At 59.3% G+C, this 55,471-nt stretch carries 56 protein-coding genes and 3 tRNA genes (1 of these 59 cut by a window edge); 27 read left to right on the top strand and 32 right to left on the bottom strand.

From position 1 onward, the window contains the following. The 6 genes from C1X29_RS19080 to C1X29_RS19055 form a co-directional block, all read right to left on the bottom strand. A protein-coding gene (locus C1X29_RS19080) for an ABC transporter ATP-binding protein (protein WP_007952057.1) crosses the window boundary here: on the bottom strand, positions 1-1,292 show its 5' portion. 283 nt of this gene lie to the left of the window's left edge; only the first 1,292 of its 1,575 coding nucleotides appear in the window; the start codon lies at positions 1,290-1,292; its stop codon lies beyond the left edge, outside the window. 13 nt (positions 1,293-1,305) lie between these two features. Next, entirely contained in the window at positions 1,306-2,328 is a 1,023-nt protein-coding gene (locus tag C1X29_RS19075) for an ABC transporter permease (protein WP_007952058.1), read from the bottom strand. After that, positions 2,328-3,389 carry a microcin C ABC transporter permease YejB gene (locus tag C1X29_RS19070; RefSeq protein ID WP_085683859.1) on the bottom strand — a complete coding sequence of 354 codons (1,062 nt, stop codon included), beginning with the start codon at positions 3,387-3,389 and terminating at the stop codon, positions 2,328-2,330. Before C1X29_RS19070 ends, C1X29_RS19075 begins: the two co-directional genes overlap by 1 nt. Further along, positions 3,389-5,257, bottom strand: a complete 1,869-nt coding sequence (locus C1X29_RS19065) for an extracellular solute-binding protein (RefSeq protein WP_102718108.1) — start codon at positions 5,255-5,257, stop codon at positions 3,389-3,391. The genes C1X29_RS19070 and C1X29_RS19065 overlap by 1 nt, the downstream gene beginning before the upstream one ends. Before the next feature lie 134 nt (positions 5,258-5,391). After that, complete coding sequence (locus tag C1X29_RS19060; protein WP_007952068.1) at positions 5,392-5,673, bottom strand: peptidylprolyl isomerase; 282 nt, start codon at positions 5,671-5,673, stop codon at positions 5,392-5,394. A gap of 97 nt (positions 5,674-5,770) precedes the next feature. Then, complete coding sequence (locus tag C1X29_RS19055; protein ID WP_102686085.1) at positions 5,771-6,640, bottom strand: triacylglycerol lipase; 870 nt, start codon at positions 6,638-6,640, stop codon at positions 5,771-5,773. Between the two features lie 337 nt (positions 6,641-6,977). Here C1X29_RS19055 and C1X29_RS19050 point away from each other — a divergent pair, with 337 nt between their 5' ends. Further along, a complete protein-coding gene (locus C1X29_RS19050) occupies positions 6,978-8,096 on the top strand; it encodes a hypothetical protein (RefSeq protein ID WP_102718107.1) in 1,119 nt (372 codons plus the stop codon). Positions 8,097-8,160: 64 nt separating this feature from the next. On the opposite strand, the gene C1X29_RS19045 is transcribed toward C1X29_RS19050, so the two are convergent. Then, positions 8,161-9,231: a 3-deoxy-7-phosphoheptulonate synthase gene (locus C1X29_RS19045; RefSeq protein ID WP_102718106.1), complete on the bottom strand. Its 1,071-nt coding sequence runs from the start codon at positions 9,229-9,231 to the stop codon at positions 8,161-8,163. 649 nt (positions 9,232-9,880) lie between these two features. Between C1X29_RS19045 and C1X29_RS19040 the strand changes: the two genes are divergently transcribed. The 9 genes from C1X29_RS19040 (at position 9,881) to C1X29_RS19000 (ending at position 15,262) form a co-directional block, all read left to right on the top strand. Further along, entirely contained in the window at positions 9,881-10,324 is a 444-nt protein-coding gene (locus C1X29_RS19040; protein ID WP_102686091.1) for an N-acetyltransferase, read from the top strand. Between the two features lie 127 nt (positions 10,325-10,451). After that, the gene (gene uvrY, locus C1X29_RS19035) at positions 10,452-11,093 is read left to right on the top strand and encodes a UvrY/SirA/GacA family response regulator transcription factor (RefSeq protein WP_032829778.1); all 642 of its coding nucleotides are present in this window, start codon (positions 10,452-10,454) and stop codon (positions 11,091-11,093) included. 2 nt (positions 11,094-11,095) lie between these two features. Continuing rightward, positions 11,096-12,919 carry an excinuclease ABC subunit UvrC gene (uvrC, locus tag C1X29_RS19030; protein WP_085745521.1) on the top strand — a complete coding sequence of 608 codons (1,824 nt, stop codon included), beginning with the start codon at positions 11,096-11,098 and terminating at the stop codon, positions 12,917-12,919. A 32-nt stretch (positions 12,920-12,951) separates the two neighbouring features. Then, positions 12,952-13,512 carry a CDP-diacylglycerol--glycerol-3-phosphate 3-phosphatidyltransferase gene (gene pgsA / locus C1X29_RS19025; RefSeq protein WP_085745522.1) on the top strand — a complete coding sequence of 187 codons (561 nt, stop codon included), beginning with the start codon at positions 12,952-12,954 and terminating at the stop codon, positions 13,510-13,512. 60 nt (positions 13,513-13,572) lie between these two features. Next, positions 13,573-13,648 (top strand) — tRNA-Gly (locus tag C1X29_RS19020). 47 nt (positions 13,649-13,695) lie between these two features. Next, positions 13,696-13,769: transfer RNA gene (locus C1X29_RS19015), tRNA-Cys, on the top strand. A 195-nt stretch (positions 13,770-13,964) separates the two neighbouring features. Further along, positions 13,965-14,051, top strand: a tRNA-Leu gene (locus tag C1X29_RS19010). A 300-nt stretch (positions 14,052-14,351) separates the two neighbouring features. Next, positions 14,352-14,786: a hypothetical protein gene (locus C1X29_RS19005; RefSeq protein ID WP_102718105.1), complete on the top strand. Its 435-nt coding sequence runs from the start codon at positions 14,352-14,354 to the stop codon at positions 14,784-14,786. A gap of 182 nt (positions 14,787-14,968) precedes the next feature. Continuing rightward, positions 14,969-15,262: a hypothetical protein gene (locus C1X29_RS19000; RefSeq protein ID WP_102718104.1), complete on the top strand. Its 294-nt coding sequence runs from the start codon at positions 14,969-14,971 to the stop codon at positions 15,260-15,262. Positions 15,263-15,349: 87 nt separating this feature from the next. On the opposite strand, the gene C1X29_RS18995 is transcribed toward C1X29_RS19000, so the two are convergent. From C1X29_RS18995 to C1X29_RS18955, 9 genes are all read right to left on the bottom strand, one after another. Then, complete coding sequence (locus C1X29_RS18995) at positions 15,350-15,634, bottom strand: hypothetical protein (RefSeq protein WP_102718103.1); 285 nt, start codon at positions 15,632-15,634, stop codon at positions 15,350-15,352. 83 nt (positions 15,635-15,717) lie between these two features. Continuing rightward, the gene (locus tag C1X29_RS18990; RefSeq protein ID WP_007958902.1) at positions 15,718-15,948 is read right to left on the bottom strand and encodes a hypothetical protein; all 231 of its coding nucleotides are present in this window, start codon (positions 15,946-15,948) and stop codon (positions 15,718-15,720) included. Positions 15,949-16,068: 120 nt separating this feature from the next. Further along, on the bottom strand, positions 16,069-16,299 hold the full coding sequence (locus tag C1X29_RS18985) for a hypothetical protein (protein ID WP_007958903.1): 231 nt from the start codon (positions 16,297-16,299) through the stop codon (positions 16,069-16,071). A 71-nt stretch (positions 16,300-16,370) separates the two neighbouring features. After that, positions 16,371-17,996, bottom strand: coding sequence for an ABC-F family ATP-binding cassette domain-containing protein (locus C1X29_RS18980; RefSeq protein ID WP_102718102.1), 1,626 nt, complete (start codon positions 17,994-17,996; stop codon positions 16,371-16,373). A 143-nt stretch (positions 17,997-18,139) separates the two neighbouring features. Next, positions 18,140-19,177, bottom strand: a complete 1,038-nt coding sequence (locus tag C1X29_RS18975; RefSeq protein ID WP_085745527.1) for a DNA topoisomerase IB — start codon at positions 19,175-19,177, stop codon at positions 18,140-18,142. A gap of 73 nt (positions 19,178-19,250) precedes the next feature. Then, positions 19,251-20,330, bottom strand: a complete 1,080-nt coding sequence (gene modC / locus C1X29_RS18970; RefSeq protein WP_102718101.1) for a molybdenum ABC transporter ATP-binding protein — start codon at positions 20,328-20,330, stop codon at positions 19,251-19,253. A 3-nt stretch (positions 20,331-20,333) separates the two neighbouring features. Then, positions 20,334-21,014, bottom strand: a complete 681-nt coding sequence (gene modB / locus C1X29_RS18965) for a molybdate ABC transporter permease subunit (protein ID WP_102688024.1) — start codon at positions 21,012-21,014, stop codon at positions 20,334-20,336. Beyond that, a complete protein-coding gene (gene modA / locus C1X29_RS18960) occupies positions 21,015-21,770 on the bottom strand; it encodes a molybdate ABC transporter substrate-binding protein (protein WP_102688025.1) in 756 nt (251 codons plus the stop codon). A 173-nt stretch (positions 21,771-21,943) separates the two neighbouring features. Beyond that, positions 21,944-23,005, bottom strand: coding sequence for a nitronate monooxygenase family protein (locus tag C1X29_RS18955; RefSeq protein ID WP_102718100.1), 1,062 nt, complete (start codon positions 23,003-23,005; stop codon positions 21,944-21,946). Between the two features lie 215 nt (positions 23,006-23,220). On the opposite strand from C1X29_RS18955, the gene C1X29_RS18950 reads away from it, so the two are divergent. Continuing rightward, the gene (locus C1X29_RS18950) at positions 23,221-24,204 is read left to right on the top strand and encodes an MDR family oxidoreductase (protein WP_102718099.1); all 984 of its coding nucleotides are present in this window, start codon (positions 23,221-23,223) and stop codon (positions 24,202-24,204) included. Here the strand turns inward: C1X29_RS18950 and ada are convergent, their stop codons facing one another. The 5 genes from ada to C1X29_RS18930 form a co-directional block, all read right to left on the bottom strand. After that, the gene (gene ada / locus C1X29_RS18945) at positions 24,205-25,278 is read right to left on the bottom strand and encodes a bifunctional DNA-binding transcriptional regulator/O6-methylguanine-DNA methyltransferase Ada (protein WP_102718098.1); all 1,074 of its coding nucleotides are present in this window, start codon (positions 25,276-25,278) and stop codon (positions 24,205-24,207) included. It lies immediately after the preceding gene. 88 nt (positions 25,279-25,366) lie between these two features. Then, positions 25,367-26,032, bottom strand: a complete 666-nt coding sequence (gene alkB, locus C1X29_RS18940) for a DNA oxidative demethylase AlkB (RefSeq protein ID WP_102718097.1) — start codon at positions 26,030-26,032, stop codon at positions 25,367-25,369. 2 nt (positions 26,033-26,034) lie between these two features. Then, the gene (locus tag C1X29_RS18935; RefSeq protein ID WP_102718096.1) at positions 26,035-26,748 is read right to left on the bottom strand and encodes a 2OG-Fe(II) oxygenase; all 714 of its coding nucleotides are present in this window, start codon (positions 26,746-26,748) and stop codon (positions 26,035-26,037) included. 90 nt (positions 26,749-26,838) lie between these two features. Then, positions 26,839-27,009: a hypothetical protein gene (locus C1X29_RS29455; RefSeq protein WP_166673412.1), complete on the bottom strand. Its 171-nt coding sequence runs from the start codon at positions 27,007-27,009 to the stop codon at positions 26,839-26,841. Positions 27,010-27,043: 34 nt separating this feature from the next. After that, complete coding sequence (locus C1X29_RS18930; protein ID WP_007958929.1) at positions 27,044-27,346, bottom strand: DUF1883 domain-containing protein; 303 nt, start codon at positions 27,344-27,346, stop codon at positions 27,044-27,046. Between the two features lie 211 nt (positions 27,347-27,557). Between C1X29_RS18930 and C1X29_RS18925 the strand changes: the two genes are divergently transcribed. Continuing rightward, positions 27,558-27,914, top strand: a complete 357-nt coding sequence (locus C1X29_RS18925) for a hypothetical protein (protein ID WP_085745535.1) — start codon at positions 27,558-27,560, stop codon at positions 27,912-27,914. 72 nt (positions 27,915-27,986) lie between these two features. Next, on the top strand, positions 27,987-28,217 hold the full coding sequence (locus C1X29_RS18920) for a hypothetical protein (protein ID WP_011334337.1): 231 nt from the start codon (positions 27,987-27,989) through the stop codon (positions 28,215-28,217). Positions 28,218-28,219: 2 nt separating this feature from the next. Here the strand turns inward: C1X29_RS18920 and C1X29_RS18915 are convergent, their stop codons facing one another. Continuing rightward, complete coding sequence (locus tag C1X29_RS18915) at positions 28,220-28,516, bottom strand: hypothetical protein (protein ID WP_085745536.1); 297 nt, start codon at positions 28,514-28,516, stop codon at positions 28,220-28,222. A 141-nt stretch (positions 28,517-28,657) separates the two neighbouring features. Next, a complete protein-coding gene (locus C1X29_RS18910; RefSeq protein WP_085745537.1) occupies positions 28,658-28,846 on the bottom strand; it encodes a hypothetical protein in 189 nt (62 codons plus the stop codon). A 247-nt stretch (positions 28,847-29,093) separates the two neighbouring features. On the opposite strand from C1X29_RS18910, the gene galU reads away from it, so the two are divergent. After that, a complete protein-coding gene (gene galU, locus C1X29_RS18905; protein WP_007912230.1) occupies positions 29,094-29,933 on the top strand; it encodes a UTP--glucose-1-phosphate uridylyltransferase GalU in 840 nt (279 codons plus the stop codon). A 129-nt stretch (positions 29,934-30,062) separates the two neighbouring features. Beyond that, positions 30,063-31,421 carry a glutathione-disulfide reductase gene (gene gorA, locus C1X29_RS18900; RefSeq protein WP_102718095.1) on the top strand — a complete coding sequence of 453 codons (1,359 nt, stop codon included), beginning with the start codon at positions 30,063-30,065 and terminating at the stop codon, positions 31,419-31,421. On the opposite strand, the gene C1X29_RS18895 is transcribed toward gorA, so the two are convergent. After that, complete coding sequence (locus C1X29_RS18895) at positions 31,418-32,422, bottom strand: DNA-binding protein (RefSeq protein ID WP_085745539.1); 1,005 nt, start codon at positions 32,420-32,422, stop codon at positions 31,418-31,420. The two genes, gorA and C1X29_RS18895, sit on opposite strands and share 4 nt — an antisense overlap. Before the next feature lie 178 nt (positions 32,423-32,600). On the opposite strand from C1X29_RS18895, the gene C1X29_RS18890 reads away from it, so the two are divergent. From C1X29_RS18890 to ahpF, 3 genes are all read left to right on the top strand, one after another. Further along, positions 32,601-33,539, top strand: coding sequence for a site-specific integrase (locus C1X29_RS18890; protein ID WP_102718094.1), 939 nt, complete (start codon positions 32,601-32,603; stop codon positions 33,537-33,539). Between the two features lie 136 nt (positions 33,540-33,675). Beyond that, on the top strand, positions 33,676-34,239 hold the full coding sequence (gene ahpC / locus C1X29_RS18885; RefSeq protein WP_007958941.1) for an alkyl hydroperoxide reductase subunit C: 564 nt from the start codon (positions 33,676-33,678) through the stop codon (positions 34,237-34,239). 130 nt (positions 34,240-34,369) lie between these two features. Then, positions 34,370-35,932: an alkyl hydroperoxide reductase subunit F gene (gene ahpF, locus C1X29_RS18880; protein ID WP_085730807.1), complete on the top strand. Its 1,563-nt coding sequence runs from the start codon at positions 34,370-34,372 to the stop codon at positions 35,930-35,932. A gap of 81 nt (positions 35,933-36,013) precedes the next feature. Here ahpF and gloA read toward each other — a convergent pair whose 3' ends face one another. After that, positions 36,014-36,535, bottom strand: a complete 522-nt coding sequence (gene gloA, locus C1X29_RS18875) for a lactoylglutathione lyase (RefSeq protein WP_065260490.1) — start codon at positions 36,533-36,535, stop codon at positions 36,014-36,016. A gap of 142 nt (positions 36,536-36,677) precedes the next feature. Between gloA and C1X29_RS18870 the strand changes: the two genes are divergently transcribed. Continuing rightward, a complete protein-coding gene (locus C1X29_RS18870; protein ID WP_102688036.1) occupies positions 36,678-37,196 on the top strand; it encodes a DUF4946 domain-containing protein in 519 nt (172 codons plus the stop codon). Positions 37,197-37,403: 207 nt separating this feature from the next. Here the strand turns inward: C1X29_RS18870 and C1X29_RS18865 are convergent, their stop codons facing one another. From C1X29_RS18865 to C1X29_RS18855, 3 genes are all read right to left on the bottom strand, one after another. After that, positions 37,404-37,769, bottom strand: a complete 366-nt coding sequence (locus C1X29_RS18865) for a histone-like nucleoid-structuring protein, MvaT/MvaU family (protein WP_011334329.1) — start codon at positions 37,767-37,769, stop codon at positions 37,404-37,406. Positions 37,770-38,003: 234 nt separating this feature from the next. Next, a complete protein-coding gene (locus C1X29_RS18860; RefSeq protein ID WP_102718093.1) occupies positions 38,004-39,539 on the bottom strand; it encodes an EAL domain-containing protein in 1,536 nt (511 codons plus the stop codon). A 106-nt stretch (positions 39,540-39,645) separates the two neighbouring features. Continuing rightward, on the bottom strand, positions 39,646-40,518 hold the full coding sequence (locus C1X29_RS18855; protein ID WP_102718092.1) for a LysR family transcriptional regulator: 873 nt from the start codon (positions 40,516-40,518) through the stop codon (positions 39,646-39,648). A 76-nt stretch (positions 40,519-40,594) separates the two neighbouring features. On the opposite strand from C1X29_RS18855, the gene C1X29_RS18850 reads away from it, so the two are divergent. Beyond that, positions 40,595-41,542 (top strand): DMT family transporter, encoded by a 948-nt coding sequence (locus tag C1X29_RS18850; RefSeq protein ID WP_102718091.1) that lies wholly within the window; start codon positions 40,595-40,597, stop codon positions 41,540-41,542. A 246-nt stretch (positions 41,543-41,788) separates the two neighbouring features. Next, positions 41,789-42,865, top strand: coding sequence for a 4-hydroxyphenylpyruvate dioxygenase (hppD, locus tag C1X29_RS18845; protein WP_007958955.1), 1,077 nt, complete (start codon positions 41,789-41,791; stop codon positions 42,863-42,865). A 63-nt stretch (positions 42,866-42,928) separates the two neighbouring features. On the opposite strand, the gene rarD is transcribed toward hppD, so the two are convergent. From rarD to C1X29_RS18830, 3 genes are all read right to left on the bottom strand, one after another. Next, the gene (gene rarD, locus C1X29_RS18840; protein ID WP_085745546.1) at positions 42,929-43,810 is read right to left on the bottom strand and encodes an EamA family transporter RarD; all 882 of its coding nucleotides are present in this window, start codon (positions 43,808-43,810) and stop codon (positions 42,929-42,931) included. 299 nt (positions 43,811-44,109) lie between these two features. After that, a complete protein-coding gene (locus C1X29_RS18835; protein ID WP_102718090.1) occupies positions 44,110-45,123 on the bottom strand; it encodes an aldo/keto reductase in 1,014 nt (337 codons plus the stop codon). A gap of 69 nt (positions 45,124-45,192) precedes the next feature. Next, positions 45,193-46,092, bottom strand: coding sequence for a LysR family transcriptional regulator (locus tag C1X29_RS18830; RefSeq protein ID WP_102718089.1), 900 nt, complete (start codon positions 46,090-46,092; stop codon positions 45,193-45,195). Positions 46,093-46,189: 97 nt separating this feature from the next. On the opposite strand from C1X29_RS18830, the gene C1X29_RS18825 reads away from it, so the two are divergent. Together C1X29_RS18825 and C1X29_RS18820 are read left to right on the top strand one after the other, a co-directional pair. Further along, complete coding sequence (locus C1X29_RS18825; RefSeq protein WP_102718088.1) at positions 46,190-46,555, top strand: hypothetical protein; 366 nt, start codon at positions 46,190-46,192, stop codon at positions 46,553-46,555. A gap of 1,332 nt (positions 46,556-47,887) precedes the next feature. Continuing rightward, positions 47,888-48,259: a DUF6124 family protein gene (locus tag C1X29_RS18820; RefSeq protein ID WP_102718087.1), complete on the top strand. Its 372-nt coding sequence runs from the start codon at positions 47,888-47,890 to the stop codon at positions 48,257-48,259. Between the two features lie 191 nt (positions 48,260-48,450). Here the strand turns inward: C1X29_RS18820 and C1X29_RS18815 are convergent, their stop codons facing one another. Beyond that, complete coding sequence (locus C1X29_RS18815) at positions 48,451-49,761, bottom strand: MFS transporter (protein WP_102718086.1); 1,311 nt, start codon at positions 49,759-49,761, stop codon at positions 48,451-48,453. A gap of 171 nt (positions 49,762-49,932) precedes the next feature. Here C1X29_RS18815 and C1X29_RS18810 point away from each other — a divergent pair, with 171 nt between their 5' ends. The 4 genes from C1X29_RS18810 (at position 49,933) to C1X29_RS18795 (ending at position 55,365) form a co-directional block, all read left to right on the top strand. Beyond that, a complete protein-coding gene (locus tag C1X29_RS18810) occupies positions 49,933-51,057 on the top strand; it encodes a sugar diacid recognition domain-containing protein (protein ID WP_102718085.1) in 1,125 nt (374 codons plus the stop codon). 90 nt (positions 51,058-51,147) lie between these two features. After that, complete coding sequence (locus C1X29_RS18805) at positions 51,148-52,287, top strand: glycerate kinase (RefSeq protein ID WP_102718084.1); 1,140 nt, start codon at positions 51,148-51,150, stop codon at positions 52,285-52,287. Positions 52,288-52,510: 223 nt separating this feature from the next. Beyond that, positions 52,511-54,136: a methyl-accepting chemotaxis protein gene (locus tag C1X29_RS18800; RefSeq protein ID WP_102718083.1), complete on the top strand. Its 1,626-nt coding sequence runs from the start codon at positions 52,511-52,513 to the stop codon at positions 54,134-54,136. Positions 54,137-54,177: 41 nt separating this feature from the next. Continuing rightward, positions 54,178-55,365 (top strand): pyridoxal phosphate-dependent aminotransferase, encoded by a 1,188-nt coding sequence (locus tag C1X29_RS18795; protein WP_102718082.1) that lies wholly within the window; start codon positions 54,178-54,180, stop codon positions 55,363-55,365. Positions 55,366-55,471 lie beyond the last annotated feature (106 nt).

The following is a 55,471-nucleotide window of genomic DNA, read 5'->3' as shown; positions in this document are numbered from 1 at the left end:
GCCCGGGCGATGGCAATGCGCTGACGCTGGCCACCGGAGAACTCATGGGGATAGCGATGACGGCTTTCGGGATCGAGCCCTACTTCCTTGAGCACGCGGATCACCTGGTCGTCGCACTCGTCGGCAGTGGACTGGCAATGCACTTCCAGCCCTTCGCTGATGATCTGCGCCACCGACATGCGCGGGCTGAGGCTCCCGAACGGATCCTGGAACACCACCTGCATCTGCCGGCGCCACGGCCGCATCTGTTTCTGGTCGAGGCCGTCGAGGGCCGTGCCCTGGAAGCGGATGCTGCCCTTGGAGTCGAGCAGCCGTAGAATCGCCTGGCCGAGGGTCGACTTGCCCGAACCGGACTCGCCGACAATGCCCAGCGTCTTGCCGCGCTGGATGTTCAGGCTGATGCCATCCACCGCGCGCAGGTATTGTTTGCGCTGGAACAGCCCGCCGCCGACCGTGAAATCAACCCGCAGGTCATCGACTTCCAGCACGTTCTCGCGTTCGTCCCGGGGCAGTGCTTCGCCTTCCGGTTCAGCGTTGAGCAACACGCAGCTGTAAGGGTGTTTCGGTTCGGTGAACAGGGTTTCGCACGGCGCCTGCTCGACGATTTCCCCGGCCTTCATCACGCACACCCGTTGGGCGATGCTGCGCACCAGATTGAGGTCATGGCTGATCAGCAGCAGCGACATGCCCAGGCGCCGTTGCAGAGACTTGAGCAGCAACAGGATCTTGCGCTGTACGGTCACGTCGAGGGCGGTGGTCGGCTCGTCGGCGATCAGTAATTCAGGTTCGCAGGCCAGGGCCATCGCGATCATTACCCGCTGGCGCTGGCCGCCGGACAGTTGATGCGGATAAGCCTTCAGCCGTTCTTTCGGTTTCTGGATGCCCACCAGTTCGAGCAGTTCGAGGATTCGCGCCTGAGCTTCCTTGCCACCGAGGCCACGGTGCAGCAACAGGGTTTCGCCGATCTGCTTTTCAATCGTGTGCAACGGATTGAGCGAGGTCATCGGCTCCTGGAAAATCATGGCGATGCGGTTACCCCGCAGGTCGCGCAGGGTCTTGGGATCGGCGCCGACCAGTTCCTGCCCACGATAGCGGATGCTGCCGGTGGTCCGGGCATCGCATTCGGGGAGCAGTTGCAGGATCGAGTGGGCCGTCACCGATTTGCCCGAGCCCGATTCGCCGACCAGGGCCAGGCACTCGCCGGGGCGGATGTCCAGGCACAGGTTGCGCACCACGGTCTGGCCATGGAAGGCAACGCTGAGGTCACGGATTTCGATCAGGTTGTCAGTCATATCAAATATCCGTTCATGAGCGCGGGTCAAAGGCATCGCGCAGCGCTTCGCCGATGAATACCAACAGGGAAAGAATCAGCGCCAGGGTGAAAAATGCGGTCAACCCGAGCCACGGCGCTTGCAGGTTCTGCTTGCCCTGACCGATCAGCTCGCCCAGTGACGCGCTGCCGGCGGGCATGCCGAAGCCGAGGAAATCCAGCGCGGTCAGGGTCGAAATCGCCCCGGTCAGAATAAAGGGCAGATAACTGAGGGTTGCGTTCATCGCGTTGGGCAGGATGTGCCGGACAATCACCTTGCGATCGCTCAAGCCCAAGGCCCGGGCAGCCTTGACGTACTCGAGATTACGACCGCGCAGGAACTCGGCGCGTACCACGTCCACCAGCGCCAGCCAGGAGAACAGCGCCATGATCCCCAGCAGCCACCAGAAGTTCGGCTCGACGAATCCCGAAAGAATGATCAGCAGGTAAAGCACCGGCAGTCCTGACCAGACCTCCAGCAATCGCTGGCCGAGCAGATCGACCCAGCCGCCGTAATAGCCCTGCAGGGCGCCGGCCGCGATGCCGATCAGGGCGCTGACGAAGGTCAGCATCAGGGCGAACAGGATCGACACCCGCGCGCCGAAGATCACCCGAGCCAGTACGTCACGCGCCTGATCGTCGGTGCCCAGCCAGTTGACCGAAGTCGGCGGGCTCGGTGCCGGTTTGTTGAGGTCGTAGTTCGGGGTGTCGTCACTGAACGGAATCGGCGGAAACAATAGCCAGCCACCGTCCTTGCGGATCAGCTTCTGCACGTAGTCGCTGCGGTAGTCGGCCTGGAACGGCAGTTGTCCGCCGAACTCCTGTTCGGTGTGGCGCTTGAATACCGGGAAGTACCATTGGCCCTGATAACTGACGACCAATGGCTTGTCGTTGGCTATCAGTTCGCCGCCGAGGCTAAGCAGAAACAGGCCGATAAACAGCCACAGCGACCACCAGCCCCGGCGGTTTTTCTTGAAGCGTTCGAAGCGGCGACGGCCCAGAGGCGAGAGCTTGAACATCAGGCGTTCCTCGCGGCGAAGTCGATGCGCGGGTCGACCAGCGTGTAGCACAGGTCGCCGATCAGTTTTATCAGCAGGCCGAACAGGGTGAAGATGAACAGCGAGCCAAACACCACCGGATAGTCACGGGACACGGCTGCTTCGTAACTCATGCGCCCGAGGCCGTCGAGGGAGAAGATCACTTCGATCAGCAACGAACCGGCAAAGAACACGCTGATGAACGCCTGGGGAATGCCCGACACCACCAGCAGCATCGCGTTGCGGAACACATGCCCGTACAGCACCCGGTTTTCGCTCAGGCCTTTGGCGCGAGCGGTGACCACGTATTGGCGGGTGATTTCATTGAGGAACGAGTTTTTGGTGAGGATGGTCAAGGTGGCGAACCCGCCGATCACCAACGCCGTGACCGGCAACACCAGATGCCAAAAGTAGTCGGCGATCTTGCCCAGTGTCGACAGGGATTCGAAGTTGTCGGACACCAGACCGCGCACCGGAAACCAGTTCAGCGAGGTGCCACCGGCGAACACCACGATCAGGAACATCGCGAACAGGAATGCCGGCATGGCGTAGCCGATGATGATTGCCGTGCTGCTCCAGATATCGAAATGACTGCCGTGGTGCACGGCTTTGCGGATACCCAGCGGGATCGACACCAGATAAGTGATCAGCGTCGCCCACAGGCCGAGGGAAATGGTCACCGGCATTTTCTGCAGGATCAGGTCGGTGACCGTGGCGCCGCGGAAGAAGCTCTTGCCGAAATCCAGCTGCGCGTAGTTCTTGAGCATCAGCCACAGGCGTTCATGGGCGGGTTTGTCGAAGCCGTACTGTTTTTCGATGTCCTTGATCAGCTGCGGATCGAGGCCGCGACTGGCGCGGGACGTGCCGCTCATGGTCTCGCTCGCACCGCCGCCGACACTGGCGCCGCCGATGCCTTGCAGGTGGGCGATGGCCTGTTCGACCGGACCACCCGGCGCGGCCTGGATGATCACAAAATTCACCAGCAGAATGATCACCAGCGTTGGAATGATCAGCAGCAGGCGTCGCAGTATGTAAGCCCACATCAGTGCGGCCCTCCGGGTCTGCCACGGCTGATTTTCTCGGCCGTCATCTGCTGGTTGGTCAGCGGCGTGCTGCTGATTTCCCACCAGCTCTCGATCGCTTCGTCATTGCTCGCCTGCACGGTGGGAATGCCGAAGCGGTTCCACCACACGGTCGACGTGCCCGGCGGGTAATAGTTGGGAATCCAGTAGTAGTTCCATTGCAGCACCCGGTCCAGCGCATGGGCATAACGCAGCATGTCGGCCTGGGTCGAGGCGCGGATCAGGCCGTTGATCAAGGTGTCGACCGCCGGGTTCTTCAGCACCATGTAATTGTTGGCGCCGGGATCGTTGGCCGATGCCGAACCGAAGTAGTTCAACAGTTCGCCGCCGGGGGAGGTGGTGACCGGGTAACCGGTGACGATCATGTCGTAGTCGCGGCTCATCAGGCGATTGACGTACTGCGAGGAGTCGATGCGACGGATGTCGAGGTTGATGCCGATCTGTTTCAGCGTGCGCTTGTAAGGCAGCAGCAGACGGTCCATCCCGTTCTGGCTGACCAGAAAAGTAAAGCTCAACGGCTCGCCGCGGTCGTTGACCAACTGGTCGCCATCGGGTTTCCAGCCGGCCTGTTCCAGTAGCTCCAGCGCTTGCAGTTGTTTGTCGCGAATAATGCCGCTGCCATCGGTCTTCGGTGCTTCGAAGACCTGAGTGAACACTTCGTCGGGAATCTGTCCGCGCAAGGGTTCGAGAATCTTCAGTTCGGCGGCATCCGGCAACTGGCGGGCGGCCAGATCAGTATTGGAAAAGTAACTCTGCTGGCGGATGTACATGTTGCGCATCATCTGCCGGTTGCTCCATTCGAAATCCCAGAGCATGGCCAGTGCCTGACGGACGCGGCGATCCTGGAATATTGGGTTTTGCAGGTTGAACACGAAGCCCTGGGCCGACTGCGGCGCTTCGGTGGCCAGATGAGCCTTTTGCAGACGACCGTCGCTCAGGGCCGGGCTCTCGTAGCCGATGGAGTAGCCGGTGGCGGAGAACTCACGGTTGTAGTCGTAGGCGCCGCCGCGCAGGACCTGGCGGGCGACGTCGGTGTCGCCGAAGTACTCGATGCTGAAGTGATCGAAGTTGTACAGGCCACGGCTGACCGGCAGGTCCTTGCCCCACCAGTCGGGATTGCGTTCAAAGGTGATGCTGCGCCCGGAGTCGACCTTGCCGACCCGATACGGGCCGCTGCCCAGCGGCGGTTCATAGCCGCCACCGCCGGCGAAATCACGGGTCTTCCACCAATGCTCGGGAAATACCGGCAGGGTCGCGATGTCCAGGGGCAGGGTGCGGTTTTCGTTGCTCTTGAAATCGAAACGTACGGTGAGCGGGGCTTCGACTTCGACGCCTTTGACGTCGGCGAACTGGGTGCGATAACGCAGGCTGCCCTGGGTCATCAGCAAATCATAGGTGTAGCGCACGTCTTCGGCGGTAATCGGCTTGCCATCGGCGAAGCGGGCCTTGGGATTGATAAAGAAGCGCAACGACAGGCCGTCATCCGAGCGTTCCATTTTCTGCGCCACGAGGCCGTATACGGTGTAGGGCTCGTCGAGCGAGCGCTGGGCCAACGGGGAATACAGCAGGCCGTCGATCTGGCTGACGCCGATGCCTTTGTCGATGTACGGCAGGACATGGTCGAAGTGGCCGATCTCGATGGCCGAGCGGCGCATCGTCCCGCCCTTGGGCGCCCGGACGTTGGTGTAATCGAAGTGACTGAAACCGGGCGGGTATTTTGCCGGTTCGCCATAGACGGTCATCGCATGCTGCGGTGCGGCGTCCACACCGGTGATCCCGAGCAGCAGGGTCACGGCAGTGAACATCAAAGTCGGGAAAGCCAGTCGCATTGTCAGCCTTAAAGCCGGGTAATCGATAAGCGCAATTTGTACGCGAGCGGCGCGCCGTTCGCCAGCGGTGTGGTGTAACCAAAACAAAACGGCCCGCCATCAGGCGGGCCGTTGCACAGCAGGTCGGGCTGAAATCAGTCCTGGCGGCTGGTGACTTCCAGCAGGTGGTAGCCGAACTGGGTCTTCACCGGGCCTTGCACGACGTTGATCGGTGCGCTGAACACCACGGTGTCGAATTCCTTGACCATCTGGCCAGGACCGAACGAACCCAGGTCGCCGCCCTGACGGCTGGACGGGCAAGTGGAGTTGGCCTTGGCCACTTCGGCGAAATCAGCGCCACCTTCGATCTGGGCCTTGAGTTCGTTGCACTTGGCTTCGCTGGAAACCAGGATGTGGCGGGCAGTGGCTTTAGCCATGGGGAAACTCTCCAATCAAATCAGTAAAAGGGGGAGCCTACCGGATTCAGTGGCCTATTTCTCGCCAAAGTTCCATTCGCTCGTCTGATACCGGCCCCTAGAGATTAGCTGCTTGCAGGCGCAGGGCGTGTTCGATGTAGAGCTCGACGGGATCGTTTTCTGTGGTGCGCTGGCCGATGCCCCGACGCAGGCTGCGCAAATGGTCGAGCGGATAATCGGAGCGGATCACGGTGCCGAGGTGAGAGCTGAAACGGCCGACAAAACCGTCGTTCTGCGCGGGTTCTGTAATGAAATATTCCGACAGGGCCAGGCAGATGCCTTGCACCGGGTCGAGGGACTGCACGGTCAATTCCGGCACAACGCCACTCCACGAATAATAGCGAACGCCATCGACCCGCTCGGCACCCTGGCCACCCCAGGTTTCGGGAAGGCCCTGCGGGTATTTGTCATTGAATTTGCCAACGCCCTCTGTCGTCAGCGCGTTGAGTGCAGCCAGCGCATTGCGAGGCAGTTTTTCTTGCCCGCTGACCAATGACAGAAAGTCGGCAAACAGCGTGGCGACGTTCTGGGCAACGGCCTCCGGCAGTCGTCCGGGGATCAACGCCTTGCGCAGGAAGTCTGCCAGCTCCGAGCCATGGTTGGGGCCGCTGACCGAAGTCACGGACGCGACCTTGTTTGGGGCAAGCGCTGCAGCATATCGAGCAGACAGTGCACCCTGGCTGTGCCCGATCAGGTTGACTTTGGTGGCACCTGTGCCTCTTAGCACACATTCGATTTGCGATAACAGTTGCTCGCCTCGCATTTCGTTGTCATGGACGGCCGACAAGTGCGGCACGAATACCTGTACTCCGGCAGCCTTGAGTGCCTGTTTGACGTCATGGAACAGTTCGAAAGGGCCGATGCGCTCGAATCCGAACAGACCATGCACCAGCAGAACGGGATAAAGAGTCGTTGCATTTCGTTGCATTTTTCGTCCTTGATCGCAGAGATTCATCGAAGTTGTCTGCGTGCCACTCTAAAACAGTCGCTGCACTTGCGATGCCTGAAGAGTCCTCCTAATGCGTTGGAATCTGGATCAGTGTGTGTATGAAATTTCACTTTTGAATGAGGTCCCGTTCTGAATATTTGGAGGGTTCTCGCCTTATCCAGCGTGTTTTTCCTTTTTTTGCCTACCCGCTTCAGTGCAGTTAACCCTGTCCCGCCGGGTGTGGGGCTGACATCGGGTGATCGATGAAGCGCGTTAAATAGAGGCTCTTTCACGCTGCTCTTCGGCAGCGTGTCACTTCCAGGGAATGGAGCAGCTAATGAACATGACGGATGCACAGGCAACAGCTTCGCGGGAGCGAGCCAATGGGATGGATGCTGAAAGAGTCGGGGCGTTCGAGCATTGTCATGCACGCGAGCAGTCTCTATCACTGCCCGTACCCTCAATCGATTCGTTGGAAGGTGCTGTCCTTGATCCCTCACTGAGCCGGGTTGTCGTGCGGATTGCCCCCTATCCGGGTATGGCATGCGGGGACCGGATCGTGTTGAGCTGGCGTGGCCACGATATCGAGGGTCTGCCTTATCACCATGAAATACCGCGATTTATCAGCGAAGCCCAACTGGGAAGGGCGATCGTTCTGGTCGTCCGGGGCGCACACGTGGCAGCGCTGGACGGAGGTTCGCTGGAGATGTTCTGGACATTGACCAGTGCCGCGCGGCCGGAACCAGTGATTTCCTTGCGCAGGCAACTGGATGTCGGAGACGTTCGGTGCAGCCTGCTGCCGGCCACTCTCGAGGATGCCGTTGGGGGCAGCCTCGACCCCGCACGTGTGATCGATGGGACATCGGTCACGCTTCAGCCTTATGCGGGTATGAGTGCTGGCGACCGGGTGCGGTTGATCTGGGAGGGGGCCGTGCAGGGAGCATCACTTCGAGACACGCTGATCGTCGAGTCCTTTGCTGTCGGTCGGCCTCTGGTGCTGGGGATCGCGCCCGAATTCATCACGCCGCATCTCGGCGGGGAGGTGGTGGTCCGATACTGTGTTGAACAGCAGAGCGGCGCGATTCGAGAATCAGGTGAGACTCGAATCAGCATCGCTCCTCTTGAAAGAGGTGTATTGGCGGCGCCCCAGGTACTCGAAGCCGATGACGGAGTGCTCAACGTGGAGGATGCAATCGACGGCGTGAGTGTGCTGATCAGCGATGCACGGGTGGAAGAGGGTGAGCTGGTTTATCTCAAATGCGACGGTGAGTCATTTTTCCACCGCGATGATCGCGAAATAATCAACGGAATGGCGATGCAGCCGTTGGTTTTCATCGTGCCGTATCGATTCTGGCGCGAACATGTGGACACCCTTGTGCAAGTGTCCTATTCGGTCGAGAGGCTTGATGATGTGAGTCAAATGTCCGGTGTGAAACTGCTGCGAGTAAAGGGTTGATGTGTCGACATTGAGCATCGGCTGGCCCTCCGGGTGAATGACACACCGGAGGGCGGCTTGGCTGTCAGGACTGTTGTCGAATGCGTTGCGCGGCATCCAGCAACAAGCGTTCTGTTGCATCGAACCCGAGGCAGCCATCGGTCACCGAAACGCCATAACGAAGCGACTCGCTCAGGGGCTGGCATCCCTCGAACAGGTGCGACTCGAGCATCATGCCGATCAACGAGCGGTTACCTTGCAGTCGCTGCTCCAGCACATCGTTGAACACGCCCGGCTGGCGGAGCGGGTCCTTGCCACTGTTGGCATGGCTACAATCGACCATAATCCGGCTCGGGATCTTCAGGCGGTTCAACTCGGTGTTGATGACGGCAACGCTTTCGCGGTCGTAGTTCGGCCCTTGGTGACCTCCACGCAGCACCAGGTGGGTGTCCGGGTTGCCCGGGGTCTGGATGATTGCCGGGTGGCCCTGGCTGTCTACGCCGAAATGGCGATGGGCATGGGCTGCCGAACGCATTGCGTCAACGGCGACGGTCACACCGCCATCGGTGCCGTTTTTGAAGCCGACCGGCATGCTCAGTCCGCTGGCCATTTCCCGGTGGATCTGTGACTCGGTCGTGCGGGCGCCAATGGCGACCCAGCTCAGCAAGTCATCGAAGTACCCGGCAGCCATGGGCTGCAGCAGTTCGGTGGCAATCGGGAGCCCGAGGCGGATCATTTCCAGCATCAGTTCGCGCGACAGCGTGAGGCCGGCAGCCATATCGTCGCTACCATTCAGATGAGGGTCATAGGCAAGGCCTTTCCAGCCGACGGTGGTGCGAGGTTTTTCGACGTAGGCACGCATCACGAGCAGCATGTCATCACGGACTTCTTCGGCCAGGCGCGAAAGTTTGCTGGCGTATTCAAGCGCGGACTCGGGGTCGTGAATCGAGCAGGGGCCGACGACTACCAGCAAACGCGGGTCATGGCCATCGAGAATCGCGCGGACCGCCTGGCGGTGGGCGACGACTTGCTGGTTCAGCGCACTGCTCAGGGGCAATTGCTGTTTGAGTTGCAGCGAACTCGGCAGACGCAGGGTCAATGCTTCGTTGGCAGGGTTAAGGGTGGGCAGTGGCAGAGCAGAAACGGACGAGTTCATATTCGGTCTTCCTGGGCGGACGGCGGGTGCTTCCCGCTCACTCGGCCCTACTGGGGTGTTCGACAATTGGCCGGATTGGCTACGTGTGTTGGCTTGCCACCTATGGGTGACCGATCGGAGGCGGCAGGCTGTCCCGAGCGGAGGCTGGTAAATCGCCAGGCGGTAAAACTGTCGTAACGGTAATAAGTGGCGTAGTTCATTGGTTGAATCCTCAAAGTGTCTGGTGTGTTGCTGAAAAAATTAGGGCCTGAAAAAACAAAACCCCCGGTCGGGAGGCCGACCGGGGGTTGAGAAATCTCTGGTAGGCGACCCGTTCAAATGGGCGCCGGTTGGGTATCAGGCGCGCCAGTGGCTAAACCAATACCCAAAATAAAAGCTTGCAGGAGCAGCGCAGACGCCATTCGCCCGGGCAGCCGCAACCGAACGCGAGGCGCTGGCAGTACGAAGCTGTGAAAGGGCGTTGAACATGAACTGTCTCCAAAGAATGCGCCGAGCTTACTAGAGGCTGCTGCGCGTCAGCAATCAGAAAATGCTATTGAACGCGTAAGAGGGCCTCTATGGGTTGAGCGCCTGCAAAGGTGTGACACACTCTGCTTTCTGAACTTGCGCTCAAGGAAGGTGCATGAACTTGACTAAGATCGAGGCAGGAATGAGTTTTGAGTTGCGCCAGGCAACGTCCGCCGACCTGTCGTTTGTACGAGAGCTGACTTGCCGAAACATGCTCCGCTACTACATTCACTATGACTTGCTGTGGCAGGACGAGGCGTTTGATGTCGCTTGGGCTGGCCGCGAAAGCTGGTTGATCCTTCGTGATGGCGAATTGACGGGGTATTTCAGTCTGAGTCGAGATGCGCGGGCTGTGTACATCCGAGAATTGCAGATCGTCGAAAGCGCTCAAGGCCAGGGCGCGGGATCCTGGGCGATCGATCAGGTTGTTGCGATGGCTCGGCGTGAGAGTCGCCCGGCCTTGCGCCTGACAGTGTTCAAAAATAATCCGGCGCAAAACCTGTATCGAAGAAAAGGAATGATTGTGCAGGGCGAGGACGAGTGTTTCCTGCGAATGCAGCTCGATTTCAGTACACCTGTGCTCTGAAACCCACGGCTGGCAAGCTCTCGATGAAAAGTTGAAACTTTTTATATGTTGCTTGCCGCTAGGTCTGCCCGGCACTTTTTGCTAAGGTGTCCGGCATCCCAATAAGACCATATCGCGAGGTGTCTGCTTGATTAGGGTGCTAGTGGTCGACGACCATGATCTCGTTCGTACAGGCATTACACGGATGCTGGCCGATATCGATGGCCTGCAGGTGGTAGGCCAGGCCGAGTCCGGGGAAGAATCCCTCATCAAGGCTCGTGAGTTGAAGCCCGACGTGGTGCTGATGGACGTCAAGATGCCAGGCATCGGCGGTCTCGAAGCCACGCGCAAACTGTTGCGAAGTCATCCCGACATCAAAGTGGTCGCGGTCACTGTGTGCGAGGAAGATCCGTTTCCCACACGGTTGTTGCAGGCCGGTGCGGCGGGGTATCTGACCAAGGGCGCCGGATTGCCGGAAATGGTTCAGGCCATTCGCCTGGTATTTGCCGGCCAGCGCTACATCAGCCCGCAAATTGCCCAGCAACTGGCAATCAAATCCTTTCAGCCGACCAACGATTCACCGTTCGATGCGTTGTCTGAACGGGAAATCCAGATTGCGCTGATGATTGTCGGCTGTCAGAAGGTTCAGATCATTTCCGACAAATTGTGCCTTTCGCCGAAAACCGTTAACACCTACCGCTACCGCATTTTCGAGAAGCTCTCGATCAGCAGCGATGTCGAACTGACGCTGTTGGCGGTTCGACACGGCATGGTTGATGCCAGCCTCTGACCATGACTGAAGCATTCGATTCGGGCGCCTTTCTTTCGACCGTCAGTGGGCGCCCCGGCGTGTACCGCATGTTCGACAGCGATGCGCGTCTGCTGTACGTCGGCAAGGCGAAGAACCTCAAGAAACGTCTGGCCAGTTACTTTCGCAAGACAGGCCTGGCGCCGAAAACCGCGGCACTGGTCGGGCGTATCGCCCAGGTCGAAACCACCATCACGTCCAACGAAACAGAGGCGTTGCTGCTTGAGCAAACCCTGATCAAGGAGTGGCGGCCGCCGTACAACATCCTGCTGCGCGACGATAAATCCTATCCCTATGTCTTTTTGTCTGACGGGCAATTCCCGCGCCTGAGCATTCATCGCGGGGCTAAAAAGGCCAAGGGCAAGTATTTCGGTCCCTATCCGAGTGCCGGGGCGATTCGCGAAAGTCTCAGTCTTCTGCAGAAAACGTTCTTCGTGCGTCAGTGCGAGGACAGCTACTACAAGAACCGGACCCGGCCGTGCCTGCAATATCAGATCAAGCGTTGCAAGGCGCCCTGCGTCGGATTGGTCGAGCCTGAGGTTTACGCCGAGGACGTGCGTCACTCGGTGATGTTCCTCGAAGGGCGCAGTCATGCGTTGACCAATGAGCTGTCGACGGCGATGGAAGAGGCAGCAATCAACCTCGAATTCGAACGCGCCGCCGAACTGCGCGACCAGATTGCCTTGCTGCGTCGGGTGCAGGATCAACAGAGCATGGAGGGCGGTACCGGCGACATCGATGTGATCGCTGCGTTCGTCAATCCGGGCGGTGCCTGTGTCCACCTGATCAGCGTGCGGGGAGGGCGGGTGCTTGGCAGCAAGAACTTCTTCCCACAAGTCGGGATTGAAGAAGAAGTGGCCGAGGTCATGGCCGCTTTCCTCGGGCAATACTTCATCAGCAGCCCTGAACGCGATTTGCCGAGCGAACTGATCGTCAACGTCGTGCACGAAGACTTCCCTGCGCTGATCGAGGCCATTCAGGCGCTGCGCGGACGTGAGCTGACTATCAGCCATCGGGTACGCGGCACACGGGCGCGCTGGCAGCAACTGGCTGTGACCAATGCCGAACAGGCGCTGGGCGCCCGGCTGGCCAACCGTCAGCACGTTGCCGCGCGTTTCGAGGCATTGGCAGAAGTGTTGAACCTCGACGAGCCGCCGCAACGGCTGGAGTGCTATGACATCAGCCACTCCAGCGGTGAAGCCACGGTGGCCTCCTGCGTGGTGTTCGGCCCGGAGGGGGCGATCAAATCGGATTACCGTCGGTACAACATAGAAGGCGTGACCGCCGGCGACGATTATGCCGCCATGCATCAGGCCCTGACCCGACGCTTCAGCAAGTTGAAGGAAGGCGAGGGCAAATTGCCGGACATCCTGTTGGTGGACGGCGGCAAGGGGCAGCTGTCGATGGCGCGTGATGTGCTCAACGAGCTGGCTGTCCCGGATCTGATCTTGCTGGGGGTCGCCAAGGGTGCCACGCGCAAGGCGGGATTCGAGACTTTGTATCTGAATGATGCGGCGCACGAGTTCACCTTGCGGGGTGATTCGCCGGCGCTGCATCTGATCCAGCAGATTCGTGACGAAGCCCATCGCTTTGCAATCACTGGCCACCGCGCACGCCGCGGCAAGACCCGCCGCACGTCAACGCTCGAAGGCGTAGCAGGCGTCGGGCCAACCCGGCGTCGGGACTTGTTGAAACATTTTGGTGGATTGCAGGAGCTGTCTCGTGCAAGCATCGAAGAGATCGCCAAAGCACCGGGGATCAGCAAAAAGCTAGCAGAGTCGATTTATGCAAACCTGCATAGTGAGTAGAATGCCCATTCACCTCGTAGCCAGTTGTGCCGATGAATATCCCTAATCTGATTACCGTTCTCCGCGTCCTGCTCATCCCGATCTTCATTCTGTTGTTCTATCTGCCTTACCAATGGAGCTATCTGGCCTCAAGTTCGGTTTTCGCCTTTGCGGCGGCAACGGACTGGCTGGACGGCTATCTCGCGCGACGCCTGGAGCAGAGCACGCCGTTTGGTGCGTTTCTGGATCCTGTCGCTGACAAACTGATGGTTGCCGTTGCCCTGGTGCTACTGGTGCAAGAACACGGCAATCTTTGGCTCACACTTCCGGCGGCTGTCATCATCGGTCGCGAGATCGTAGTTTCGGCATTGCGTGAGTGGATGGCCGAGCTTGGTGCGCGGGCCCATGTGGCCGTGTCGAATCTGGGCAAGTGGAAAACTGCTGCACAGATGCTCGCGCTGGTGATCCTGCTGGCCAATCCAAAAGATTTCAGCTTTTGGGTTCTGGTCGGTTATGCGTTGCTGATGGTCTCTGCAGGCCTGACCCTGTGGTCGATGGTTCAATACCTCCGCGCTGCCTGGCCACATCTGAAGACCGATGTTGAAAAGAAATAAAACTTTTTTGAATCAAAGGGTTGACGGGGCATCTGGAATCTATAGAATGCGCCACACCAAGCGGGAATAGCTCAGTTGGTAGAGCACGACCTTGCCAAGGTCGGGGTCGCGAGTTCGAGTCTCGTTTCCCGCTCCAAGTTTGTACAACGTTTGTTGTTGCGCTACTGACAGCAAATGTTTTGAGGCCGAGTAGCAAAATGGTTATGCAGCGGATTGCAAATCCGCCTACGCCGGTTCGATTCCGACCTCGGCCTCCACTATAAACAAGCTCCGTAGATCCATGATTTACGGAGCTTTTTTATTTGCGTTGCACTGAAAGATTTAGTCTTTGAAACGGCAACTGCAAACTTGCTTCACCGGGAAGTGATGTATATATTTCCCCCTCTGCCGCCGACATGCAGTTCCTGTCAGGACTGTGAATCGTCATCAGAACCAAGCAACACCGCGCTACCGCCCGAATGGCGAAACTGGTAGACGCATGGGACTTAAAATCCCCCGCTCGTAAGGGCGTGCCGGTTCGATTCCGGCTTCGGGCACCATGAATATCAAGGGCTTGCGTGAGATTTCTCATGCAGGCCCTTATCATTTGCGCTCCGCAATTTTGGAGCCTGCTCCGCAACTCACTTGGTCGGGGTGACTTTCTTGCCGATCCTTTCCGGGTGTCATTCTCCGTCATCACTGCGGTGGTGTGCCCGAGCTGCTCCTTGTTTTCCATAGCGCACAAGTATCGCGAAACGCGCACGGCTTTCTTTAACTCGGCCTAGCATCGGGGTTTGTATTAAAGATTTCAGCTTTGCAGACGACATAGTGGTGTTAAGAACAATACGCCGGAGGAAAAAATGGGATTTTTCGACAAGGTCAAGGAGCTGGCTCTCAGAGCTAAATGCGGAGTCGGCATTCACGCCGGAGACTATGTCAAGGCTGTTAGTGGCCCGGCGTGTTTGCTGGAAAAAACATGCCCTGACTGTTTTGAGCATTTGACCAAGCACAAGCATGAGTTTGGTGAGTTTACCTACAAGAACCATCATACCTGTACGATGATTCGCAACTGCGTACATTGCGACCACGAAGATTCAAAGGTGAAGCATGAAGATTTCGTCGAGATGGGCACGGATGATTTTTGCAAGGTGAAGGAAAAATGCATCAGATGCGGCTTCACTCAGGTGAAGAAGGAGGACCACTACATGACTGAGGTCTCCCGTAACGATACGCATAAAACGCTTTCGTGCATCCGGTGTAACAAGACCGAGACAAGGCAGTTAGAACGATACTGAGTTTGAAAACATCCAAAACCCGGCCACCGAGCCGGGCTTTTTATGCGCATGATTCTTGTCTGAACGCTGTTTTGAAAAGCCACCACCTTTTTCCCTTTCCTATCCCAGGTGTACTTTTCGGTCATTGCGAGCGAAGTGAGCTAGTGTTTCTTTCTGGCTCAACCGAACACAGGACAATGATGATGAAGCGACTGCTATTGAGCGTTTTGCTGATGTCTTCAAGCTTTGCTCAAGCCGGCATCCCGCTGTTGAACGCAACATGCCCGGGCAATATCGAGGTCCATGCTGACAAGGGCGGCCCGATCTATATCAACGGTAAAGAAGGGAAACTGAAGAAATTCAACGATAACGCCTTCGAAGCCAAAGGCAGTGGCGTGACCATCTCGCTGACGATCATGCCCGACGGCTCACCTGATGTTTCTTACACGGGCAAGAACAAAGCCAATGGGGTTTGTCAGGTGAAGGAAACAAAGTAATTCGCGTTGTTCCATTAATAAGCAATGATCAGCGGGGCGTTGAGCAAACAAAAAAAATGGGCCGATTTAATCGGCCCATTTTTTTGCTCAGACAAAAGTTTGCCCAGTAAACCCTCTAGGCAAGCGCTGAAGTCCGGCCATCGCGGTCAACCGCTCGATCCACTCCGAACGCCAGTCGGACGCGGAGTGTGCAGCCCTGGAATGGCGAGCCGCGCGCCGCGCCGCATTGCGCTGGTCTTTGCGCGCATCCTTGTATGCGTCGGTATTGCGGCAGCTGCGGCACTTCACACGATTGAGTTCGCGGCTGGCGGAGAGGTTGTTGCCCTTGTGCCCGCAGGCCAGGTGCCCGTCGACTTTGAAATGAATGACCATAAGACGTCTCCTTGGTGACGTGTAAAGGTATTGACCTCTCACGACCAAGGACGTTCTTTATTCGCGCACCGTGAATCGATGGCCTACCTGAAGCGTGGCAACGGCCGGTCGATCGGTTTGAGCGATGACAGGGTGCTGCGAATCAGCGGGGTATCCTTTTCGATATCGTTCAGCCGGTCGCGGATGCGCAGGGCGGTGGGGTGCCCGCCTTGATGGTCGACCCAGTCGGCGATCTCTTTGCAGGCCGCGGCGAGGCGTGCTTCGCGGGCATCGAGCAAGGTGAGGAGAGTGGTGATGGACTCTCTTTCGGACATGGAACACCTCCGTTCATTAATCCGCTCGGTGGCAGCAAAAAGCCCGCGAAGGGCGAGCTTTCTGCCGTTGGGGCGCTGCTCCTTCAGCTGGTTTGAGTATAGACCCGTAAATGACAGCTATCAGCCCGACGACTCGGGGGCGGTCACTCGCGAGCTGGCGGCGTTGAGCCGATGACATTCCTTGCGGGCGTCTTCTTCCCGATCGTAGCCATCGCCGATGAAACCGCCGGTTCGCGTGTCGCAGATGCGATACCAGCCCAGGGCTTCTGCGGGCTCATGGAGAGTCTCTCCGGCGCGCCGGCCGTGGATGACGATCTTGTTGCAGCGCTTCACGACGAATATGTCTTCCATGGCGTCACCGCGGCTGATTCGTACCAGATCAACTATAGAAGCCCTGAGCAATCGTGCAAAAAATAGCCAAGTCAGTTCGTCGGGTGCAGTTGCCAGCCTAATGGGTGCCAGCGCAGATGGTGAGTCGGATTCAACGCCTCGAGGAAGTCCTGATCGTGGGAAACGGCGACAATGGCACCCGGAAATGACTGCAACGCCCGTTCGAACGCTTCCACCGACGGCAGATCCAGATGGTTGGTCGGCTCATCCAGCAGCAACAGCTGCGCAGGATCCGTTCGCCACAAGGCCAGCGCCAGTGCGGCTTTCAGGCGCTCGCCACCGCTCAACGAAACGCAGGGAGCCGTGGCGCGGCTTGCATCCAGCTGCAAGTGTGCGAGATAGCTGCGCAGGGTGCCCTCGGTCAGCGCAGCCCCTTGCATCATCAGCTGTTCGGTGATGGAACGCTGATCGTCCAGTTGCGCCAGTTGCTGATCCAGGAATGCGAAGGGCACGTGAGTCGTGGCGGTTCCATCGACGGGTGTCAGTTCCCCGGCGAGCGCTTTCAACAGGGTTGATTTGCCACAGCCGTTGGGACCGCTGACAGCGATGCGCATCGGGCCGTGGATCGTAAGGCTCAGTGCGCCGTTTGACAGCCAGGGCAGCCGAGCGTCGATCAGCGTGCAGATCTGACGGTTGTTCGGCACCGCGCTCCCGGGCAGGTTGATCAGCACGCTGTCCTCGGGTTGCACCTTGGCGTAAGCCTCGCGCACCTGGGCATCGAGCTCTGACTTGCGGGCCTGATGACCCTGACGGACATGCCCCATGATCTCTCGCGCGGCGCCCTTGATCGCCACGTATTCGAAACTGGCAATGTTGGCGGTTTCGGCGTTGCGCCGCGAGTTGGCGGCGTGGCGCTGTATCGTGTCGTGTTCGCGCCGTAGCCGAATCCGCTCTCGCTGGCGTTCGCTTCTGGCGTGGTCGAGGCGTGCCTGCGCCGCGGCTTGATGGATCCGCTGATGCTCGCGGAATGCCGAGTAATTGCCACCGAATTCGATAGCCCCCGACGCGCTCAACTCGACAATCCGCAGCATCCGGTCGAGCAGCTGCCGATCATGGCTGACGACGATCAAACCAGTGTGCCAGCGTTCCAGTAAGTTCATCAGCCATTGTCGTCCTGGTGCATCCAGATGGTTGGTCGGCTCATCGAGAACCAGCAGCGGAGCCTGACTCAAAAACGCGCCAATCAGTGCGATGCGCGCTTGCTGGCCACCACTGAGGTTTCCGGTCTCGTCGGTGAAGGCGACTTCGGTCAGGCCGGCGTCATCGAGCAGGCGGCGCAGACGGTCCGCCAGATCCCATTGTTCGCCAATGAGATCGAAATCCTCGACTGATCCGCAGCCCCGGTTCATTCGGCCCAGAGCCTGAAGAATCGCGGCGCTGCCGGTGGACTCGGCGACCGTCTCGCCGGGTGCAGCGACAAAGCTCTGCGCCACGTAGGTTGTCGCCACGGCGCGCGTCACGCTGCCGCTGGTGGGTTGCCATTCTCCGGCGATCAGGCGCGCCAGTACGCTTTTGCCAACGCCATTGCGCCCGACGATGGCGGTCGGGGTGTGATCGAATTTCAAATTGAGTGCAGTGAAAATCGTCTCGCCATTGGCGAACTGAAAACCCAGTTGATTCAGGGAGACGAGAGCAGGCGTACGCGAGACGTGAGTCATCGGCACCTCCAGAAAATGTCGTGAACACTGACACGCGCCATGAATGGCGTGTCGCGATTACATTTTTGAAGGCTTAGTTGTTCACTTCTGCGGTCGTCCCGGGGAGGTAGGAGGGCGTAGCCTAGTCGAGACGGCCGAAGGCTTCAAGGCGTGCCTGCCTGCTCGACCATCCGCTCAAGGAATAGCGCCAATGCGACTTCTTCCTTGCGCAGGCCTTTGCGGATGCGCGGCTTCGGCAGCTCGGCCAAGGCGCCGAGCATGAAATGCTCGACCACCGCCGGGTGGATGTAGCACTTGCGACAGACCGCCGGCGTGTTGCCCAGTTGCCGCGCGACACCCTTCACCATCTCGACCACATGCCGCTTGGCCTCGGTCTCGGATTCCCATTGCAGCTCCCGCAGAACCGCCAAAGCGAGGGCGCTGCCGGCCCAGGTTCGGTAGTCCTTGGCGGTGAAATCCGCGCCGGTCAGGGTTTGCAGGTAGGTGTTGACGTCAGAAGAGCTGACGGTATGCCGCTCGCCATTTTCATCCAGATACTGAAACAGGTTCTGCCCGGGAATTTCCAGGCAGCGCTTGATGATCCGCGCCAGTCGCCGGTCCTTCACCGTGATCTGATGTTCGATGCCGCTCTTGCCGCGGAACTGGAACAGGATCGCGCTGCCGTTGACCTCGACATGCCGGCTGCGCAGGGTTGTCAGGCCGTAGGAGCGATTGTCCCGCGCGTATTGCGTGTTGCCGACGCGGATCAGCGTGGCGTCGAGCAGCGTGATGACCGTCGCCATGACTTTGTCGCGGCTGAAGCCCGGCGAGGCCAGCAGCGCCTCCAGCTGTTTGCGCAGTTTGGGCAGCGCCAGACCGAACTCACGCAGACGCGAATACTTGTCCGCGTCGCGCACTTCGCGCCAGCGAGCGTGATAGCGATATTGCTTGCGCCCACGTGCGTCCCGGCCGGTGGCTTGCAGATGGCCGCGCGGGTCGGCGCAGATCCACACGTCGACGTAGGCCGGCGGAACAGCCAGTGCGTTGATGCGTTTGATCTCGTCAGGATCGGTGATGCGCTGGCCTGCGGGGTCGAAATAGGCGAATTTTCCGCGCAGTTTTTTTCGGGTGATACCGGGCTGTGTGTCATCGACGTAATGCAGATCCGAAGGCAACACTTCGGTGAGCGCAGTATCGGGCATGGCGGACTTCCTTCGCGTCAAATCAGGCTGTTAAAGCCATTGACCGCACGCCATGACGGTCGTGCCCGCGGATTTACGCCAACACCGCGACGGCCTTGATCTGGGCCCACAATGACTGGCCCGGATGCACGCCAAGCTGATCCCGCGAGTAGCGAGTGATGCGCGCCAGCAACGGTGTCCCGCCGGCATCGAGGCGAATGAGCACGTGCGCGGCGTTGTCGGCCGGTTGTTCGCTGACGACCGTGACCGGCAGGCGATTGAGGATGCTGCTGAACTCACTGTTTTGCAGGGTCAGGCTGATGTCTCGCGCGTGAACCTTGCAGCGCAGTTTCTGGCCCGTCGTCATCGGCGCGTGGGTCACGCGGAAATTCAGTGACGAGTCCGGCAGTTGCAGGGCGAGCAATTGATAGTCGGCATCGTAGCCGCTGACCTGGCCTTCAATGATCACGCCGGCGTCGTTGTCCATGGCCAGGGGCAGGTCGAGCCGCGCCAGGGTTTCGCCAATCGGACCGCTGGCCAGCGCTTTGCCGTCGCTGAGCAGCACCAGATGATCGGCGAGCCTGGCCACTTCGTCCTGAGCGTGGCTGACATACAACACCGGGATTTCCAGTTCGTCGTGCAGGCGTTGCAGGTAGGGCAGGATTTCGCTTTTGCGCTGACTGTCGAGGGCCGCCAAAGGCTCGTCCATCAGCAGCAGTCTGGGGCTCGTCAACAGCGCGCGAGCGATGCCGACACGCTGACGCTCACCGCCGGACAAGCGCTGCGGATGACGATCGAGCAAGTGGCCGATCCCTAGCAGTTCTGTGGCTTGGGTCATGTCGACCCGGCGCTGTGCCTTGGCAATGCGCTTGAGGCCGAATTGCAGATTGGCCAGCACCGACAGATGCGGAAACAGGCTGGCTTCCTGAAAGACATAGCCGAGCGCGCGTTTGTGCGGCGGCACGAAAATGCCTTTCTCGCTGTCCTGCCAGACCTCGTCATTGATGCGGATAAAGGCCTGTGGCGCGCGTTCGAGCCCGGCGATGCAGCGCAGGCATGTGGTCTTGCCCGAGCCGGACTGACCGAACAGCGCCGTCACACCGCGACCGGGCATCTGCAGATCGACATCGAGGCTGAAGCCCGACCAAGCCAGTTTCAGACGTGCATCAATCATCGATCAGCTCCAGCCCGCGCGGGTCTTGCGGCTGGAATACAGCGCCAGCAACACCAGAAACGAAAACACCAGCATCGCCCCGGCCAGCCAGTGCGCCTGCGCGTACTCCATGGCTTCGACGTGGTCGTAGATTTGTACGGAAACCACCCGGGTCTTGTCAGGAATATTCCCGCCGATCATCAGCACCACACCGAATTCGCCGACGGTGTGGGCGAAGCCGAGGATTGCTGCAGTGATGAAACCGGGGCGGGCCAGGGGCAGAATCACGCTGAAAAAAGTGTCCCAGGGATTGGCGCGCAAGGTCGCGGCCACTTCCAGAGGACGAGTGCCGATCGCGGAGAAGGCGTTTTGCAACGGCTGCACCACGAACGGCATGGAATAGAGCACCGAACCGATCACCAGGCCGGTGAAGCTGAAGGTCAAGGTGCCAAGCCCCAGCCAGTGGGTGAACTGGCCAATGAACCCGTTTGGGCCGAGCGCCAGCAACAGATAGAAACCGATGACCGTAGGAGGTAGCACCAACGGCAGCGCGACGATCGCGCCGATGGGGCCGCGCAGCCAGGAACGGCTGCGCGACAACCACAGGGCGATCGGCGTGCCGACGACCAGCAGGATCGCGGTGGTCAGGGACGCCAGTTTCAGGGTCAGCCAGATCGCCGCGAAATCGGCACTCGTCAGCGACATTTACAGCTGATAACCGTAGGACTTGATGACCGCAGCGGCTTTCGGGCCTTTGAGGTAATCAACCAGCGCCTTGGCAGCGGCGTTGTCTTTGCCTTTGTTGAGGATCACTGCGTCTTGCTTGATCGGGTCGTGCATGCTCGCCGGAACGATCCACGCCGAACCGCTGCTGACCTTGCCGTCCTTGTAGATCTGCGACAGGGCGACGAAACCCAGCTCGGCGTTGCCGGTGGACACAAACTGGTAGGCCTGGGTGATGTTCTGGCCTTCGACGATTTTGGCTTTGGTGGCTTCAGTGAGTTTCAGTTTTTCCAGCACCTGGGTGGCTGCCAGACCATAAGGGGCGGCTTTCGGGTTGGCGATGGACAAGTGCTGGTACTCGTTTTTCTTCAGGACGTCGCCTTTGGCATCGACGTAACCTTCCTTGGCCGACCACAGCGCCAGGGTGCCGATGGCGTAGGTGAAGCGCGAACCCTTGACGGTGTCGCCTTCTTTTTCGAGTTTTTCAGGGGTGGTGTCGTCCGCCGAAAGGAATACTTCGAACGGCGCGCCGTTTTTGATCTGGGTGTAGAACTGGCCGGTGGCGCCGTACGCAGCGACCAGTTTGTGCCCGGTGTCTTTTTCGAAATCGGCGGCAATCGCCTGGATCGGCGCGGTGAAGTTGGCCGCGACAGCGACCTGCACTTCGTCGGCCTGCGCGGCGCCGATGGCGAATACCGCGAGCAGGGCAGGGGCAAAACGTGAGGCACGATTGATCATGTAACGGCTCCGTGGGTGGCAAGTGCAGTGGGCAGTTGTTATTGGAAGGAAGACTGCGCCGATGCGAGGGAGTGAAACGCTATATAGGGAAATATATAGCGAAATGCCGCCAAACGGGAAGCACTGCTTTTAAACCGGGTGAGAGCGCCACGCTCCTCACCCGTTCGGGTTCATCATCGCGTCAGTTTCGCCAGTGCGCCTTCCGCCAGTTGCCGGGTCAGTTCGGCGGTGCCGAGGTCCTTACCAAGTGTGAAGGCCTGGCCGGCCCAAAGGTTACTGAATTCGGCTTCACCCTTCGCGCGCAACGGCATCAAGGCACCGCCGGCCAGCGGAAAGGCGGGGGCCTTGTCCGACATCGGGCCCAGCTCGCGCATCACCCGATTGAGAATCCCCCGCGCCGGGCGCCCGGTAAACAGATTGGTCACCGCTGTCTCGCTTTCCTTGGCGGTGCGCAAAGCTTTGTGGTGAGAGGCACTGACTTTCGCTTCCGGGGTAAACAGATACGCCGTGCCGACCTGGACCGCCGAAGCTCCGAGCAGGAACGCTGCAGCCACGCCGCGCGCATCGGCAATCGCACCGGCAGCGATCACCGGCACACTCACCGCGTCGACCACTTGCGGCACCAGCGCAAACGTACCGACCTGACTGCTCAGGTCAGCGCTGAGGAACATCCCGCGATGGCCGCCGGCCTCGTAACCCATGGCGATGATCGCGTCGCAACCGTTCTGCTCCAGCCAGATCGCCTCATCGACCGTGGTCGCCGACGAGATGATTTTCGCACCGGTGGCCTTGACCCGATCCAGCAAGGTTTTTTCCGGCAGGCCGAAGTGGAAGCTCACCACTTCAGGGCGAAATTCTTCCAGCACTTCGCAGGCGGCCGCATCGAAGGGCGCGCGGTTGGATACCGGCGTCGGTGCATCGAAATCGACACCCAGTTCGCGATAGTAAGGTTCCAGCAGGTTTTTCCAGTCACGGGCCTTTTGCTCATCGGCGGCCGGCGGTTGATGGCAGAAGAAGTTGACGTTGAACGGCTTGTTCGTGCCCTGGCGAATGGTCTTCAGCTCTTCGCGCAGTTGCTCGATGGTCAGCATCGCGGCCGGCATCGAACCCAGGCCACCGGCGTTGCACGCTGCGATGACCATGGATGAATTAGTGGCTCCGGCCATGGGGCCCTGGATGATCGGCAGTTCGATACCGAACAGGTCAAGAATGCGGGTATCAGGCCATTGGCTCATGGAATAGCTTCTCCGACGACGAAACAGGGCAGGGACGGTAGCAGCCGGTTTTTTAACGCAAAGCCACCCCCCATGACCAGCACAGATTTGTAGCTTGAACAGCCGGCGCTGGCTCGGCGTTCGGGCCCGATTGGCTAAAGGTCGAGTAGGGCAAAATGTTTCAGTGTGCTATTCCAAACCCTCGACATCCTGAATTCCACCCGCGAGAGGCAGTCATGTTCAAAGGCATTTTGATCGACAAAGACGACAGCGGTTATCGCGCCAACCTGCACGAGATCAACGACGAGCAGTTGCCGGAGGGCGATGTGACGGTTCACGTCGCGTACAGCACGCTGAACTTCAAGGACGGCCTGGCGATCACCGGCAGCAGCCCGGTGGTGCGCAAGTTTCCGATGGTGCCGGGGATCGATCTGGCGGGCACCGTCGAAGTCAGCTCGCACCCCGACTACAAGGTTGGCGATGCGGTGCTGCTCAATGGCTGGGGCGTCGGTGAAAGCCACTGGGGCGGCTTGGCGCAAAAAGCGCGATTGAACGGTGACTGGCTGATTCCTCTGCCCAAGGCATTCACCGCCGCGCAAGCCATGGCCATCGGCACGGCGGGTTATACGGCGATGCTGTGCGTCATGGCGCTGGAGCGCAACGGCGTGACACCGCAACAGGGCGAAGTGCTGGTGACCGGTGCCAACGGCGGCGTCGGCAGTTTTGCCATCGCATTGCTGAGCAAGCTTGGCTACCGCGTGGTCGCTTCGACCGGTCGGGTGTCGGAACACGAATACCTGAAACAACTGGGCGCCGACGAAATCATTGATCGCGCCACCCTGTCCGAACCCGGCAAGCCGCTGGCCAGGGAGCGCTGGGCGGGCGTTATCGATTCGGTCGGCAGCCACACGCTGGCCAATGCCTGTGCCAGTACCCGGGCCGAAGGCACCGTGGCTGCGTGCGGTCTGGCTCAGGGCATGGATTTTCCGGCATCCGTGGCGCCGTTCATTCTGCGTGGCGTGACGCTGGCCGGGATCAACAGCGTGACCCAACCCAAGGCGCGCCGCATCGAGGCTTGGGATCGCTTGGCGAAGGATCTGGATTTTACCCTGTTGCCGCTGATCAGTCATGAAATCGGCCTCGGCGAAGCTATCGACGCGGCACCGAAGTTGCTGGCGGGGCAACTCCGGGGGCGAGTTGTAGTTGATGTGAATCGCTGATTACTGTTGTGGTTTGCCTTCACGCTCGAGCAATTCGCGCTTGCGCTCCACGCCCCAGCGGTAGCCCGACAGATTGCCGTCACTGCGCACAACGCGATGACAGGGGATCGCTACCGCCAGGCTGTTGGCGCCGCAAGCCTGGGCCACTGCGCGTACGGCTTTGGGTGAGCCGATACGCAAGGCGATGTCCGCATAGCTGGCGGTGCTGCCGACCGGTATTTCGCGCAGTGCCTGCCACACCCGTTCCTGAAACGCCGTGCCGCGCACATCCAGCGGCAAATCCAGGCCGATGGCAGGCGCTTCGATGAAGCCGACGACGCGCGCGATCAGTTGTTCGAACTCGGTGTCGGCGCCGATCAGGTTGGCCCGGCGAAACTGGTCCTGCAGGTCGCACACCAATTGGTGCGGATCGTCCCCCAGCAGAATCGCGCAGATTCCGCGCTCGCTCTGTGCCACCAGAATGGCGCCGAGCGAGCACTGGCCGACAGCGAAGCGGATGTCGTTGTTCTGGCCGGCAGCCCGGAAGTCGCCGGGTTTCATGCCCAGCACCTGATCGGCCGCCTCGTAGAAACGGCTGTTGGAATTGAAGCCGGCGTCATACAGCGCTTCGGTCACCGAGCCGCCGTCGGCCAGACGCTGACGAACCCGGCGCGAGCGATGCGCGGCGGCATAGCCCTTTGGCGTCAGGCCGGTTGCGGCCTTGAAGACACGATGAAAGTGAAAGGCGCTCAGACCGGCGGTTTCGGCAAGATCGTTGAGCGCCGGCAGGCTGTCCGAAGCCTCGATCTGGCGACAGGCTGCCGCGACAGTGGCGGTATGCTGCGCGGCGACTTCGGTCTGATCCTTGCTCGCCCGTTTGCTGGGGCGATAGCCCGCGGCTTCGGCGTCCTCGGCGGTATCGAAGAACTCGACGTTCTGCGGTTTCGGCAAGCGCGCCAGGCTGCTGGGGCGGCAATAGATGCCGGTGGTTTTCACGGCATAGACAAACTGGCCGTCCGCCCGAGGGTCGCGTGCGACGACAGCGGCCCAGCGTGGATCGTCTTCAGTGTTCAGCGAGGTGGAAAGCGTTTTCATGATGGAGAGTCCGTTGACCTGTTGAATTTCAGGTTAACCAGTGCCACCGGCCGGAACACTCCGACCCTTGCGGTCAAACTTTGCAGGATTATCCGGCGGTGCGAAACGTGAGGTTGAAGCGTTGTTCTCCCAGGCGCGGGTGCCGGCCAGGCTTGATCGGCAGGATGCCGTGATAGCGCAGCCGGTCTACGCCGCCCCAGATCACCATGTCGCCGTGCAGCAGTGAGATTTTCTGGCTCCTGTCGCCGCGTGCGAAACCGCCAAACAGGAACGTTGCCGGCAAGCCCAATGACAAAGAAACGATCGGCGCGTCGTAGGCATTTTCGTCTTTGTCCTGATGCAACGACATCTTCGCGCCTGGGACATAACGATTGATCAGGCAGGAATCCGGCATGAAGTCGGCAAATCCGGCGCGTTTCGCTGCGGCCTGGGCCAGCTCGCGAAACACTTCGGGCATGGCTGGCCAGGGTTGGTGGCTCACGGGATCTTCGGATGAATAGCGGTAGCCGCTCCGATCGGTGATCCAGCCCAGTGCGCCGCAACTGCTGGTGGCCACCGACATGCTGAAGCCCCCGGGCGTCATCATGTGGCGCAACGGGGCGCAGGCGATGATCGATTCCAGGGCCGGCAACAATTGCTCGATTTGCGGCAGGGCAAACCCGCGCAGCACCCAGGACTGCTCGCCGATCTGTTCGGCGCGCCGGGGTTGCTCGGATTCTGTGTCGGCGAACAGATCAAAGGTGGTTTGCATGATCGTCAGGTCGCGTCGTGGAAGATAATGCCCAGAGTATGCCGTGTTCCGCTGTGCAGTCGGCTGACACCGTGGCGCATGGTCACCCGATAGTCGCCGCGCACGCCTTTGACCGGGCGCTGGTTGACGGCAAAGATCAGCGCATCGCCTTTTCTCAGGTCCATCACGAGTGGGCGCGACTGCATTCTCGGACGTTGCTCGGTCATGACGAATTCGCCACCGGTGAAATCAGCCCCGGGTGCTGACAGAAGAATCGCCACTTGTAGCGGAAAGACATGTTCGCCGTACAGATCCTGATGCAGACAGTTGTAGTCCTGCGGACCGTATTGCAGCAAGAGCGGGGTAGGCCGCAGTTGACCGGCGGCATGGCAGCGCTCGAGAAACTCGCTGTGTCGCTCTGGAAAACGTTCCGGCAGACCCATTCGCTTATGCCAGCGGTTGGCCAGTGGCACGAGTCGCGGGTAAAGCGCGCTGCGTAGGCGTTCCACAGCGGGCGGAAGCGGATAGCGCAGGTATTTGTATTCCCCGCGCCCGAAACCGTGGCGAGCCATGATGACCTGGGACCGAAACGGTTCGCTGTGCGGGTAAAGCGCACTCAACCGATCACAGGTGTCCGGGCGCAGCAGCGTGCGGATGACAGCACAACCGTCCTGATCCAGTTGCTGCTCCAGGGCGATCCAGTCGAGCGCATCGAGCGGGGAGGCGGGTGAGGGTGACATGCTGATTCCTTGGCGTACATTCAGGTATCAGTCTGGGTCGTCCACCCGGCCGCAACACTCCGCCGCTTGCGGTCGAATTTCGTCCGGGTCTTACAGGGCCTTGCTGACGCGGATGTCGCTGATCACATCGTCGCTCTGGCCGTGCAGAGCATCCAGTGCAGCTTTGGCTTCTTCCGGCGTGCCATTTTCCAGCTGGGCGAACTCGAAACGGCGCTCACCGTTGAGTTTGTACTTGATCACGTATTTGGTCGTTTGGGCCACGTTGATGCTTACCTGTCTGCGTTGGCGGAACCGCTCAGCTGAGTTTGGAGCTCGAGCGGCGAATGATCTTGATCGAGTGCGTCAAGGTCGGTTTGCGAGTCACGCTGATCGCGCGGCGGTTGACGGTGTCGATGGTGATGTTCCAGAAACCGGTGCTCGGCGCGGTGATACGGGCCGGGAACGTGTCGAAAGCGCCGCCGTGATAGGTGTGACGGCCGCCATTTTTGAAGCTGCGGAAGTTGGCGTCGTTCATCAAGCGGATGTTGCAGGTTTGCGAGCATTGGATGACGACGATGTCGTCTTCGTTGAGGTGCTCGCGCTGGTGAATGAATTTCATGGGCGCCTCCAGAAGGGCTTTTTCTACAAAATCAAAACGATAGCATTGTCGATTGGCGCAGTTTATCAGCCCGGACGGGTTATTATCCGGCCGTCGGGCGCCGCTTTGACAATTAAAAACAGATATTCACGATTTGATGTGGGTTAAATGCAGTGAGCCTCGGAGAAAAACGGCATTCGTGCTGTCGGAGGGTCTTTATTGGAGGTTTTGTATGAAATGGGGTGTGGTGATTCTGCCGTTGGCATTGGCAATGGGTGGTTGCGCAAGCGTTTCGGAAATCAATGAAACGCTGCCAACCATGAACGTCATTTCCGGCAAGAAACCCCATGAATATGCTGAGTGCCTGGCCGAAAAGCTGTCCGACAGCCGGGGTGCCTTGCAGGTCGAGCGACACAAGGATGAGGTTCGGGTCATCGTTCCAGGCAAGCTGGGATCGGGTCCGGCCGCGGTATTTGACATCGAGGATCGCTCCGGCGGCAGCAGCATCAAGCTGCATGAGCGAATGTCCAATGTGCCGCTGCGCCCCTGGGATGTGCGCAAAGCCGCCACGGCCTGTATTTCCGGCTGATAGACTGTCAGCAGTCAGCATTGATGCCGTCACAGCGTTGCTGTGGCGGCATTGTCATTTCTGGAGAGGTGAATGAAGAGAGAGCAGGTGCGGGAGCGACACAAGGAAGGGCTCATTGCGGCGACCCATGTGATCCAGAACCCGGCGAATCCGGGGGAGTGGATTGTGTTTTTCAAGAAGAGCGCCGGCCGCAGTTACTTCCTGGTCGACGATAACGACGAAGTCGAGTCCTTCAACCGGCTCGACGACCTGATCGAGGTCGTGCGCGGGCTGGGGATCAAGTTCGCCGAAATTCATATGTAAGGCTATTTACACACGACCACCACGCTGCGGTTTTTGTAGTTGCCGACGTCGACGCCCAGTGTCTTGTCGTCTTCCTTGGGCGCCGGTGTGCCGTCGGTCCCGACGATGCGGTATCCGGTTCCGGCGCAGGACGCGTCAGCCTTTTCATAGCAGGTGGCCCAGGAATTGGCTTCACCGGAACAGTCGATGCTCAACCCTTGTTCGCCGTTGTTCAGGTAGGTGGTCTGCGAGGTAGCGCAACCGGCCAGAGCCACGAGCGCAATCAAGGGCAGGAAGTTGATGCAGGGGCGGTTGATCATGGCGATGTCGTCTTCGAGAGGGAGAGGGCTAGACGCTATGACAGCGCCGACATGAAAAGGTTATAGCGATTGGCCAGTTCTTTGTGCGAAGCCCAAAAAAAAGCCCTGCGCGAAGGCAGGGCCGTGATTTGCAGTCGTCGATCAGTCTTGATCCTTGCCGCGACGCTTCGGTGAAGGAGGCGTGTAATCAAGCACCGCGGCCACTTCAATCGCCATCGCTTCAGTGGGCAACGGACCGGACACATCTTCGCCGTTGGCGGCGGTGATATGCCACTGGCCATCTTTCGCCTTGGCGACGGTGTACCCATTGATGATTTTTGCTGCGGACATCTAGCGGCCTCGTTGGCTGGTTCAAAGGCGTCATGATAACGGTAAATCGGCGAACGGGCGCAGGTCGATGCGGTGTTGCGGCATATTTGGGCTACGCTGAATGCGCAGCCTCCGTGTGCGGATTGAACTATCCGCCAGATTATTTCTCTATGTTGACATCGGTTAGCCAGTGCGGGGCATTGTAAGGTGCACGCCGCCTGATTAGACTGCGCCGAAACTCGTACACACAGCCCTTTCAAGGACTTATATGATCAAGAAATGCTTGTTCCCAGCAGCCGGTTACGGTACTCGCTTCCTCCCAGCGACGAAGGCCATGCCCAAAGAAATGCTGCCGGTGGTAAACAAGCCACTGATCCAGTACGGCGTCGAAGAAGCTCTGGACGCTGGTCTGACTGAAATCTCCATCGTGACCGGCCGTGGCAAGCGCGCCCTGGAAGACCACTTCGACATCAGCTACGAGCTGGAAAACCAGATCAAGGGCACCGACAAGGAAAAATACCTGGTCGGTATCCGCAAGTTGTTGGACGAGTGCTCGTTTTCCTACACCCGTCAGACCGAAATGAAAGGCCTGGGTCACGCGATCCTGACCGGTCGCCCATTGATCGGTGACGAACCGTTCGCTGTGGTGCTGGCGGACGACCTTTGCGTCAACCTCGAAGGCGACGGCGTATTGACCCAGATGGTCAAGCTGTACAAGCAGTTCCGCTGCTCGATCATTGCCATCCAGGAAGTCGATCCGCAGGAAACCAGCAAGTACGGCGTGATCGCTGGCGAAATGATCCGTGACGACATCTATCGCGTACACAGCATGGTCGAGAAGCCAAAGCCGGAAGACGCGCCGTCGAACCTGGCGATCATCGGCCGCTACATCCTGACCCCGGACATCTTCGACCTGATCGAACAGACCGAGCCAGGCAAGGGCGGTGAAATCCAGATCACCGACGCCCTGATGAAACAAGCCCAGAACGGCTGCGTAATGGCCTACAAGTTCAAGGGCAAGCGTTTCGACTGCGGTGGTGCTGAAGGCTACATCGAAGCAACCAACTTCTGCTTCGAGAACTTCTACAAGACTGGCAAGGCTTACTGATAAAGCCTGATCTGCCTGTACGAAAAAGCCACCTTCGGGTGGCTTTTTCATTTTCCGCCCCTATATCGGCAGGAGTGCTTGCCCAACGGACGACGGCGGGTATGCTGATCGCCTGCCGAGGAGATAGAAATGGCCTACGATTTTGACCTTTATGTGATTGGCGCCGGTTCCGGCGGTGTGCGGGCTGCGCGTTTTGCTGCCGGGTATGGTGCGAAAGTGGCGGTGGCCGAGAGCCGTTATCTGGGTGGTACTTGCGTCAACGTCGGTTGCGTACCGAAAAAACTGTTGGTGTACGGCGCCCACTTTGCCGAAGACTTCGAACAGTCCTCGGGTTTTGGCTGGAGCCTGGGCGAGGCGGATTTCGATTGGGCCACGCTGATTGCCAACAAGGATCGCGAGATCAATCGCCTGAACGGCATTTATCGCAATCTGCTGGTTAATAGCGGTGTGACGCTGCATGAAGCCCACGCGAAAATCGTTGGTCCGCACGAAGTTGAGGTCAACGGCGAGCGCTACACCGCGAAGAATATTCTGATCGCCACCGGTGGCTGGCCGCAGATCCCGGAGATTCCGGGGCATGAGCATGCGATCAGCTCGAACCAGGCGTTCTTCCTCAAAGAACTGCCCAAGCGTGTACTGGTCGTCGGTGGCGGTTACATTGCCGTCGAATTTGCCGGGATTTTCCATGGGTTGGGCGCCAACACGACGTTGCTGTATCGCGGGGATCTGTTCCTGCGCGGTTTCGACGGTTCGGTGCGTAATCATCTGCAGGAAGAGCTGACCAAGCGCGGTCTGGATCTGCAATTCAATGCCGACATTGCCCGCATCGACAAGCAATCCGACGGCAGCCTGAAGGCCACCCTCAAGGATGGTCGCGTGCTGGAAGCGGATTGTGTGTTCTACGCCACCGGTCGGCGTCCGATGCTGGACAACCTGGGGCTGGAAAATACCGACGTGCAGCTCGACGACAAAGGCTTCATCAAAGTCGACGAGGAATATCAAACCACCGAGCCGTCGATTCTGGCGCTGGGCGATGTCATCGGTCGTGTGCAGTTGACGCCGGTGGCGCTGGCTGAAGGCATGGCGGTGGCGCGACGTCTGTTCAAGCCTGAGCAATACCGCCCGGTGGATTACAAGATGATCCCGACAGCAGTGTTCAGCCTGCCGAACATCGGCACCGTCGGCCTGACCGAAGAAGAAGCGCGGGAAGCGGGTCATGACGTCGTGATCTACGAAAGCCGCTTCCGGCCGATGAAGCTGACCCTGACTGACTGCCAGGAGCGCACGCTGATGAAACTGGTGGTCGATGGCAAGTCTGACAAGGTGCTGGGCTGTCACATGGTCGGCCCGGATGCCGGCGAGATCGTACAGGGGCTGGCAATCGCGTTGAAGGCTGGCGCCACCAAGCGTGACTTCGACGACACCATCGGGGTACACCCGACGGCGGCCGAAGAGTTCGTCACCATGCGTACACCGGTCGGCGCTTAAGTCTTTTTCGGTTCTGCTGCGTCTGGCGCTGCCGCAACGGTGGTGGCCAGGCGCAGACTGTCTTGCGCCTTGGTCAACTCCTTCTCCAATGACTGATTGAGCTGCGACTGCTCGTCGACGTTTTGCTTGAGCGTCTGACTTTCCAGCAGGGCCACGCGCAGACGTTCCTGGAGGAGGGTGCGCTCGCTGTCGACCCGGCTGGCCTGCTCCAGCAATTGATCCTGTCGCTGATTGCTGTGCTTGAGCTGATCCTGCACCAAGCTCAGTTCACGCACGGTGCCGCGATTTTCGGTCAGCAGGCGCTCGTTGTCGCGGTGCAGCTGGGTGATCTCGTCCTGACGTACCAGCGCACTTTGTTGCGCCTGGCGCAGCTCCATCTGCAACTGCTGCACCTGAGTTTCGTGACGGCTTTGCTCCTGCTCGCGCTGTTCCTTGATGGCGTTGCGGTAGTGTTCAAGCGCATCGCGGGCGTGCAGGTGTTTCTCTTCCAGCGAGCGGATCTGCTCATCCTTGTCCTGCAAGCGCAATTCAAAATCGGCCAGCGCCTGATTCAGTCCGGCATTGCGAGTCTGCTCGGTCTGCAGCATCGAGCGTGTATCGCTCAAGGCTTCGGATTCCTTGGCCAGCGCGGCGGCCTGGATGTCGTGCTTCTTCTCCAGTTGCGCGTGATCCTGACGAAGCTGATTCAGCTCGTCCTCCAGTGCCTGACGCTGTTGCTCGTACTGCTCGCGCGCCTGATCAATCGGCTCCTGCGCCTGTTCTTTCAGGCGTTGGGCAAGGCGCGTGACGAGTGCCAGCAGCTCGTCATCGATGGGTTCTGCTGAAGGATCGGCCGGTTCGCTGCCGTCATCCAGCTCCTTCAGGTAGCGATGAATCGTGGTTTTGGAACCCGTATTACCCAGCTCGATGCGTACTGCGTCGATGCTGGGGTGTTCGCCACGGGCGAGGATCGCTGTGCGCGCGATCTGAACTACTGCTTTGTTAACGCCGCCACGGGCCATATCTGCTCCTACCATTTCGTACTGTGGTACATGCCACCAAAGTACGCAGTGTACCATGTTGAAAATAAAGTGAAACAAGCACCGATAAACGGGCGGGATATACTGGTATTACCCCATGTGAAACCCCTAAAATCGGTTTCCGCACAAAACCCTCAGTACGCCACGAGAAAATCAGCCCATGAGCGATATCGATCGCTATCTCCAAGCCGCCACCCGTGACAACACCCGCCGCAGCTATCGTTCGGCCGTCGAGCATTTCGAAACGGTATGGGGTGGGTTCCTGCCCGCAACAGCGGACAGCATCGCGCGGTATCTGGTGGCGCATGCGGGCGTGTTGTCGGTCAACACGCTGAAGTTGCGTCTGTCGGCGCTGGCGCAGTGGCACAACAGTCAGGGCTTCGCCGATCCCACCAAGTCGCCGGTGGTGCGCAAAGTGTTCAAGGGCATTCGCGCCCTGCATCCCGCCCAGGAGAAGCAGGCCGAGCCATTGCAGCTGCGGGATCTTGAGCAGACCGTCGGCTGGCTTGAGCAGGAGATGAAAGACGCCCGGGAACAACAGGACCGGCCGCTGCTGCTAAGAGCTTGCCGCGACCGCGCGTTGATCCTGCTGGGCTTCTGGCGTGGCTTTCGCAGCGATGAATTGTGTCGTGTGCAGATCGAGCATGTGCAGGCGCACGCCGGCAGCGGCATCACCCTGTACCTGCCCCGCAGCAAGGGTGATCGGGAAAACCTCGGCCAGACCTATCAGGCCCCGGCGTTGCTCAAGCTATGCCCGGTGCAGGCCTATATCGAATGGATCACTGAAGCGGCGCTGGTACGGGGCCCGGTGTTCCGCGCCGTCGACCGCTGGGGCAATCTGAGCGAGGAGGGCTTGCACGCCAACAGCGTGATTCCGTTGCTGCGCCAGGCCCTGGAGCGCGCCGGGATCTCCGCCGAACGCTACACCAGCCATTCCCTGCGACGCGGCTTCGCAACATGGGCCCACCAAAGCGGCTGGGATCTCAAATCGTTGATGAGTTACGTGGGCTGGAAGGATATGAAGTCCGCCATGCGCTATGTTGAAGCGAGCCCCTTTCACGGGATGGCCCGGATTACGGATAAGCCGCTGTCGCCGTAGATATCGTTTTCTTCTATTAATACAGTCCGCTAATAGCGAAAACAAATCAGCAGCATCAGGTTTGCCAATGAGCCATCCGTCGAGTGACTGGGTAGGATTCACCCATCGAATTCACAACCCTGACGGAGAGTCATCAATGCCTATCATCAACAGCCAAGTAAAACCGTTCAAAGCTACCGCGTTCAAAAACGGCGACTTCGTACAAGTCTCGGACGCTGACCTGAAAGGCAAATGGTCCGTAGTGTTCTTCTACCCGGCCGACTTCACCTTCGTTTGCCCAACCGAGCTCGAAGACCTGGCTGACAACTACGCCGCCTTCCAGAAACTGGGCGTAGAGATCTACAGCGTTTCGACCGACACCCACTTTGCTCACGCTGCCTGGCACAACACTTCGCCAGCCATCGGCAAAATCCAATACACCATGATCGGCGACCCGACTCAGGTCATCTCCCGCAACTTCGACGTGCTGATCGAAGAAGCCGGTCTGGCTGACCGTGGCACCTTCGTGATCAACCCTGAAGGCCAAATCAAAATCGTTGAACTGAACGATGGCGGCGTTGGCCGTGACGCTTCCGAGCTGCTGCGCAAAATCAAGGCTGCTCAGTACGTTGCTGCTCACCCAGGCGAAGTTTGCCCGGCCAAGTGGAAAGAAGGCGAGGCCACTCTGGCTCCGTCCCTGGACCTGGTCGGCAAGATCTAAGTCTGTGACACACGCAATGCAGGGCGGGACTCCGCACCTACTCAAGTAAGCTGCACCGCCCAATAGAAAAGCCCGGGCGAGATTCGCTCGGGCTTTTTTTCGCCTCAAATAAAGTCAGGAGATCGCCCGTATGTTGGACGCCAATCTTAAAGCCCAGTTGAAATCGTACCTGGAACGGGTCACCCAGCCGATCGAGATCGTTGCTTCACTCGACGACGGTGCGAAATCCCGTGAAATGCTCGACCTGCTGAAAGACGTCGCCAGTCTTTCGCATCAGATTACCTTGATCGACAGCGGCGACGATGCACGCAAACCGTCGTTCTCGATCAACCGCCCGGGTGCCGACATCAGCCTGCGTTTCGCCGGTATCCCGATGGGCCATGAATTCACTTCGCTGGTGCTGGCCCTGCTGCAAGTCGGCGGCCACCCTTCGAAGGCCAGTGTCGAAGTGATCGAACAGATCCGCTCGCTCAAGGGCGAGTTCAACTTCGAGACTTACTTCTCGCTGTCCTGCCAAAACTGCCCGGACGTCGTCCAAGCGCTGAACCTGATGGCCGTGCTGAACCCGAACATCCGCCACGTCGCCATCGACGGCGCGCTGTTCCAGGACGAAGTCAATGATCGCAAGATCATGGCCGTGCCGAGCATCTACCTCAACGGCGAAAACTTCGGCCAGGGCCGCATGGGCCTGGAAGAAATCCTCGCCAAACTCGACACCGGCGCCATCGAGCGTCAGGCCGAGAAAATCAGCGCCAAAGAGTCTTTTGATGTGCTGGTAGTCGGCGGTGGCCCGGCGGGTGCTTCCGCGGCGATCTACGCCGCACGTAAAGGCATTCGCACCGGTGTTGCAGCCGAGCGCTTCGGCGGTCAGGTGCTGGACACCATGGCCATCGAGAACTTCATTTCCGTGCAGGAAACCGAAGGCCCGAAACTGGCGACCGCGCTGGAAGAACACGTCAAGCAGTACGACGTCGACATCATGAACCTGCAACGCGCCGACAAGCTGATCCCCGGCAAGAATGGCGAGCTGCATGAAGTCCGCTTTGCCAGCGGCGCGACCCTCAAGGCCAAGAGTGTGATTCTGGCGACCGGTGCACGGTGGCGTGAAATGAACGTGCCGGGCGAGCAGGAATACCGCAACAAAGGCGTGGCGTACTGCCCGCACTGTGACGGTCCGCTGTTCAAAGGCAAGCGTGTGGCGGTGATTGGCGGCGGTAACTCCGGCGTCGAAGCGGCCATCGACCTGGCCGGTATCGTCTCCCACGTGACCCTGCTGGAGTTCGACGTTCAGTTGCGCGCCGACGCCGTATTGCAACGCAAGCTGCACAGCCTGCCGAACGTCACCGTGATCACCAGTGCGTTGACTACTGAAGTCACCGGCGACGGCCAGAAGGTCAACGGCCTGCGCTACAAGGATCGCAATACTGACGAGCTGCGCACGGTCGAGCTGGAAGGGATCTTCGTGCAGATCGGTCTGCTGCCTAACACTGATTGGCTCAAAGGCACCATCGAGCTGTCGCCGCGCGGCGAGATCATCGTCGACAACCGCGGTGAAACCTCGATCCCCGGCATCTTCGCTGCCGGTGACGTGACCACCGTGCCGTACAAGCAGATCGTGATTGCAGTGGGCGAGGGCGCCAAGGCTTCCCTCAGCGCTTTCGATCACCTGATCCGCACTTCGGCTCCGGCGTAAATCCCGGGCCTGAAAAAGAAAACCCCCATCAGTGATGATGGGGGTTTTTCTTTGCGGGGTACTTTCTACCCAAGTTCAGCTTTACAGCGGCGCCGGCTGGATGATCTCGACCCAGTAGCCATCCGGATCCTTGATGAACGCCAGACTCTTCATGCGGCCATCGGTCAGGCGCTTCTGGAAGTCGCAGCCCAGTTCTTCAAAGCGTGCGCAGGCAGCGACGATGTCCGGTACCGAGATGCAGATGTGGCCGAAGCCACGCGGGTCGGTGTTGCCGTTGTGGTAGGCAAAGTCCGCGTCGTTTTCGGTGCCGTGGTTGTGGGTCAGTTCCAGGATGCCGGGAATCGACTTCATCCACTCGGTGCGAGCAGCGGCGTCGGCCGGGATCTGCGATTTGTCGACCAAAGCGAGGAAGTACAGGCTGAATTCAGCTTCCGGAAAATCACGCTTCTCTACCAGCGAGAAACCCAATACACGGGTGTAGAAGTCCAGCGACTTGGTGATGTCTTTGACGCGCAGCATGGTGTGGTTGAACACGAAGTTGCGGGTTGCGCTGTCCGGGGTGGCGGTGACGCCAGGGAAGGTGTTCAGTTCTTGCAGGCTCATGGGCCCTCCGTAACAAATTGGGGCGAGTGAATGGGCGCAATGATACGCATGCCTGGCAGCATCGCCAAACCGAAAGCGCGGGCTTGCCCTGTGAGCGGGCGGGCCTCAGACTTTACGGCTCAATCCGCGAGTGCCTCTGGTAATGATCCGACCGTTCAAATCGCTGTTCGTTTTCCTGGGTTTTTCCCTGCTTGCTCTGCCTGCCTTTGCCGAGGCGCCGAGCATCACCTGGCCGGCTGGCTGGGAAGTCGAGGCGCTGCCCGAAACCTCCCCTGAAGTCTCCCGTCAGCGCGCGGTAAAGACTGACGCCGATGGCAATCAGGTGATGGTGATGGAGTTGACGATGACCCACGTGGAAAGCGGCCATCAGGTCAACTTGCAGGGCGTGTTGCTGGAGATGCGCAAGTCGGTTCAGAAAGACTTTTTCCAGAGCGGTTATCAGAGTGTCTGCAACAAGGTTCACGCGAGTACGCTGGGCTCGCTGACCGCGCTTGAAACCACTTGTACGGTGACTGAAAACGGCCGCCACGTGTTGTCGCAAACATTGGTTGCAGCGGTCGAAGCGGATAAGGCTTACGTACTTTCGTATGCAGGGCAGGCAGAGGTTTATAAGGCGAGCGGCGACGACATAGTGGCTGCGCGAAACAGCTTGAAATTCTAGTCGTCTGTTCGTGGTCGGCCTTGTGTTAGATACCGGAACTGATTAAACATAAAGTTAATCTCCGGCTAACGGGGCAACATTCGGAAGCATAGTTTCAGTGCGAGAGCGGTTTGAGACTCAACTTTCCCGCCAGAAAAATCGTTGTATTTGTTAAATATTGTCCAAAAAAAAGCCCTGCATATGCAGGGCTTTCATGTTTGCGAGGGATTAACCGCGCAACCAGGAATCAACGGTAGCTGCACCGTATTGTTCCTTCCAGGCCTTCAGGCCGCGATGGTTGCCACCCTTGGTCTCGATCAGCTCGCCGGTGTGCGGGTTCTGATAGACCTTGACCACGCGAGCGCGGCGGGTTTTAGGTGCGGCGGTCGATTGCAGACCGGATTTCGCCGGGTTCGGATCGAGAATGGCGATGATGTCTTTCAGGCCTTTGCCGTAGGTTTTCATCAGCCCCTGGAGCTTTTCTTCGAATTCGATTTCTTTCTTGAGCCCGGCATCGTTCTTCAGCGATTCCAGCTGCTTGAGCTGTTCCTGAAGGGCCTTTTCAGCTGCACGAAATTCAGCGAGTCTGGACAATATCTTTACTCCAATAGTGTGTTTGGCTGATACCAACCGCAAACAAAGCTATAAGCCAAGAGCCTTGAAGCGACTCGGTGATAATGGCTCACCTGCCCATCTTGCAACAGGTAAGAAAAATTGTAGTAGTTAATGCGACAAGAGTAAATCCTGACTTTTTCTTCATGTAACAATAACGCTGTTTTGTATCAATTTGGTGCGCGCTGTCGGCGAGTCTGGATTTATCCCGCCAAGTTAATGATGAGTTAATGCTTCGATGAAGTCTGCAGCCGGCATCGGTTTGCCGAAAAGGTAACCTTGCAGAAAGTTGACATGGTGAGCGGCCAGATAATCACACTGGGCTTGCGTCTCCACACCTTCGGCCACGATGCCCAGATCCAGTTTGGTAGAAAGCTCGATGATGGTGTCCAGAATGTGCCGCGACAGGGCATCTTTATCGATCATGGCCACGAATGTCTGATCGATCTTGAGGAAGTCGACATTGAAGGTCCTCAAATAGCCGAGGCTTGAATGACCGGTGCCAAAGTCGTCAATCGCGATCTTCACGCCCATTGCGCGCAGTTGCGCGAACAGTTGATGGGTGATGTCGGACGGCTCGATCAGCTCGCGTTCGGTCAGCTCCAGTACCAGGCTGATGCTGCCAGGCTGGAACGCTGACAAAAATTCACGGCAATCTTCAACCAGCTCCAGATCGTGGCAGTGGCTGGCGGTGATGTTGATGCCGATGTGGAAGGGCGCGGTAAAGGTCGATGACAGCGGCCCCAGCACAACAGCCGTTTGTTGCATCAAGGCGCGGGTCATCGGCACGATCAACCCGGAGTGTTCGGCAAAGGGAATGAACAGGTCCGGACGCACCAGCCCCTCCTTGGGATGTTTCCAGCGCATCAGCACTTCCGCGCCCGACCAGCGTTTGCTGTCGCCGTGCACCACCGGTTGAAAATAGGGAATGAATTCACCTGCTTCCAATGCCCGAAGCATTTCATGGCTGGGCGAGGTGGAGCGCTTCTGAACGATGTAGCCGATCGCTCCTGATACGGCGCCGAAGAACATCAGCAGACTGAACAGCGGCGGATACTCGTCTTTCATGTAGCGCCAGGTTTCGCCTTCCGGAAAAGCCGCTGTCACTGAGAATGCATAGTGTGATGAGTGCAAGGTACTTTGCGCCACGGGCAACGCGGGCAGGGCGCCCTGATGCACTTTGCCGTCGGCGGAGAGCCAGTTGTTGCCGACTTGCAGCAACAACAACGTGTGCCGGCCGATCAGGCGCAGGATGTTGCTCAGGTGATAGCCGTCCAGCGTGGTCAGTGCCCCACCGCGTCCCTCGCTCAGGCGATACACCAGCAGCGCGGTGTTTGGCGTCACCGGGTTGCCGTTCATGAGCCACAACTTGCCTTGGGCGTAGTCGCCGGGGTTCACGACTTCCTTGAAGTCGCCGAACAGCGAACTGCAATAGAGGTTGTCGTCCCACACCAGATTGGTCGAGCGCACAAACGGGCGGCGGGTGACTTGTTCGCGCAGGGCCAGTTTAACCGTCTCGCAGGTCTGGCCGGCCAGAGGCAACAGTTCGCGGGCGGCCTGGGCAGTGTTGTCGAGCATCAGTTCGAACTGCCGCAGGGCTTCATCGGCGGTGTGTTGCGAACTCTGCTGAAGGGCGCGTCCGGCCTGCATATAAAGAATCACGCTGCCGAGTACGATCGGCAGCAAGCCGCACAGCAATGTCACGATAATCCGTGTGCTGCGCTTGCGGCGGGGCCTGACGGTCAGTGGCATGGGCGCATCCTGTCGCGGTGGAGTGGGGCTCTTGATGGCAGGCGAAGCGTGCGCGCAAAGCCCGAGGTCTGAGCCCATGATAGATGGCCAATGACACCTGCGCCGCTCAACGATAATCCAGCCGGGTTGCCAGCTGAATGAATGCCAGCGTTGCAGGCGATGCCTGGCGCTGATCCAGCACCGCCAGGCCGACCTGCCGGGTGACTACGGGGGACAGCGGTCGCTTGATGTATCGCGGTTCCGGATCGAAAGGCAACGAACCTTCGGCCACCACGGTCATCGCATCGCCCCGGCCCACGGTGTCGAGCGTGCTGAGCAGCTGCGAACAGCGATAGCGGATGTTGGGGCTCAACCGCGCGGCGTTGAACAGGCGCGAAACCAGTTCCGACGAACCCGCCTCGGTCAGCACAAACGGATCGTTGCACAGGTCTTTAAGACTCACTGAGTCGTGCGCCGCCAGCGGGTGACCGGGCGGAAGCAGGGCGACCATCTGATCTTCAATCAAGGCGAACGTGTCGAAGCGCTCCTCGGGCAGCACCACAAAACCGATATCGATCCGCCGCTCCTCCAGCCACTGAATGACCTGCCGATCCGGGCCTTCATCGATGTGCACTTCGATCCCCGGATGCGCCTCGCGATACTGCTGAAGAATCCGCGGCAACAACTTGATCGAAGACGTCGGCCCGAACGAGCCGATGCGCAGCGTGCCGCGTTTCATGCCGCGCGCATCCGCCGCCTCCTGACGCAAGGTGTTCGCCAGCCCAAGCATCGCCCGTGCCCGCAACAGCAGTTGTTCGCCGATGTCGCTCAGTTCCACTTGCGATTGATGCCGGCGCAGCAGCTCGACGCCCAGTTCCTGTTCCAGCGACTTCAATGCATGAGACACCGCTGACTGGGAAATTCCCAGACGATGGGCGGCGAGGGTGAAGCCGCGCAGTTCGGCCACCAGCGAGAAGATTTCGAGTTGGGTCAGGGTCATGAGTAAAGACTCATTTTACGATGATGAGGAATCAATCGAATGATACGTCATCCGTCAGTCTCATCGTTGGAGCGTTATGAGTTGTCATGAACCTGTTCGTCCGGTCGCCTCGGACGTGCCCGTCTATTTGAACCTGGCCTTGGTCACCATGATCTGGGGCGGAACGTGGGTGGCCGGGCGTTTTCTGGCCGGCAGCCTGAGCCCGGTGTTTGCTGCCAGCCTGCGGTTTCTGCTGGCCAGCGTGGCGTTGCTCGTGTGTTTAAGGCTCGCTCGAATACGGTTGGCGCGGCCTACGTTCAGGCAATGGCTGCAACTGGCCCTGTTGGGGTTCTTCGGAATTTTCTTCTACAACCTGTGCTTCTTTTACGGGTTGCAATACATCAACGCTTCCCGGGCCTCGTTGATCGTGGCGCTGAATCCGGCGGTCATTGGTCTGGCGTCATGGCTGCTGTTCAAGGAGCGGCTGAGCCGGCTCAAGGTTATGGGCATCGCAATCTGCATCGGCGGGGCGGGTGTGGTGATCGTCAGTCGCAACCCGCAGCTGTTGAGCGAAACGCCGGACGCGTGGATTGGCGATCTGCTGATCCTCGGCTGCGTTTTGAGCTGGGGCGTCTATTCGCTGTTCTCTCGCGGCCTGAACCAGAGCATCGGTCCGGTGCAGACCGTGACCTTTTCGATTCTGCTGGGCACCCTGATGTTGTGGGCGCTCGCCCTGAGCCGGGGCGAAGTGGACGTTGCAGCGCTGGCCGCGCTTGGCACACGCCAATGGCTGAGCCTGGCCTATCTGGGCGTGCTCGGCTCGGCGCTGGCCTACATCGGTTACTACGATGGCATCCGTAAAATCGGCGCCACGCGCTCCGGTGTGTTCATTGCGCTCAACCCGCTGACCGCCGTGCTGGCCGGTGCAATCCTGCTGGGCGAACAGCTGACGCTGGCCATGTGTCTGGGCGGCGTGCTGATTCTGGCGGGCATCTGGCTGTGCAACAAACCCCTTGCACCGGCCGGAAAAAAGCGGATTTTATAGAGAGGGCAGACAACCCTATTTACGCTGTGTAGAATCGGGTTACGCATACAATAATAATCGTCTTCTGGCAGCAGAAGCCTCGCCCGCAAGAGCCTTGGGTCGACAATGAAGATATTCGGGTTTCAACTGATCTACGGTGACTTCCTCGCCCGCAGTGTGCGTGGCATCTCCTGTGCGCCACCCACCGGTCTCAGCATTACTGACAAATAACTCTGGTTAATTGATAAGAATGATGAGGCGCCAACCATGGCAGATTTATACGAAAACCCAATGGGCCTGATGGGCTTCGAGTTCATCGAGTTCGCATCGCCGACACCTGGCACCCTGGAGCCGATCTTCGAGATCATGGGCTTCACCAAGGTCGCGACCCACCGTTCCAAGAACGTGCACTTGTATCGTCAGGGCGCGATCAACCTGATCCTCAACAACGAACCCCACAGCGTTGCTTCGTACTTCGCGGCCGAGCACGGCCCGTCCGTTTGCGGCATGGCGTTCCGGGTCAAGGATTCGCAGAAGGCCTACAACCGCGCACTGGAACTCGGCGCCCAGCCGATCCACATCGAAACTGGCCCGATGGAACTGAATCTGCCGGCGATCAAAGGCATTGGCGGTGCGCCACTGTACCTGATCGACCGTTTCGGCGAAGGCAGCTCGATCTATGACATCGACTTCGTGTTCCTCGAAGGCGTTGACCGCAACCCGGTCGGTGCCGGCCTGAAGATCATCGACCACCTGACCCACAACGTGTATCGCGGTCGCATGGCCTACTGGGCGAACTTCTACGAGAAGTTGTTCAACTTCCGCGAAATCCGCTACTTCGACATCAAGGGCGAATACACCGGCCTGACCTCGAAAGCGATGACAGCGCCGGACGGCATGATCCGCATCCCGCTCAATGAAGAATCGTCGAAGGGCGCCGGGCAGATCGAAGAGTTCCTGATGCAGTTCAACGGCGAAGGCATCCAGCACGTGGCGTTCCTCACCGACGACCTGGTCAAGACCTGGGATCAGTTGAAGAAGATCGGCATGCGCTTCATGACCGCGCCGCCGGACACCTACTATGAAATGCTCGAAGGCCGCCTGCCGAACCACGGCGAGCCGGTGGATCAACTGCAATCGCGCGGCATCCTGCTCGACGGTGCGTCGGATAAAGAAGACAAGCGTCTGCTGCTGCAGATCTTCTCGGAAACCCTGATGGGCCCGGTGTTCTTCGAATTCATTCAGCGTAAGGGCGATGATGGTTTCGGCGAAGGCAACTTCAAGGCTCTGTTCGAATCGATCGAGCGTGACCAGGTGCGTCGTGGCGTACTCGCTACCGAGTAATCCGCACCAGATGTAAAAAAGCCCGGCCTGCAGAAATGCAGGCCGGGCTTTTTATTGCGCGTCTTACGGGCGCCGTTGGCGCATCAGATGCTTGAAGCCTTCAAACACCAGCACCACCACGGCGAGCCAGATCGGGATGTAGGTCAGCCATTCTCCGGGCTTGATGCTCTCACCCAGCAGCAGCGCCACGCCGAGCAACAACACTGGCTCTACGTAACTCAACAAACCGAACAGACTGAACGGCAGAAGGCGACTGGCAATGATGTACACCACCAGCGCCGATGCACTGATCAGACCGAGCAACGGAATCAGCCATGTCAGCGCCGGGTACAGATCGAACACGCCGAAACCCTGTTCGCCGCCGCGCACAAACCAGTACGCCACCGGCAGCATCAGGGTCATGTCGACCCACAAACCGCCGAGGTTGTCGGTCTTGAGGTATTTGCGCAGCACGAAGTACAGCGGGTAACCGACGACCACCACCAGCGTCGCCCAGGAAAACCCGCCGACCTGATACAACTCGTTCAACACACCGAGGCTGGCAAAAAACACCGCGACTTTTTGCAGGTATGACAGGTTTTCGCCATAAGCGATGCGTCCGGTCAGGACCATGGACAACGGCAGCAGGAAGTAGCCCAGCGACACATCGAGGCTGTAGCCGTTGAGCGGCGCCCACATGAACAGCCACAACTGCACGCCCAGCAGCGCTGACGAAAGAATCAGGCCGCCGATCAACTTCGGCAGCGCAGGGATCCGGCGCAGCAGCTCCAGCACCCGCCGCCATTCGCCGGAAACCAGCATGAACACGGTCATGCAGGGCACGGTCAGCAACATCCGCCAACCGAAGATTTCCACGCCGCTCAACGGGGTGAGCAACGAGGTGTAGTAATACATGACGGCAAACAGCGTCGATGCTGTCACCGATAAAGCAATGCCTTTAGACAAACTGTCCTCGCGGGGGTGATGGTGAAACGGGGCGCGCAGGATACGTGGTTTTTGTGGTGAATATTGGCCAGATGGTCATTATTTTCAACAGATCCAAAAGCCCCTCACCCTAACCCTCTCCCGAAGGGAGAGGGGACTGACCGAGGTGTCTCAGGAGTTTCAGCGACGTGAAAGTCCGAGTCGATTGTGGATTCACCACGAGAGCTTCAGGCAAAAGCTTAGCTTCAATATCCCCCAATCGGTTCCCTCTCCCTCCAGGAGAGGGATAGGCGGGCGGCGTTCCGATGAGGGCAGCGGTCTCAAGCCGAACGCGATTTCCGCCCTGACACAAAATGACTAACATCATTAAACCCCGGCGTCGAAGCATGCCCCGGCGTCACCAGCGAGTCGATAAACGCCTCATCCTCCGCCGTAATCTTCACCGCCTGCGCCTTGGTGTACGCATCCCATTGTTCCTCGGTGCGCGGCCCGACAATCGCCGACGTCACCGCGCCGTTGTTCAGCACCCAGGCAATCGCAAACTCGACAATCCCGACCCCGCGCTCCTGGGTGTACTGCTGAATCTGCTGGGCAATGCGCAACGACTCCACCCGCCATTCGGTTTCCAGAATGCGTTTGTCCTGGCGCCCGGCACGGCTGTTGGCGTCCGGGGTCACGTCCGGTGCGTACTTGCCGCTGAGCACGCCACGGGCCAGCGGGCTGTAAGGCACCACGCCAAGGCCGTAAGTCTGGGCGGCGGTGATCTGCTCAGTTTCGGCCTGACGGTTGACGATGTTGTACAGCGGCTGGCTGATCACCGGGCGATCGACACCTAGTTTGTCCGCCACGCGAATCACCTCGGCAATCCGCCAGCCGCGATAGTTCGACAGGCCCCAATAACGGATTTTGCCCTGGCGAATCAGATCGCCAATCGCCGAAATCGTCACTTCCAGCGGCGTATTGTGGTCTTCGCGGTGCAGGTAATAGATGTCGAGGTAGTCGGTGCCGAGCCGGGTCAGGCTGGCCTCCAGACCGTTGAAGATGTGCTTGCGGCTCAAGCCGCTGCGGTTCGGCACGCCATCCACCGGGCCGAAACCGACTTTGGTCGCCAGCACCCATTCATGCCGATGACGGGCGATGGCTTCGCCGACGATCTCTTCCGAGCGGCCGTTGGTGTAGACGTCGGCCGTGTCGATGAAATTGATGCCCTGATCCCAGGCCTTGTCGATGATGCGCAGCGAGTCTTCCGCGCTGGTCTGTTCGCCGAACATCATCGTGCCGAGGGTGAGGGTGGACACCTGCAATCCCGAGTGACCCAGTGTGCGATAGCTCATGCCGAAATCCTTTTGTCGGTGGGAAAGCTTCCATCAAATACCAGAAGCGCCCGGCGCGGCAAAGTGAATTTATCGACGCAATGCCTCGCAGCGCTCGCGTAAAAACACCTGCAGCACCTTGACCCGTTCCGACACCTGCACCCGGTGCGGGCACAACAGATTGAACGGCACACTCTCGCCATGCCAGTCATCGAACAGTGTCATCAGTCGCCCGGCACGCACGTCTTCGGCCACGTCGAGCCAGGCCTTGTAGGCGATTCCGTGCCCGACGAGGGCCCAGCGGCGGGCGACTTCGCCGTCGTCGCTGAGGTAGTCGCCGCGTACTTCGACCTCGACGGTTTCGTCTTCGCGATGGAAGCGCCAAGTGTTGTAAGGCCGACCGTTGCGCAGGTAGAGCAGGGCGCTGTGCTCGCTTAAATCGGCAGGGTTTAACGGTGTACCGTGACGTTCCAGATACGCGGGGCTGGCGCAGGCCACACGCCGATGCTCAGGCAGAATCGGCAACGCCACCAGCGTCGAATCACTCGGCACGCCGAAGCGCAGCGCCACGTCCACCGTTTCGCGAAACAGATCCGCATGCCGGTCATTGAGCAGCAATTGCAGTTGAATGTGCGGGTGCTCGCGCTTGAAATCGTCCAGCCACGGCAGCAACACATTGCGCCCGAAGTCCGACGGCGCCGCCAGTTGCAGCACGCCGCTCAAGCCTTCGGTCTGCTGCTTCAGTGCCTGCTCGCCCTCGGCCAGTGTCGCCAGCGCCAGACGCACGCTTTCCAGATAGCGCCGGCCTTCTTCGGTCAGGCGCATGCTGCGGGTGGAGCGGGCGAAGAGGCGTATGCCGAGGCGGGTTTCCAGGCGTTTCAACGCGATGCTGGCGGCTGCCGGCGTCAGCTCCAGCGCCCGAGCGGCGGCGGAGATGCTGCCGGAGTCGGCGGTGCGGACGAAGATTTCCAGATCGAGGATTGAGCTCATTAGTAAAAATCCGTTGAAGATCCTTGGCGTTTTGCGGGATTTTTCCGGGATTGGCAAGCGCAGATACTGAAATCCTGAATAACCGCAGGAGACAGACATGACGTGGACATTTGATCATCTTGCTTTCAACACCGCTGACGGTCAGGCGCTGCAGGACGCTTTTGGTGGGTTGTTGGGATTGACGCCGGGGCGCCGGCCGCCGTTTCCGTTTCCCGGGCGGTGGTTGTATCAGGATGAGGAGGCGTTGGTGCATGTGATTGAGCAGCCGGCGCTGGATGAGGCGGCGTTGAGTCATATTGCGTTTCGTACCGATGAAGACGCAGCCGCGGTTTTGAAGCGGGTGCAGGGCAGTGGGTTGCCGTATCAGGTGGCGCAGGTGCCGGAGGACGGGATCTGGCAGATTTTTGTGAGGATGCCGGGAGGATTGGTGCTGGAGCTGGATGCGAAAACGGAGGTTTTGTGAAATTAAGCCACCACTTGTTTCACTCTAATATTTTTCACAATTAGCATTGTGTCCTTTGATTCTTGAGATTTTCAGCTCAATTAGCGCACTTGGCTATAAACGAGACTTGGTTATTCAAAAATGCACTTGAAAACTGTCAGAACTGGCAGTGGAAATTCGCTCCGCGACACATCAGGATTTATTCAAGTACCAAGAGCTATTCAAATCGGTATTGAACCCGGCATCACACATCAAAAATTGACTTCATTGAAAAATGAAGCAAACACACGTCGATGTACATCGAAAAAGGAATGCATCATGACCGTCACACAGAAGCAGCCAATTGCACCACTTCCGACGTCCCCATCGATTCCCCTAATAACAGCTCTTAGTACTACTACCCCTCCCTTGAATCCGCCAGGGGTACCAAACGGCGCCCCAGCACCGGTGCTGGACTCCTCGGGTCGTGTTGTTCAACACCCAATACCGGCTACTGCCAGGAATGGGCAAACTATAATTATTTATTTGTCAAATCCCGCCAACGCCCAACTCTGGACTCTTTACAGTGTGACACTAGATCAAAATTTGTTATCAATTATGTACAAGGATCAGAACGGTGTATTCAAGTGGTGGGGGTTGTGGGAAGCGCTGAAAAATAACCAAGTCCCACTAGGGACCTATGAGATAAAAGTCACATACTGGACTTCTCCAACTTCGGTAGCAATCGTTTCGCAGGCGTTAACTATTACGTATTCTTGATTAAAGCAAAAAGCCAGAGTGGGAAGCTGAGCAGGACAGCACGACAAGGTCATAATTAAAGATGCTGGTGAAGCCCAGTCATATTGACAGTTAATTAATGGAAATAAGAAACCTGTCTTTCTGGGGTATGTGGAAACCAGGTAATCCGCCCGATGTAAAAAATGCTCCGTATTTAAAGATACGGAGCATTTTCGTCATGGGCTGCTCAGTGGCGGATTTATTTTTCGGGATTTGGTGAGTGTTTAAGTGTGGTGTTTAAAGGACACGTCCAGACACGCACCCAGGCTACACAACCTTGCGCCGTTGCCTACGACTAAGCCAGAATCCGCCGGCTTGTGCGCTCAAGGGCCGGGTTTTATCGTTGTCCCGTCGCTGAAATGCAGCGATCGGGTTTGGTAGCCCGGATCTGACTTGTTGCGCAATTCACCGTATTCGGACGCTCATCGGTCCGTGCTTTTATGGTGGCCATGCGTGGGGCGCTTTCGAGCGCGCCGGTTCTCCAAGTCACCGGTCTACCAACCCGTGCATGGCCACCACCTCTTCGTTTGGTAGCGAAGTTTGATGGCTCCATTTTTCTGATTTGGAGATTCAAACGTGATCAAACCAACACCCAACCCACCCGAAGCCGACACCACCTCACCCTACGAATCCCTCGACTCCAAGACCTTCCACGAAGCCGCCGAACGCGCCCTCGATCACTACCTCAATCCGCTGCTCCCCAGAAAACCGCTGCTCAAACCCAACACCCGCTACCTCATCGCCCCCGGCATCGACAGTGAAGAACTGCTGGCCGACGCCTCTGAAACCCTGACCTGCGCCAAAACCATGGCCACCGACTTCGCCGGGCTGGTGGACGGCTCGCAGCGGCATGTGCTGCTGGGCATTGCGCAACTGATCATGCTGAGTGAACTGGCGGTGAACCGGGCGCTGGATAATCTGGAGTTGAAGCCAGAAACACCGCTCTAGCCAGATCCTTAGCCTGATCGTTCCCACGTCGAGGCGTCGAACCGTCCGCGTGAGAATGCAGCCCGGGACGCTCCGCGTCCCTTCCAGAGCTGGAACGCGGAGCGTCCCTTGAGGCATTCCCACGCAGAGCGTGGGAACGATCTAAACGAGAAACGGCCCGAGATGGGCCGTTTTTGTGTGCCTGCCAATAATCAGGCCCGCAACGTCCGCGTCATCCGCAACGCCAGCAAACTCCCGCCAACAATCACACCCGCCAACAGATAAAGCGCCGCATCGGTCGACCCGGTGCTGTCCTTGACCCAACCCACAAGGTAAGGGCTCAGGAACCCCGCCATCTGCCCCATGGAGTTGATCAACGCCAACCCACCCGCCGCAGCACCCGCGCTCAGCATGGCAGTCGGCACCGGCCAGAACATCGGCAGACCGGTCAGCGCGCCCATGGTCGCAATGGTCAGACCGAGAATCGCTATCGCTGGATTCGCCGCGAAATTCACCGCGATCAACAGGCCAATCGCGCCCATCAACATCGGCACCACCAAATGCCAGCGACGTTCCTTACGCAAGTCCGCCGAGCGACCTACTACCAGCATGAACACGGCGGCCAGCAGGTAAGGAATCGCACTCAACCAGCCAATCACCAGGTTGTCGCTGAAGCCGAGGTTTTTGATGATCGACGGCAGCCAGAAGTTGATCGCGTACACGCCGCTCTGGATGCAGAAGTAGATCAGGCCAAACGCCCAGATGGCCGGGTTCTTGAACACGGCGATCAGCGAATCGGATGTGGTTTTGGGTTTGTTCGCCAGGTCTTCTGCCTGATCCGCTTCCAGCACCGAACGCTCGTAAGGGGTCAGCCACTTGGCGTTGGCGAAGTTGTCGCTGAGCAGGAAGTAGGCGAGTGCGCCCAAGACCACGGTCGGAATGCCTTGCAGCAGGAACATCCACTGCCAACCGGCCAAACCGCCCTGGCCGGCGGCGAAGTGATTGAGGATCCAGCCGGAAAACGGGCTGCCGAGCAGGCCGGACACCGGGATCGCCGACATGAACAACGCCATGATCCGGCCACGGCGGAAGGTCGGGAACCATTGCGAGAGATAGAGCACAACGCCCGGGAAGAACCCGGCTTCGGCGGCACCGGTAAACAAACGCAAGGTGTAGAACCCGGTCGGCGTGGTGACGAACAGCAGGCAGGTCGACAGCGTGCCCCAGGTGATCATCATCAGCGCGATCCAGCGCCGTGGCCCGAATTTGGTCAGCGCCAGGTTGCTCGGCACGCCGCACAGCACGTAGCCGATGAAGAAGATACCGGCACCGAGGCCGTACACGGTTTCGCTGAATTTCAGCGCATCCAGCATCTGCAGTTTGGCAAATCCAACGTTGACCCGGTCGAGGTAGTTGAACAGGTAGCAGATGAAGATGAAGGGGATCAAACGCAGGGTGATGCGTTTGTAGACGGCGTTTTTATCGTCATCGATGGTCTGGGCGGCAGCGGCGCTCTGCGACATGGCGGCTCTCTCTTTATTATGATTTTTTGCGATGCAAAGGGTAACGTTGATCGCCCTGAGAGTCTCGGCCACCTTTGGCCGGATTGTCTTTGTGCCTGAGCACAGGGTTTGTTGCCAGACCCTGTGCGGGTGAACAACCGTCCGCGCCTGTTTTCAAGGATTCCAGCCCTTATGTTCGAACTCGATCACGACCTCGCCCAGGACATCGTCGACCGGGCCATGGCCATTTTGCCGTACAACGTCAACGTCATGGACAGCCAGGGCTTGATCCTCGGCAGCGGTGAGCCGGAGCGCATCAACACCCGTCACGAAGGTGCGCAATTGGTCCTGGCCAACGGTCGAGTGGTGGAGATCGACGCGCAGACGGCGGTGCATCTGAAAGGCGTGCAGCCGGGGATCAATCTGCCGCTGTTGCTCGATCAGCGTTTGATCGGCGTACTCGGCATCACCGGCGAGCCGGAGCAGCTGCGTACTTACGCCGAGCTGGTGCGCATGACCGCTGAAATGCTGGTGGGCCAGCGCAACCAGCAATCCGAACAGCAATGGCGGCGCCAACGTTGCGATGACTTGCTCGCGCTGCTGTTGAGTGAAGCGGGGGATTCGCCAAGGTTGGTCGACGAGGCCCAGCAACTCGGGCTCAAACCGCAACTGACGCGGGTGCCATATCTGTTCGAGTTGGGCCTGGAACACGGGCCGGGGCAAACCGTCGAGGCACTGAGCGCCTGGCTGAAGACGCGCTATCCGGACAGCTGGTGCGTGAGTTCCGCGAAGTCTTCGCTGCTGTGGTGTCGGCCGGCGAGTCAGAACGTCGAGCATGATCGCTTGCTGGAAAAACTCGATGGTCTGGGCTGGAACATCCTGCGCATTGCCGTCGGCGGGCAGGCCGATGGGCTGGCCGGGTTACGCCGTTGCTATCGAAGGGTGGGCGACTTGCTCGCCTATGGCCGCGAAGTGCTGCCGCGCTCACGCCTGCTGACCCTCAATCGCTATCGTTTGCCGGTCATGCTCTGGCGTCATCGCAACGATGATGCACTGGATGAACTGCTCAAACCGTTACGCAAGGTCATCGCCAAAGACAGCAACGGCCAGTTGCTCGCGACTTTGCGCAGCTGGTGCGATCACGACGGGCAGAGCCAGTCCTGCGCCGATGCCTTGGGCATTCACCGCAACAGCCTGCGTTACCGGATGGAGCGGATTGCCGAGTTGAGCGGGGTCGATCCGCTGAAACTCGATGGCATGCTGGCGTTGTATCTCGGGGTGCAATTGCTGCCGCAGACTGACGATTTGTCGAAATGAACAATAAACGCCAATCCAACTTGTGCAGCGGACAGGCGTCAACGCACAAGGCGACTGGCAGCATGAGGGCATTGGAACTGGAGAATTCGTATGAAAATCGTCATCGCCCCCGATTCGTTCAAGGACAGCCTGAGTGCCCAAGGCGTTGCAGAAGCCATCGCGCTGGGCCTGGCGCAGGTCTGGCCGCAGGCGACGCTGGTCAAATGCCCGATGGCCGACGGTGGCGAAGGGACGGTGGAGTCGATTCTCGCCGCGTGCGAAGGCGAACTGCGCCGCACCCGCGTGCGTGGCCCGTTGGGCGCAGCAGTTGAAGCTGCGTGGGGCTGGTTGCCGCATAACCACACCGCAATCATCGAAATGGCCGAGGCCAGCGGCTTGCAACTGGTGCCGCCGGGGCAGCGTGATGCGTGCATCAGCAGCACGTTCGGCACCGGTGAACTGATCCGCGCTGCGCTGGATGCCGGCGCACAACGCGTCATTCTGGCCATCGGCGGCAGCGCCACCAATGACGGCGGCGCCGGCGCGATGCAGGCGCTGGGCGTGAAACTGCTGAATGCTCAAGGGCAAGCTCTGGTGCCGGGCGGATTGGCGTTGGCGCAACTCGCACGTCTGGACCTGAGCGAACTCGACCCGCGTCTGGCTTACGTCCGTTTCGACATCGCCGCTGACGTCAACAATCCACTGTGCGGCCCCCACGGCGCTTCGGCGATTTTTGGCCCACAAAAGGGCGCATCACCGGCGCAAGTTCAACAACTGGATCAGGCCCTCGGCCACTTCGCCGGACTCTGCGCGCAGGCGTTGGGCAAGGACGTACGCGATGAACCGGGCAGTGGTGCCGCAGGTGGGTTGGGCTATGCCGCCAAAGCGTTTCTCGGCGCACGCTTCCAGGCCGGTGTCGAAGTCGTCGCAGAACTGGTCGGACTGTCCGACGCAGTGAAGGGCGCAGATCTGGTGATTACCGGAGAAGGGCGCTTCGATGCCCAGACCCTGCGCGGCAAAACCCCGTTTGGCGTGGCGCGGATCGCCAAGCAACACGGCGTACCGGTAATCGTCATTGCCGGTACGTTGGGCGAGGGCTATCAAGCGCTCTACGATCACGGCATCGACGCTGCATTCGCGGTCACCAGCGGCCCGATGTCCCTAGAACAAGCCTGCGCCGAAGCCCCGCGCCTGTTGCGTGAACGTGCAACAGATATTGCTCGCGTATGGGGTATGGCAGCTCCAGCCTGACCTGTCAGTCATCATCTGAAGCGAAGGGTGTTTCACCGCTGAAACACCCGCAACACTTTGAAAAATATTTCATCTTTCCCCGCAATCTTCCTCAAGCCTGGCCGATACAGAAGTCAGGCGCACACAAGACTTCTTAAAACAGTGACGCCGGACTGAAGCCCGCCCCAAGGGCCAGTGATCACGGCATGGACGCTCGTAGTTTCATTCATCCGAGAGTCCTCCTATGTCCTTGCGTAATCTGAATATCGCGCCCCGTGCCTTCCTCGGTTTTGCCTTTATTGCCTTGCTGGTGATCGTGCTTGGCGTGTTCGCCGTCAACCGCATGTCGATCATCCGTCAGGCTTCCCTGGAGATGGACTCGACGCAGTTGCCAAGCGTCACCCAACTCGCCGTGGTCACGGAAAACGTCTTGCGTCTGCGCATTCTGTCGTTCCGCATTCTGGTCAACCGCGAACCGGCTGGTTTGCAGGAAGCCCAGACCCGCATCGGTGTGCTGGTGGACAAGGTGCGCGCTGCCCAGGCCAGTTACGCAGTCCTGCCGGCCGGCCCGGAGGAACGCGCGTTATATCAGGAGTTTTCGACGACTCTCGACAACTATGTGCTAGCGCAGAACCAGATGATGGAGCTGTCGCGCCAGGACAAGCTCGACGAGATGCGCGCCCTGATCAACACGAAGATCAAGGACGGCACCGACAAGATGGGCGAACAGCTCAACAAGCTGATTGCAATCAATGCCGCCGACGCGAAGACCGCTTCCACTCAGGCGGGTGAGTATTACAACAGTGCCATTACCGGCATCGTCGCCGTGGCCGTGATTGCCGCGTTGCTGACCGTGCTGTTGGCCTGGCTGTTGACCCGCAGCATCGTCACCCCGCTGAACCGCGCGGTCGCTGCCGCGCAAACCATCGCCGGCGGCAACCTGACCAAAGTCATCGAAATCGACGGCAAGGACGAACCGGCGCGCCTGCTTGAAGCGCTGGCCGCGATGCAGACCAACCTGCGCAAGACCATCGAACAGATCGCCGGCTCCGCTACGCAACTGGGCGCCGCCGCCGAAGAGCTCAGCGCCGTGACCGAAGAAGCGTCCCGTGGTCTGCAACAGCAGAACGACGAAATCGAACAGGCCGCCACCGCCGTCAACGAAATGACCGCTGCGGTGGAAGAGGTCGCACGCAACGCGGTGTCGACTTCCGAAGCCTCGAACCAGTCGACCCACGCCGCCCGTGAAGGTCGCGACCAAGTGGTGAAAACCGTCGATGCGATCCAGACCATGACCCACGACGTCCAAAACACCGCGCAAATGATTGAAGGCCTGGCCGCTCAGGGCCGCGACATCGGCAAGGTGCTGGACGTGATCCGCGCCATCGCCGAACAGACCAACCTGCTGGCGCTCAACGCCGCCATTGAAGCCGCCCGTGCCGGTGAAGCCGGGCGTGGCTTTGCGGTGGTAGCGGATGAAGTTCGCGCCTTGGCCCATCGCACCGCGCAGTCGACCCAGGAAATCGAAAAAATGGTCGCCGGCATCCAGAACGGCACCGGCGAAGCGGTCGAGTCGATGCAACAGAGCAACCAGCGCACTCAGTCGACTCTGGAAATGGCCCGTGCCGCCGGCATCGCGCTGGAGCAGATCACCCAATCGATCCACCAGATCAACGAACGCAACCTGGTGATCGCCAGCGCTTCGGAAGAACAGGCGCAGGTGTCCCGCGAGGTCGATCGCAACCTGGTCAACATCCGCGACCTTGCCACCCAATCAGCTGCCGGCGCGAATCAAACCAGCGCCGCGACCCACGAACTGTCGCGTCTGGCGGTGGATTTGAATGCGATGGTGGCGCGCTTTGTGATTTGACCTAGGGTGAAGGCTGGAGACCGCGCAATCAGGAGACGTACATGCGCTATTCAGCCTTGACCCAACGAATCGCCGGGGAGGGAGCAGCAGCCTGGCGGATTCACGACCGAGCGCTGGAGCTGCGCGCCGAAGGGGTCGATGTGTTGCTGCTGTCGGTGGGTGATCCGGATTTCGATACGCCGCTGCCGATCATCCACGGCGCCATCGACAGCCTGTTGGCGGGCGATACCCATTATTCCGAAGTGCGCGGCCGGCTGGAGTTGCGCAGGCGCATCGCCGAGCACCATCGGCAACGCAGCGGCCAGGACGTCGATGCCGAGCATGTGATCGTGCTGCCCGGCGCGCAATGCGCGGTGTATTCGGTGGCGCAGTGTCTGCTCGATCCGGGCGATGAAGTGATCGTCGCCGAACCGATGTACGTGACTTATGAAGGTGTGTTCGGTGCCTGTGGCGCAACCGTGGTGCCGGTGCCGGTTCGCCCGGAAAACGGTTTCCGGGTCGATCCGGCGGATGTCGCGACGCGGATCACTCCGAAAACGCGAGCCATGTTGCTCAACAGTCCCAACAATCCCTCCGGTGCGAGTCTGTCGCTGCTGATCTGGCAAGAGCTGGCGGCGTTGTGCATCCGCCATGACCTGTGGCTGATCAGCGATGAGATCTACAGCGAATTGTTATACGAAGGTGAGCACGTCAGCCCGGCGAGCCTGCCGGGCATGGCCGAGCGCACCGCGACCATCAACAGTCTGTCCAAATCCCATGCGATGACCGGGTGGCGGATCGGCTGGATGATCGGGCCGAAACCCTTGGCCGAGCATTTGGTAAATCTGTCGCTGAGCATGTTGTTCGGTCTGCCGGACTTTGTGCAGAAAGCGGCGCAGATCGCGCTGGAGAAAGATCTGCCGGAAGTGACGCAGATGCGCGAGGAATACCGGTTGCGTCGGGATCTGGTGTGCGAGCGGTTGCGTGGTTGTCCGGGGTTGTACCCGATCAAACCGGATGGCGGGATGTTCGTGATGGTCGACGTGCGCCAGACCGGGCTCGGCGCGCAGGATTTTGCCGAGCGATTGCTGGAGGGTTATGGGGTTTCGGTGCTGGCAGGCGAAGCGTTCGGGCCGAGTGCGGCGGGGCATATTCGCATCGGGCTGGTGGTGGATAGAGTAAAACTGGCGGATGCGTGTTCGCGGATTGCACTGTGCGCTGCGCAGCTTCTCCAGGTGCGCAGCGCCTGAGGGTTTCCTCCTGATCGTTCCCACGCTCCGCGTGGGAATGCAGCCCGGGACGCTCCGCGTCCCTTCCAGAGCTGGAACGCGGAGCGTCCCTTGAGGCATTCCCACG

The sequence above is a fragment of the Pseudomonas sp. GW456-12-10-14-LB2 genome (assembly GCF_002884345.1).
GTDB classification, from domain to species: domain Bacteria; phylum Pseudomonadota; class Gammaproteobacteria; order Pseudomonadales; family Pseudomonadaceae; genus Aquipseudomonas; species Aquipseudomonas paraglycinae.
Note: the sequence above shows the minus strand (reverse complement) of the source record. Positions and strands in the feature narration are given on the sequence as shown.

What these genes read in the sequence shown, in the direction of transcription:
- C1X29_RS19060 (WP_007952068.1), bottom strand. Translation starts at nt 5,673, where the DNA reads ATGGCTAAAGCCACTGCCCGCCACATCCTGGTTTCCAGCGAAGCCAAG.
- C1X29_RS18830 (WP_102718089.1), bottom strand. Translation starts at nt 46,092, where the DNA reads ATGAGCTCAATCCTCGATCTGGAAATCTTCGTCCGCACCGCCGACTCC.
- C1X29_RS18860 (WP_102718093.1), bottom strand. Translation starts at nt 39,539, where the DNA reads ATGCCACTGACCGTCAGGCCCCGCCGCAAGCGCAGCACACGGATTATC.
- ahpC (WP_007958941.1), top strand. Translation starts at nt 33,676, where the DNA reads ATGCCTATCATCAACAGCCAAGTAAAACCGTTCAAAGCTACCGCGTTC.
- galU (WP_007912230.1), top strand. Translation starts at nt 29,094, where the DNA reads ATGATCAAGAAATGCTTGTTCCCAGCAGCCGGTTACGGTACTCGCTTC.
- C1X29_RS18800 (WP_102718083.1), top strand. Translation starts at nt 52,511, where the DNA reads ATGTCCTTGCGTAATCTGAATATCGCGCCCCGTGCCTTCCTCGGTTTT.
- C1X29_RS19050 (WP_102718107.1), top strand. Translation starts at nt 6,978, where the DNA reads ATGAACATGACGGATGCACAGGCAACAGCTTCGCGGGAGCGAGCCAAT.
- C1X29_RS18855 (WP_102718092.1), bottom strand. Translation starts at nt 40,518, where the DNA reads ATGACCCTGACCCAACTCGAAATCTTCTCGCTGGTGGCCGAACTGCGC.
- C1X29_RS18850 (WP_102718091.1), top strand. Translation starts at nt 40,595, where the DNA reads ATGAGTTGTCATGAACCTGTTCGTCCGGTCGCCTCGGACGTGCCCGTC.
- C1X29_RS18985 (WP_007958903.1), bottom strand. Translation starts at nt 16,299, where the DNA reads ATGGAAGACATATTCGTCGTGAAGCGCTGCAACAAGATCGTCATCCAC.
- C1X29_RS19070 (WP_085683859.1), bottom strand. Translation starts at nt 3,389, where the DNA reads ATGTGGGCTTACATACTGCGACGCCTGCTGCTGATCATTCCAACGCTG.
- C1X29_RS19055 (WP_102686085.1), bottom strand. Translation starts at nt 6,640, where the DNA reads ATGCAACGAAATGCAACGACTCTTTATCCCGTTCTGCTGGTGCATGGT.
- modA (WP_102688025.1), bottom strand. Translation starts at nt 21,770, where the DNA reads ATGATCAATCGTGCCTCACGTTTTGCCCCTGCCCTGCTCGCGGTATTC.
- C1X29_RS18980 (WP_102718102.1), bottom strand. Translation starts at nt 17,996, where the DNA reads ATGACTCACGTCTCGCGTACGCCTGCTCTCGTCTCCCTGAATCAACTG.
- C1X29_RS18835 (WP_102718090.1), bottom strand. Translation starts at nt 45,123, where the DNA reads ATGAGCTATCGCACACTGGGTCACTCGGGATTGCAGGTGTCCACCCTC.
- C1X29_RS18930 (WP_007958929.1), bottom strand. Translation starts at nt 27,346, where the DNA reads ATGAAATTCATTCACCAGCGCGAGCACCTCAACGAAGACGACATCGTC.
- C1X29_RS18870 (WP_102688036.1), top strand. Translation starts at nt 36,678, where the DNA reads ATGATCCGACCGTTCAAATCGCTGTTCGTTTTCCTGGGTTTTTCCCTG.
- C1X29_RS19005 (WP_102718105.1), top strand. Translation starts at nt 14,352, where the DNA reads ATGGGATTTTTCGACAAGGTCAAGGAGCTGGCTCTCAGAGCTAAATGC.
- C1X29_RS18895 (WP_085745539.1), bottom strand. Translation starts at nt 32,422, where the DNA reads ATGGCCCGTGGCGGCGTTAACAAAGCAGTAGTTCAGATCGCGCGCACA.
- C1X29_RS18910 (WP_085745537.1), bottom strand. Translation starts at nt 28,846, where the DNA reads ATGTCCGCAGCAAAAATCATCAATGGGTACACCGTCGCCAAGGCGAAA.
- gorA (WP_102718095.1), top strand. Translation starts at nt 30,063, where the DNA reads ATGGCCTACGATTTTGACCTTTATGTGATTGGCGCCGGTTCCGGCGGT.
- gloA (WP_065260490.1), bottom strand. Translation starts at nt 36,535, where the DNA reads ATGAGCCTGCAAGAACTGAACACCTTCCCTGGCGTCACCGCCACCCCG.
- C1X29_RS18935 (WP_102718096.1), bottom strand. Translation starts at nt 26,748, where the DNA reads ATGTCACCCTCACCCGCCTCCCCGCTCGATGCGCTCGACTGGATCGCC.
- C1X29_RS19075 (WP_007952058.1), bottom strand. Translation starts at nt 2,328, where the DNA reads ATGTTCAAGCTCTCGCCTCTGGGCCGTCGCCGCTTCGAACGCTTCAAG.
- modC (WP_102718101.1), bottom strand. Translation starts at nt 20,330, where the DNA reads ATGATTGATGCACGTCTGAAACTGGCTTGGTCGGGCTTCAGCCTCGAT.
- C1X29_RS18990 (WP_007958902.1), bottom strand. Translation starts at nt 15,948, where the DNA reads ATGTCCGAAAGAGAGTCCATCACCACTCTCCTCACCTTGCTCGATGCC.
- modB (WP_102688024.1), bottom strand. Translation starts at nt 21,014, where the DNA reads ATGTCGCTGACGAGTGCCGATTTCGCGGCGATCTGGCTGACCCTGAAA.
- C1X29_RS18925 (WP_085745535.1), top strand. Translation starts at nt 27,558, where the DNA reads ATGAAATGGGGTGTGGTGATTCTGCCGTTGGCATTGGCAATGGGTGGT.
- C1X29_RS18975 (WP_085745527.1), bottom strand. Translation starts at nt 19,177, where the DNA reads ATGCCCGATACTGCGCTCACCGAAGTGTTGCCTTCGGATCTGCATTAC.
- C1X29_RS19065 (WP_102718108.1), bottom strand. Translation starts at nt 5,257, where the DNA reads ATGCGACTGGCTTTCCCGACTTTGATGTTCACTGCCGTGACCCTGCTG.
- pgsA (WP_085745522.1), top strand. Translation starts at nt 12,952, where the DNA reads ATGAATATCCCTAATCTGATTACCGTTCTCCGCGTCCTGCTCATCCCG.
- C1X29_RS18815 (WP_102718086.1), bottom strand. Translation starts at nt 49,761, where the DNA reads ATGTCGCAGAGCGCCGCTGCCGCCCAGACCATCGATGACGATAAAAAC.
- uvrC (WP_085745521.1), top strand. Translation starts at nt 11,096, where the DNA reads ATGACTGAAGCATTCGATTCGGGCGCCTTTCTTTCGACCGTCAGTGGG.
- C1X29_RS18915 (WP_085745536.1), bottom strand. Translation starts at nt 28,516, where the DNA reads ATGATCAACCGCCCCTGCATCAACTTCCTGCCCTTGATTGCGCTCGTG.
- C1X29_RS18810 (WP_102718085.1), top strand. Translation starts at nt 49,933, where the DNA reads ATGTTCGAACTCGATCACGACCTCGCCCAGGACATCGTCGACCGGGCC.
- C1X29_RS18890 (WP_102718094.1), top strand. Translation starts at nt 32,601, where the DNA reads ATGAGCGATATCGATCGCTATCTCCAAGCCGCCACCCGTGACAACACC.
- ahpF (WP_085730807.1), top strand. Translation starts at nt 34,370, where the DNA reads ATGTTGGACGCCAATCTTAAAGCCCAGTTGAAATCGTACCTGGAACGG.
- ada (WP_102718098.1), bottom strand. Translation starts at nt 25,278, where the DNA reads ATGAAAACGCTTTCCACCTCGCTGAACACTGAAGACGATCCACGCTGG.
- C1X29_RS18950 (WP_102718099.1), top strand. Translation starts at nt 23,221, where the DNA reads ATGTTCAAAGGCATTTTGATCGACAAAGACGACAGCGGTTATCGCGCC.
- hppD (WP_007958955.1), top strand. Translation starts at nt 41,789, where the DNA reads ATGGCAGATTTATACGAAAACCCAATGGGCCTGATGGGCTTCGAGTTC.
- C1X29_RS18920 (WP_011334337.1), top strand. Translation starts at nt 27,987, where the DNA reads ATGAAGAGAGAGCAGGTGCGGGAGCGACACAAGGAAGGGCTCATTGCG.
- C1X29_RS18805 (WP_102718084.1), top strand. Translation starts at nt 51,148, where the DNA reads ATGAAAATCGTCATCGCCCCCGATTCGTTCAAGGACAGCCTGAGTGCC.
- C1X29_RS19000 (WP_102718104.1), top strand. Translation starts at nt 14,969, where the DNA reads ATGAAGCGACTGCTATTGAGCGTTTTGCTGATGTCTTCAAGCTTTGCT.
- C1X29_RS19040 (WP_102686091.1), top strand. Translation starts at nt 9,881, where the DNA reads ATGAGTTTTGAGTTGCGCCAGGCAACGTCCGCCGACCTGTCGTTTGTA.
- C1X29_RS18955 (WP_102718100.1), bottom strand. Translation starts at nt 23,005, where the DNA reads ATGAGCCAATGGCCTGATACCCGCATTCTTGACCTGTTCGGTATCGAA.
- C1X29_RS19045 (WP_102718106.1), bottom strand. Translation starts at nt 9,231, where the DNA reads ATGAACTCGTCCGTTTCTGCTCTGCCACTGCCCACCCTTAACCCTGCC.
- C1X29_RS18825 (WP_102718088.1), top strand. Translation starts at nt 46,190, where the DNA reads ATGACGTGGACATTTGATCATCTTGCTTTCAACACCGCTGACGGTCAG.
- C1X29_RS18795 (WP_102718082.1), top strand. Translation starts at nt 54,178, where the DNA reads ATGCGCTATTCAGCCTTGACCCAACGAATCGCCGGGGAGGGAGCAGCA.
- C1X29_RS18995 (WP_102718103.1), bottom strand. Translation starts at nt 15,634, where the DNA reads ATGGTCATTCATTTCAAAGTCGACGGGCACCTGGCCTGCGGGCACAAG.